Annotated in this window: 53 protein-coding genes (1 of these 53 running past the window's edge); 29 read left to right on the top strand and 24 right to left on the bottom strand. The window is 46.6% G+C overall.

All coding sequences use genetic code 11. From position 1 onward, the window contains the following. Positions 1 to 263, top strand: partial view of a crossover junction endodeoxyribonuclease RuvC gene (ruvC, locus tag RIF36_RS01925; protein WP_350126920.1) — the final stretch only. 298 nt of this gene lie to the left of the window's left edge; 263 of the gene's 561 nt are visible here — the last part of the coding sequence; its start codon lies off the left edge, out of view; its stop codon occupies positions 261 to 263. A gap of 27 nt (positions 264 to 290) precedes the next feature. On the opposite strand, the gene RIF36_RS01920 is transcribed toward ruvC, so the two are convergent. From RIF36_RS01920 to rsmA, 5 genes are all read right to left on the bottom strand, one after another. After that, on the bottom strand, positions 291 to 683 hold the full coding sequence (locus tag RIF36_RS01920; RefSeq protein WP_350076580.1) for an HIT family protein: 393 nt from the start codon (positions 681 to 683) through the stop codon (positions 291 to 293). A gap of 11 nt (positions 684 to 694) precedes the next feature. Further along, positions 695 to 1,168: a transcription elongation factor GreA gene (greA, locus tag RIF36_RS01915; RefSeq protein ID WP_151998344.1), complete on the bottom strand. Its 474-nt coding sequence runs from the start codon at positions 1,166 to 1,168 to the stop codon at positions 695 to 697. A 255-nt stretch (positions 1,169 to 1,423) separates the two neighbouring features. Continuing rightward, entirely contained in the window at positions 1,424 to 2,389 is a 966-nt protein-coding gene (locus RIF36_RS01910; RefSeq protein ID WP_350126923.1) for an NAD(P)-dependent oxidoreductase, read from the bottom strand. Positions 2,390 to 2,394: 5 nt separating this feature from the next. Beyond that, positions 2,395 to 3,762 carry a magnesium transporter gene (gene mgtE / locus RIF36_RS01905; protein ID WP_350086722.1) on the bottom strand — a complete coding sequence of 456 codons (1,368 nt, stop codon included), beginning with the start codon at positions 3,760 to 3,762 and terminating at the stop codon, positions 2,395 to 2,397. After that, the gene (rsmA, locus tag RIF36_RS01900; protein WP_350126927.1) at positions 3,735 to 4,535 is read right to left on the bottom strand and encodes a 16S rRNA (adenine(1518)-N(6)/adenine(1519)-N(6))-dimethyltransferase RsmA; all 801 of its coding nucleotides are present in this window, start codon (positions 4,533 to 4,535) and stop codon (positions 3,735 to 3,737) included. The genes mgtE and rsmA overlap by 28 nt, the downstream gene beginning before the upstream one ends. A 124-nt stretch (positions 4,536 to 4,659) precedes the next feature. Between rsmA and pdxA the strand changes: the two genes are divergently transcribed. From pdxA to RIF36_RS01840, 12 genes are all read left to right on the top strand, one after another. Continuing rightward, complete coding sequence (gene pdxA / locus RIF36_RS01895; protein WP_350126930.1) at positions 4,660 to 5,694, top strand: 4-hydroxythreonine-4-phosphate dehydrogenase PdxA; 1,035 nt, start codon at positions 4,660 to 4,662, stop codon at positions 5,692 to 5,694. A 179-nt stretch (positions 5,695 to 5,873) separates the two neighbouring features. Continuing rightward, positions 5,874 to 6,422, top strand: coding sequence for a YceD family protein (locus RIF36_RS01890; RefSeq protein ID WP_350086731.1), 549 nt, complete (start codon positions 5,874 to 5,876; stop codon positions 6,420 to 6,422). A gap of 19 nt (positions 6,423 to 6,441) precedes the next feature. Continuing rightward, entirely contained in the window at positions 6,442 to 6,633 is a 192-nt protein-coding gene (gene rpmF, locus RIF36_RS01885) for a 50S ribosomal protein L32 (protein ID WP_151998338.1), read from the top strand. Between the two features lie 38 nt (positions 6,634 to 6,671). Continuing rightward, the gene (locus tag RIF36_RS01880; protein ID WP_350126932.1) at positions 6,672 to 7,613 is read left to right on the top strand and encodes a phosphate acyltransferase; all 942 of its coding nucleotides are present in this window, start codon (positions 6,672 to 6,674) and stop codon (positions 7,611 to 7,613) included. 12 nt (positions 7,614 to 7,625) lie between these two features. After that, a complete protein-coding gene (locus RIF36_RS01875; protein ID WP_350126935.1) occupies positions 7,626 to 8,633 on the top strand; it encodes a beta-ketoacyl-ACP synthase III in 1,008 nt (335 codons plus the stop codon). Between the two features lie 30 nt (positions 8,634 to 8,663). Then, positions 8,664 to 9,227, top strand: coding sequence for an elongation factor P (efp, locus tag RIF36_RS01870; RefSeq protein WP_151998335.1), 564 nt, complete (start codon positions 8,664 to 8,666; stop codon positions 9,225 to 9,227). Positions 9,228 to 9,346: 119 nt separating this feature from the next. Further along, positions 9,347 to 9,814 carry an acetyl-CoA carboxylase biotin carboxyl carrier protein gene (gene accB, locus RIF36_RS01865; protein WP_350076564.1) on the top strand — a complete coding sequence of 156 codons (468 nt, stop codon included), beginning with the start codon at positions 9,347 to 9,349 and terminating at the stop codon, positions 9,812 to 9,814. Positions 9,815 to 9,873: 59 nt separating this feature from the next. Continuing rightward, the gene (gene accC / locus RIF36_RS01860; RefSeq protein WP_151998333.1) at positions 9,874 to 11,220 is read left to right on the top strand and encodes an acetyl-CoA carboxylase biotin carboxylase subunit; all 1,347 of its coding nucleotides are present in this window, start codon (positions 9,874 to 9,876) and stop codon (positions 11,218 to 11,220) included. A 125-nt stretch (positions 11,221 to 11,345) separates the two neighbouring features. Next, positions 11,346 to 12,098: an SDR family NAD(P)-dependent oxidoreductase gene (locus RIF36_RS01855; protein WP_350126938.1), complete on the top strand. Its 753-nt coding sequence runs from the start codon at positions 11,346 to 11,348 to the stop codon at positions 12,096 to 12,098. Between the two features lie 127 nt (positions 12,099 to 12,225). Further along, positions 12,226 to 12,354, top strand: a complete 129-nt coding sequence (locus RIF36_RS01850) for a hypothetical protein (RefSeq protein WP_350126939.1) — start codon at positions 12,226 to 12,228, stop codon at positions 12,352 to 12,354. Between the two features lie 33 nt (positions 12,355 to 12,387). After that, positions 12,388 to 14,097 (top strand): IlvD/Edd family dehydratase, encoded by a 1,710-nt coding sequence (locus RIF36_RS01845; protein WP_339786360.1) that lies wholly within the window; start codon positions 12,388 to 12,390, stop codon positions 14,095 to 14,097. Positions 14,098 to 14,312: 215 nt separating this feature from the next. Then, entirely contained in the window at positions 14,313 to 15,077 is a 765-nt protein-coding gene (locus RIF36_RS01840; protein WP_350126942.1) for an SDR family NAD(P)-dependent oxidoreductase, read from the top strand. 83 nt (positions 15,078 to 15,160) lie between these two features. Here RIF36_RS01840 and RIF36_RS01835 read toward each other — a convergent pair whose 3' ends face one another. Both RIF36_RS01835 and RIF36_RS01830 read right to left on the bottom strand, forming a co-directional pair. Then, the gene (locus tag RIF36_RS01835; RefSeq protein ID WP_350126944.1) at positions 15,161 to 17,554 is read right to left on the bottom strand and encodes an ABC transporter permease; all 2,394 of its coding nucleotides are present in this window, start codon (positions 17,552 to 17,554) and stop codon (positions 15,161 to 15,163) included. Between the two features lie 146 nt (positions 17,555 to 17,700). Beyond that, the gene (locus tag RIF36_RS01830; protein ID WP_350126946.1) at positions 17,701 to 18,708 is read right to left on the bottom strand and encodes a helix-turn-helix domain-containing protein; all 1,008 of its coding nucleotides are present in this window, start codon (positions 18,706 to 18,708) and stop codon (positions 17,701 to 17,703) included. 106 nt (positions 18,709 to 18,814) lie between these two features. Here RIF36_RS01830 and RIF36_RS01825 point away from each other — a divergent pair, with 106 nt between their 5' ends. From RIF36_RS01825 to RIF36_RS01810, 4 genes are all read left to right on the top strand, one after another. Continuing rightward, the gene (locus RIF36_RS01825; RefSeq protein WP_350126949.1) at positions 18,815 to 19,954 is read left to right on the top strand and encodes an FAD-dependent monooxygenase; all 1,140 of its coding nucleotides are present in this window, start codon (positions 18,815 to 18,817) and stop codon (positions 19,952 to 19,954) included. A gap of 69 nt (positions 19,955 to 20,023) precedes the next feature. Beyond that, positions 20,024 to 21,205, top strand: a complete 1,182-nt coding sequence (locus tag RIF36_RS01820) for an alpha/beta hydrolase-fold protein (RefSeq protein WP_350126951.1) — start codon at positions 20,024 to 20,026, stop codon at positions 21,203 to 21,205. After that, positions 21,202 to 21,555 (top strand): DUF6883 domain-containing protein, encoded by a 354-nt coding sequence (locus RIF36_RS01815; RefSeq protein WP_350126953.1) that lies wholly within the window; start codon positions 21,202 to 21,204, stop codon positions 21,553 to 21,555. Before RIF36_RS01820 ends, RIF36_RS01815 begins: the two co-directional genes overlap by 4 nt. A 3-nt stretch (positions 21,556 to 21,558) precedes the next feature. Next, positions 21,559 to 21,783, top strand: coding sequence for a DUF4926 domain-containing protein (locus tag RIF36_RS01810; protein ID WP_350126956.1), 225 nt, complete (start codon positions 21,559 to 21,561; stop codon positions 21,781 to 21,783). 5 nt (positions 21,784 to 21,788) lie between these two features. On the opposite strand, the gene RIF36_RS01805 is transcribed toward RIF36_RS01810, so the two are convergent. The 8 genes from RIF36_RS01805 to RIF36_RS01770 all read right to left on the bottom strand — a co-directional run bounded on the left by RIF36_RS01805 (position 21,789) and on the right by RIF36_RS01770 (position 35,729). Next, positions 21,789 to 22,853, bottom strand: a complete 1,065-nt coding sequence (locus tag RIF36_RS01805) for a formylglycine-generating enzyme family protein (RefSeq protein WP_350149304.1) — start codon at positions 22,851 to 22,853, stop codon at positions 21,789 to 21,791. 83 nt (positions 22,854 to 22,936) lie between these two features. Continuing rightward, positions 22,937 to 24,664, bottom strand: coding sequence for a sulfatase family protein (locus RIF36_RS01800; protein ID WP_350126962.1), 1,728 nt, complete (start codon positions 24,662 to 24,664; stop codon positions 22,937 to 22,939). 82 nt (positions 24,665 to 24,746) lie between these two features. Next, entirely contained in the window at positions 24,747 to 26,210 is a 1,464-nt protein-coding gene (locus RIF36_RS01795; protein WP_350126965.1) for a sulfatase family protein, read from the bottom strand. A gap of 123 nt (positions 26,211 to 26,333) precedes the next feature. Beyond that, the gene (locus tag RIF36_RS01790) at positions 26,334 to 27,686 is read right to left on the bottom strand and encodes a sulfatase family protein (RefSeq protein ID WP_350076535.1); all 1,353 of its coding nucleotides are present in this window, start codon (positions 27,684 to 27,686) and stop codon (positions 26,334 to 26,336) included. Positions 27,687 to 27,735: 49 nt separating this feature from the next. Then, on the bottom strand, positions 27,736 to 29,424 hold the full coding sequence (locus RIF36_RS01785; protein ID WP_350076533.1) for a sulfatase family protein: 1,689 nt from the start codon (positions 29,422 to 29,424) through the stop codon (positions 27,736 to 27,738). A 248-nt stretch (positions 29,425 to 29,672) separates the two neighbouring features. Continuing rightward, positions 29,673 to 31,100: a RagB/SusD family nutrient uptake outer membrane protein gene (locus RIF36_RS01780; RefSeq protein WP_350076531.1), complete on the bottom strand. Its 1,428-nt coding sequence runs from the start codon at positions 31,098 to 31,100 to the stop codon at positions 29,673 to 29,675. A gap of 27 nt (positions 31,101 to 31,127) precedes the next feature. Beyond that, complete coding sequence (locus tag RIF36_RS01775; RefSeq protein ID WP_350126968.1) at positions 31,128 to 34,535, bottom strand: TonB-dependent receptor; 3,408 nt, start codon at positions 34,533 to 34,535, stop codon at positions 31,128 to 31,130. Positions 34,536 to 34,697: 162 nt separating this feature from the next. Next, positions 34,698 to 35,729, bottom strand: coding sequence for a FecR family protein (locus tag RIF36_RS01770; protein ID WP_350087327.1), 1,032 nt, complete (start codon positions 35,727 to 35,729; stop codon positions 34,698 to 34,700). A 127-nt stretch (positions 35,730 to 35,856) separates the two neighbouring features. Here RIF36_RS01770 and RIF36_RS01765 point away from each other — a divergent pair, with 127 nt between their 5' ends. Then, on the top strand, positions 35,857 to 36,408 hold the full coding sequence (locus RIF36_RS01765; protein ID WP_350076525.1) for an RNA polymerase sigma factor: 552 nt from the start codon (positions 35,857 to 35,859) through the stop codon (positions 36,406 to 36,408). 71 nt (positions 36,409 to 36,479) lie between these two features. Here RIF36_RS01765 and RIF36_RS01760 read toward each other — a convergent pair whose 3' ends face one another. Both RIF36_RS01760 and RIF36_RS01755 read right to left on the bottom strand, forming a co-directional pair. Then, a complete protein-coding gene (locus RIF36_RS01760) occupies positions 36,480 to 38,192 on the bottom strand; it encodes a GMC oxidoreductase (protein WP_350126971.1) in 1,713 nt (570 codons plus the stop codon). Continuing rightward, on the bottom strand, positions 38,192 to 38,752 hold the full coding sequence (locus RIF36_RS01755; protein ID WP_350087321.1) for a gluconate 2-dehydrogenase subunit 3 family protein: 561 nt from the start codon (positions 38,750 to 38,752) through the stop codon (positions 38,192 to 38,194). The genes RIF36_RS01760 and RIF36_RS01755 overlap by 1 nt, the downstream gene beginning before the upstream one ends. Positions 38,753 to 39,025: 273 nt before the next feature. On the opposite strand from RIF36_RS01755, the gene RIF36_RS01750 reads away from it, so the two are divergent. From RIF36_RS01750 to RIF36_RS01735, 4 genes are all read left to right on the top strand, one after another. Then, a complete protein-coding gene (locus tag RIF36_RS01750; protein ID WP_350126974.1) occupies positions 39,026 to 41,386 on the top strand; it encodes a TonB-dependent receptor in 2,361 nt (786 codons plus the stop codon). 117 nt (positions 41,387 to 41,503) lie between these two features. Beyond that, positions 41,504 to 42,511 carry a Gfo/Idh/MocA family protein gene (locus RIF36_RS01745; protein ID WP_350126977.1) on the top strand — a complete coding sequence of 336 codons (1,008 nt, stop codon included), beginning with the start codon at positions 41,504 to 41,506 and terminating at the stop codon, positions 42,509 to 42,511. 126 nt (positions 42,512 to 42,637) lie between these two features. After that, on the top strand, positions 42,638 to 43,198 hold the full coding sequence (locus RIF36_RS01740) for a transposase (RefSeq protein ID WP_350126980.1): 561 nt from the start codon (positions 42,638 to 42,640) through the stop codon (positions 43,196 to 43,198). Positions 43,199 to 43,469: 271 nt separating this feature from the next. Beyond that, on the top strand, positions 43,470 to 44,894 hold the full coding sequence (locus RIF36_RS01735; protein WP_350126983.1) for an SDR family oxidoreductase: 1,425 nt from the start codon (positions 43,470 to 43,472) through the stop codon (positions 44,892 to 44,894). Positions 44,895 to 44,947: 53 nt separating this feature from the next. On the opposite strand, the gene RIF36_RS01730 is transcribed toward RIF36_RS01735, so the two are convergent. Continuing rightward, entirely contained in the window at positions 44,948 to 46,435 is a 1,488-nt protein-coding gene (locus RIF36_RS01730) for a mandelate racemase/muconate lactonizing enzyme family protein (protein ID WP_350126986.1), read from the bottom strand. A 32-nt stretch (positions 46,436 to 46,467) separates the two neighbouring features. Continuing rightward, positions 46,468 to 47,394: an RraA family protein gene (locus RIF36_RS01725; RefSeq protein ID WP_350126989.1), complete on the bottom strand. Its 927-nt coding sequence runs from the start codon at positions 47,392 to 47,394 to the stop codon at positions 46,468 to 46,470. 271 nt (positions 47,395 to 47,665) lie between these two features. Between RIF36_RS01725 and RIF36_RS01720 the strand changes: the two genes are divergently transcribed. Then, positions 47,666 to 48,139 carry a nuclear transport factor 2 family protein gene (locus RIF36_RS01720; protein WP_350126992.1) on the top strand — a complete coding sequence of 158 codons (474 nt, stop codon included), beginning with the start codon at positions 47,666 to 47,668 and terminating at the stop codon, positions 48,137 to 48,139. Positions 48,140 to 48,145: 6 nt separating this feature from the next. Here RIF36_RS01720 and RIF36_RS01715 read toward each other — a convergent pair whose 3' ends face one another. Further along, complete coding sequence (locus tag RIF36_RS01715) at positions 48,146 to 49,153, bottom strand: S41 family peptidase (RefSeq protein ID WP_350126995.1); 1,008 nt, start codon at positions 49,151 to 49,153, stop codon at positions 48,146 to 48,148. Then, a complete protein-coding gene (locus RIF36_RS01710; RefSeq protein WP_350126998.1) occupies positions 49,150 to 49,935 on the bottom strand; it encodes a hypothetical protein in 786 nt (261 codons plus the stop codon). Before RIF36_RS01710 ends, RIF36_RS01715 begins: the two co-directional genes overlap by 4 nt. A 303-nt stretch (positions 49,936 to 50,238) precedes the next feature. Between RIF36_RS01710 and RIF36_RS01705 the strand changes: the two genes are divergently transcribed. Genes RIF36_RS01705 through RIF36_RS01685 form a run of 5 tightly spaced genes read left to right on the top strand, consistent with a single transcriptional unit; the run spans position 50,239 to position 53,704 of the window. After that, positions 50,239 to 51,672, top strand: a complete 1,434-nt coding sequence (locus RIF36_RS01705) for a M20 family peptidase (protein ID WP_350127001.1) — start codon at positions 50,239 to 50,241, stop codon at positions 51,670 to 51,672. A gap of 47 nt (positions 51,673 to 51,719) precedes the next feature. Next, complete coding sequence (locus RIF36_RS01700; protein WP_350076499.1) at positions 51,720 to 51,947, top strand: DUF433 domain-containing protein; 228 nt, start codon at positions 51,720 to 51,722, stop codon at positions 51,945 to 51,947. Between the two features lie 2 nt (positions 51,948 to 51,949). Then, complete coding sequence (locus RIF36_RS01695) at positions 51,950 to 52,306, top strand: DUF5615 family PIN-like protein (protein WP_350127004.1); 357 nt, start codon at positions 51,950 to 51,952, stop codon at positions 52,304 to 52,306. Between the two features lie 4 nt (positions 52,307 to 52,310). Then, entirely contained in the window at positions 52,311 to 53,003 is a 693-nt protein-coding gene (locus tag RIF36_RS01690; protein ID WP_350087291.1) for an SIR2 family NAD-dependent protein deacylase, read from the top strand. Between the two features lie 53 nt (positions 53,004 to 53,056). Further along, a complete protein-coding gene (locus RIF36_RS01685; RefSeq protein WP_350127007.1) occupies positions 53,057 to 53,704 on the top strand; it encodes a DsbA family protein in 648 nt (215 codons plus the stop codon). A 53-nt stretch (positions 53,705 to 53,757) separates the two neighbouring features. Here RIF36_RS01685 and RIF36_RS01680 read toward each other — a convergent pair whose 3' ends face one another. Next, positions 53,758 to 54,096 (bottom strand): HepT-like ribonuclease domain-containing protein, encoded by a 339-nt coding sequence (locus RIF36_RS01680; RefSeq protein ID WP_350076492.1) that lies wholly within the window; start codon positions 54,094 to 54,096, stop codon positions 53,758 to 53,760. After that, positions 54,065 to 54,382, bottom strand: a complete 318-nt coding sequence (locus RIF36_RS01675; protein ID WP_350149303.1) for a nucleotidyltransferase family protein — start codon at positions 54,380 to 54,382, stop codon at positions 54,065 to 54,067. The genes RIF36_RS01680 and RIF36_RS01675 overlap by 32 nt, the downstream gene beginning before the upstream one ends. A 217-nt stretch (positions 54,383 to 54,599) precedes the next feature. Here RIF36_RS01675 and RIF36_RS01670 point away from each other — a divergent pair, with 217 nt between their 5' ends. Next, the gene (locus RIF36_RS01670) at positions 54,600 to 55,661 is read left to right on the top strand and encodes an oxidoreductase (RefSeq protein WP_350087282.1); all 1,062 of its coding nucleotides are present in this window, start codon (positions 54,600 to 54,602) and stop codon (positions 55,659 to 55,661) included. 160 nt (positions 55,662 to 55,821) lie between these two features. Here the strand turns inward: RIF36_RS01670 and RIF36_RS01665 are convergent, their stop codons facing one another. Next, entirely contained in the window at positions 55,822 to 57,228 is a 1,407-nt protein-coding gene (locus RIF36_RS01665; protein WP_350076488.1) for an MATE family efflux transporter, read from the bottom strand. Positions 57,229 to 57,671: the final 443 nt, after the last annotated feature.

Below are 57,671 nucleotides of genomic sequence, written 5' to 3'. Positions count from 1 at the left end.
TGGCACGTGAAATACCGATTTTTGAATATGCGCCCAAAAAGGTAAAGCAGTCGGTAACGGGCAATGGAAATGCTTCAAAGGAACAGGTAGCTAAAATGCTGCAAACGCTCCTCAGTTTTAACGAAGCACCAAAGCTATTAGACGCAACAGACGCACTGGCGGTAGCCGTATGCCACCATTTCCAGGGTGGCGACACCGGGCCCAAAAATAAAAGTTGGAAATCTTTTATTTCTGACAACCCCGGAAGAGTGAAGGGAGCTTAAAACCTGGCTAAGCCAGATAGAAGCACGTTATAGAGCTGCTTTGATTTTTGCTGCCGTGGCAGCCAGTTCTTCCTGGGTTGGCTGCAATTTGGGCTCCAGAAAATTGATGTCTCGCATGCTATTAAGGGGGACCAGATGCACATGGGTGTGGGGCACCTCAATACCAATAACAGCCACGCCTACTCTCTTGCAAGGAATACTCTTATCGATAGCTTTGGCAACTTTTTTAGCGAATACCAGAATCCCCGACAAGGTTTCATCGTCATTGTCAAAAATGTAGTCCACTTCTTTTTTAGGCACCACCAATGTGTGACCCATTACCAGTGGATTGATATCCAAAAAAGCAATGAAGTGCTCGTCTTCGAGCACTATATGACCTGGTATTTCTCTATTGATGATTTTGGTGAAAATAGAAGCCATCGTGCGAGTTGTTAGATAGCAATATCTACAATTTCGAATTCAATGTTCCCGCCTGGAGCCTCCACCATGGCTGTTTCGCCAAGCTTCTTTCCCAGCAGCCCTTTTCCTATGGGTGACTTAACCGAAATCTTGCTGGCTTTCAGGTCAGCTTCTTCCTCTGCCACAAGCATGTAGGTCATCACCGCTCCATTTTTCTTATTTTTAATTTTTACTTTCGACAGAATAGCCACTTTTGAAGTATCCAGCTTGGTTTCGTCTATTACCCGGCCATTACCGACAATCGCTTCAAGCTTCGAAATTTTCAACTCCAACAAGCCCTGAGCATCCTTTGCAGCATCATACTCAGCGTTTTCGCTCAGGTCACCTTTGTCTCTGGCCTCAGCTATTTGGCGGGCCATATCAGCTCTTCCTTTCGTTTTCAACTCATTCAGCTCGTCCTTGAGTCTTTTGAGTCCTTCCTCTGTGTAATAAGATAAATTAGACATACAGTGTGCTATTAAATAAAAAAGAACGGCCCGCCAGGTAAATCCTATTGGAGACCGTTACAATTAATGATTTTTTACTGATGATCGACTAAACGTCACAAACAACTATTATAAACTTTATTCATAGTAGTTGAAGCGTGTGATATCAAATATATCAAGATTTTAATTCAACTCCGTCGGAGCTTGAAACATATATTGATCTAGGATGCAAATATAAAGATTTATCCCCTAAACCTGCAAACCAGAGACCATGCTTTACAACGAAGTGCTTGGGGTTTTGGTTTCTTTGAGCTTCAATTTACGAATCTTTTCAACCAGCACCTGATTGATTCTTTCGTAAGACTCGAACGACCAACCTGCCACATGAGGCGAGAAAAGCACATTTCTCATCTGCACTAATTCACCGAATGTGCTTTCCAGCTCTGGGGTAAAAGTGTGAAGCTTCTCATTCTCCAGCACGTCAAGGGCTGCGCCTCTTATTTTACCAGACTTAAGACCACTCAATAAATCCTTGAGAACGACAACCTCGCCTCTTGAAGTGTTCAACAGCCAAATCGGTTTCTGAAACCTCTCAATGAACTCTGCATTGACCATTTGCCTGGTTTCCGCAGTGAGAGGCACATTCAAACTAACAATATCGGCTTCAACATACACCTCAATCATGGATGCTTCTTCAACACGCATATTGCTAAAACCTCTTTTGAATTTGTCGTAGGCAATGACCTTGCACCCAAAGCTGGTAAGCCGCCTTGAAAATGCATCGCCCATATGACCAAAGCCAATGATGGCAACTGTCTTCCCTTTCAATTCATAGCCCCGGTTGCCTTCACGGTCCCACACTTTGCTTCTTATCTGACCGTCGCCCACCAACAAGTTGTTGAATAGTGTCAGCAGCATGGCTATGCTGTGCTCCGCCAGTGCATCCTGGTTACCTTCCGGTGCATTTAGCAAGTAAATACCCTTGCTTTCTGCTGCTTTCACATCGATCTGGTCCATACCAGCACCGGCCCTGGCTATGAACTCCAATTTCACACACTTTTCGAGGAAAAGCTTATTGATCACAAGCTTTGAACGCACAACAAGGCCAGAATAATCAGCTACCCTGTCCAGCACCTCACCAGCGGTTATTTGCGGTTCATAGTCCACCTTGTACCCTTCACTTTCCAGAAGCGGAACTATGCTGGGGTGCATTTCATCCACGATCAATACAGACTTCAACATATCTCTTAAAATATTCCGTAAAGTAAGTTGGCCACCGTAAAGTAAACCCCTAAACCAAGTAAATCGTTTGCCGTAGTGATGAAGGGGCCTGAAGCGAGCGCAGGGTTAATGCCAAACTTGTCCAATATAATTGGTGTGATTGTGCCCATAAATGAAGCCAGCAGCACCACACTGAAAAGGGCAATACTCACTGTGATGGCTAAAAATTCCTCTTTGTAAAGAAGTATGACGGATCCAAAAACCAGCAATGCAAGAATAAGCCCATTGAGCACGGCCACTGTGAGTACTTTAACTAACCTCCTGGCCATAGATTCTGCAAAAACATTGGGGTTTGCCAAGCTCTGAACGACAATGGACGACGACTGTATACCAACGTTGCCTCCGGTGGCCGTTATCAGCGGGATGAAAAAAGCAACGGCGGGGATCAGTGCAATATCCCCCTCAAAAAGCCCTATAAACCTGGCTCCCATCAACCCACCAACCATGCCTATGATCAGCCACGGCAACCGGGCTTTCGAAAGCTTCCAAACGCTGTCATCTTCTTCAACATCATCGGAGATACCAGCCATCAGCTGCCGTTCTTCTTCGGCCTGCTCCTGCATCACATCCACAATGTCGTCAATGGTGATTCGGCCTACGAGCCTGCCTTTGGCGTTAATAACAGGCACAGCTTCCAGGTCATATTTCCGCATAATGGATGCCACCTCGTCTTCGTCCATATGGGTGGCAACCGACACTATGTCATCGTCGTAGATGTCCGCAATTTTTGCGCTGTCTTCGGCAATAATGATTTTCTTCAACGACACCTTGCCGATCAGCTTTCCCGTGTTGTTCACTACATACACAGAATAGATTTTCTGCACCGTTTCGGCCTGCTTTCTGATTTCGTCGATACACTGACGAATAGTCCAGTTGAGATTGCACTTGATAAGCTCTTTGGCCATCAAACCGCCCGCTACATCTTCGTCGTAGTGGAGCAGTTCCTGAATATGCCTTGCCTTTTGTTCGTCACGAATGAGTGCAACGACCTCTTCCCTGGTTTGGAGCGACAACTCCATCAAAATATCTACGCAGTCGTCCGAATCAAGGAAATCAAGAAAGGAAGAAATCTCTGTTACTGTGAATGCTCCCAGGAACTCAGTCCTGGTGTCCTCATCCAGGTCGTTAATGATCTGAGCGCTGATCTGCTTCTCGAGAAGGTCGATAACGTATTTGGACTCCTCAGTGTCGAACTCGTAGAGAAGTTGGGTAATGTCAGCAGGATTGACGCCGTCGAGTGATGCCTTGATGAACTGCTCATCTTTCTCATCGAGCGCTCCCTGGAACCTCTCGAGGTACTCTTTGCTTAGCTCGAATTGGATGAGTGCTTCCATGCTTTTTCCAGAGATAAAGTAAGTTCGAAGAAATCTTCAACCGACAATTGTTCCGCCCGCTTCTGAAGTATGGGGTTTACTTCAAATTCAGTCGGCAAAGTTAGTTCTTTAAGTGCATTCCGCAACGTTTTGCGTCGCTTTTGGAAGGCTGTTTTCACCACTTTCCTAAAAAGATCTTCGTCACATGGCAAGCGCTCTCGTTTGTTTCTCTTCAGCCTGATAACCGCTGAATTCACTTTTGGCGGCGGATGAAAAACACCCGGAGGCACAGTGAAAAGAAGGTCTATATCGTAGTAAGCCTGCAAAAGTACGCTGAGAATACCATAGTCTCGGCCACCCTCCTTCCCGGCTATGCGTACCGCCACCTCTTTCTGGATCATGCCCACCACTTCCGGCACCTTTTGGCGATTATCAAGCACCTTAAAAAATATCTGTGAACTTATATTATAAGGAAAGTTTCCGATGACAGCTAGCGGGCCAGGTGCAATAGCCTCCAAGTCCATTTTCAGGAAGTCGCCATCGGTTATTCTACCCTCCAGCGAAGCAAAGTGCTTTTGCAGGTAGGCCACCGACTCTTTGTCTATTTCAGACACATATAATTGAAATTCCTTCTTATCAATCAGAAACTGTGTGAGCACGCCCGTGCCGGGCCCCACTTCGAGCACCGTTTTGTAGTCGCCATGAAGCGTTAACGACTCGGCAATTTTTCTGGCAATGTTCTGATCTTTCAAAAAATGCTGCCCTAGATGCTTTTTGGGTCTAACTCTGTCCATTTTTTTAAAGAAGGTAAAATCCCTTAATTTGCGCCTCCTGTGTGGAAAGGTTACACATTACTCAATCCCTGAATGGAAAACCCAAACGCAGGCCAAATAACTGAAATTTTGTAGGATAAATCGGATGGATAAGTCAAAGAAAAATAAACCTGTTGTTGGCATCACCCTTGGAGATATTAATGGGATTGGTCCTGAAGTCATCATAAAGGCCCTTGAAGACAGCAGGATTTTGAAGTTTATGACGCCCGTCATCTATGGTTCTTCCAAAGTTGTGTCCTATTACAGAAAGGCGCTCGACCTGAGCGACTTCAACTACCACCAAATTAAGGACCTGGGCCAGCTCTTTCATAGAAAAGTAAATGTTTACAACCTATGGGATGAAACTGTAGAGATCAAAATGGGGGAAGAAAATGAGACAGGAGGTAAGTATGCATTTCTTTCCCTAAAGGCGGCAGTCGCCGATTTAAAAGACGGAAAGATTGACGCAGTTGTGACAGCACCTATTTCTAAGAATAATATCCAAAGTGAAGAGTTTAAATTTCCGGGACACACCGAATACCTGGCTGAGACTTTTGGCGTAAAGGATCACCTGATGTTGATGGCTGGCGATAAAATGAAAATTGGTCTTGTCACCGGCCACATCCCATTGAAAGCAGTGGTTTCAGCACTAGGGAAAGAACTCATCCTGAAGAAGCTTTCTGTACTTGACAGTACACTTAAAAATGACTTTGGCATCAAAAAACCCAGAATAGCCGTGCTTGGGCTCAACCCTCATGCCGGGGAAAATGGCTTACTGGGTAACGAAGAAAGAGATGTGATTTCGCCAGTGCTTAAAGAATGGAAAGACAAGGGCAATCTTGTCTTTGGCCCGTTCCCCTCAGATGGATTTTTCGGCACCCTGATGCATGCAAAATATGACGGCGTGCTGGCCATGTACCACGACCAGGCGTTGATTCCGTTTAAGACCCTCTGCTTTGAAACCGGCGTTAACTACACGGCAGGTCTACCTGCTGTTCGCACTTCTCCTGACCACGGCACCGCCTACAGTCTTGTGGGGAAAAATGAAGCCTCAGAATCATCTATGAGAGAAGCTATCTTCATGGCCGCAGACATTGTGAAACAGCGGAGAATGAACGCTGGCGAAGAAACGGAAGACTGAGTTTTGATGACTTGATTGCCCTGCAGCTTTTATATAGGCCTCAGCAAAAACTAAACAGGTGTCAGAAACCGTTCTAAGTAAGTGCGATATATTTTCTATTTAATTCGTGAACGTCGTTTTATTAATTACGGCTTTATTCATATCTTTGCGGTCTTTATTGAATACAGAGTGAGTTTGAGATGGCAAAAAGTCCCTTAAAACCGTTTGAAATAGAGATTCAGGGGCTTTCTCTTGACCAGCATTCATTTGACTTCAGCTTTGACAATCAATTGTTTGAGGCATTCGAAGGGTCATTGATTGAAAAAGGCAAGGGAAGTGCTCACGTTGAGCTTTTGAAATCGGAGACAATGATGACTTTGTCATTCGAGGTTGAAGGTTCGGTCGAGCTTACATGCGACAGAAGTCTGCGCCCGTTCGACTATGAGTTGGAGATTAGGCAGCAGTTGATCATTAAGTTTGGAGACGAGTTTGCTGAATTGGACGATGACGTTGTGGTGATTCCCAGAGAAACACAGCATTTGAATGTCGCCCAATATATATATGAGTTCATTTCGGTAGATGTTCCGATGAAAAAGCTTCATCCGGAATTGGTCACTGAAGAGGACGAAGACTTTGAGGTTGAAGGGTCGCTGATCTATCAAACCTCTGCCGAACCGGAGCAAGACGACGACACAGAAGAAAACGTCGATCCACGCTGGGAGGCGCTGAAAAAATTTAGAAACAATTAATTGTTAATACGAAGTAAAAATGGCACATCCAAAACGAAGACATTCGACCTCCAGACGTGATAAGAGAAGGACTCACTATAAAGCTGAAGCCAAAAGCTACGTGGTATGCCCTACCACAGGGGAATTTCACCTGCCACACAGAGCTTTCTGGCTTGAAGGCAAGCTTTACTACAAAGGCAAAGTGATCATGGAAAAAGAGGTGTTGGCATAAGCTAACCCCTCTTTTGGTTCCAAACCAACACATCGTGCATGAAAATAGCTGTTGACGCAATGGGAGGCAATCTTGCCCCTGATCATGTTGTCATTGGAGCAGCCCAAGCCCTGAAGTCCTTTACTGAAGCCGATTCATTGGTTCTTCTGGGCGATAAAAGCGTTATTCAGGCGTCATGCGAAAAACTTCAAATCTCCCATCAACTATTTGAGCTTCACCACGCTCCTGAGGTTATTGGCATCGATGAGCCTCCTACCAAGGCCCTGGCTCAAAAGCAGCATTCAAGCATTGCCGAGGGGTTTCATTTACTGAAAAATAAGGAAATACGGGCATTTTGCGGGGCCGGTAACAGCGGAGCCATGCAAATGGGAGCCCTTTTTTCTATCAAGCCTATTGAAGGCGTGATTCGGCCTGGCCTGGCTGGTTTTGTACCAAAAGAAGACGGTGGGTATGCACTACTGCTTGACATCGGAGCCAATACCGACGTTCGACAAGACGTGCTCCTCCAATTCGGTGAACTGGGCTCAATTTATGCTACGCACATGATGGGCGTCGAAAACCCCAGAGTAGCGCTGATGAACCTTGGTAAAGAGGAAGGAAGGGGGACACTGTTTACCCAGGCGGCCTACCAGCTATACAGCGGCAGCTCCAAAGTCAACTTTATTGGAAATATTGACGGCAGTGACCTCTTTAACAATAAGGCTGACGTGATAGTTTGCGATGGTTTTACTGGCAATGTGGTGTCCAAAATGATTGAGGCTTTTTATGACCTCCTGAAGAAACGTAATTTTCTCGATAACTTTTTCGCAAGGTTTAATTACGAAGCCGTTGGAGGAAGTCCTATATTGGGAGTTAATGGGAATGTGGTCGTTGGCCACGATGCCTCCAGCCCTGAGGCAATTAAAAACATGATTTTACTTGCATACCGAATGGCGGAAACCAATTTTTACCAAAAAATAAAGGTCGCCTTCGGAGATTAAACAACTACTAATATGACCAAAGTCCGGGCAGGAATAACGGGGATTCAAGGATATGTTCCAGATTATATATTGACCAATAAAGAGCTGGAAACCATAGTAGAAACCACAGACGAGTGGATCACCTCCAGAACCGGCATCAAAGAAAGGCACATCCTGAAAGGCGAAGATCGGGGAACTTCTGTAATAGGCATTGAGGCTGTGAAGGGCTTGCTAAAAAAGACCAACACCGACCCTTCGGAAGTAGACCTGGTGATCTGCGCCACTACTACTCCTGATATGTTATTTCCCGCCACGGCCAATATCATTTGCAATGCGGTGGGAATAAAAAATGCTTTCAGCTACGATATTCAGGCCGCTTGTTCGGGGTTTCTTTTCGCCCTCACCACAGGATCACAGTTTATCGAAACAGGGAAATACAAAAAGGTAATCGTGATTGGGGCCGACAAAATGTCCTCCATCATTGACTACTCTGACAGAACCACCTGCATTATTTTTGGCGATGGCGGTGGAGCGGTGATGCTTGAGCCAACAACTGATGGCACAGGCATCATAGACGCTGTTCTTCACTCAGACGGCTCAGGAGAACCATTTTTGCACATGAAAGCAGGCGGAAGCCGCAAACCAGCCTCGGCAGAAACGGTGCTTGCAGGCGAACACTACGTATATCAGGAAGGCGCTACCGTTTACAAATTTGCCGTGACCAATATGGCTGAAGTAGCCGCAGAAATCATGGAAAGAAATGGCCTTACATCGGAAAATGTAGATTGGCTGGTACCTCACCAGGCCAACAAACGTATAATAGATGCTACAGCCAAACGAATGGGAGTTGGCGAAGAGAAGGTGATGCTCAATATTCAAAAATACGGCAACACTACAAGCGGCACCATTCCTCTGTGCCTGTGGGATTACGAAAAACAATTGAAAAAAGGGGACAATCTGGTTCTAGCCGCTTTTGGTGGTGGGTTTACCTGGGGATCGGTTTATGTTAAATGGTCCTACGATTCTGAAGATTCTAAATAATAGCTTCAACATCAATATTGACAATATTTTATGGCAACTACCGCTGACTTTAAAAACGGTCTGTGTATTGAGTATAACGGCGAACTTCATGTCATTACCGAGTTTCAACATGTGAAACCCGGGAAAGGACCTGCCTTTGTCCGTACCAAGCTCAAAAACATAAAAACCGGCAGAGTGATTGACAACACCTTCAACTCTGGCGTGAAAATTACGACCGCAAGAGTTGAGAACCGGCCTCATCAGTTTCTTTATAAAGATGATCTGGGGTACAACTTCATGGACAGCTCTACTTTTGAGCAGGTAATTCTTCAGGAAGAGATGATCAGTGCCCCGCAATTCCTGATGGATGGGCAGGGTGTCGACATTCTGGTGCATGCTGAAACCGAAACGCCACTGTCTTGCGAGTTACCCGCACACGTAGAAGTGACGGTCGTTTACACAGAGCCCGGTCTTAAAGGAGACACGGCCACTAACACGCTGAAACCAGCTACGATAGAAACCGGTGCCAACATAAAAGTGCCGCTGTTTATCAATCAGGACGAACGAATAAGAATCGATACAAGGACAGGCGAATACTACGAAAGAGTGAAATAGCAGCTATTCCATGTACGGCGGGAATTTCGAAAATATTCCACTAATTTAGTTATTGGTTAACCCAACAAAATCTATTAGCCATGGCAGAAAAGCAGTCGAGGCCCAATAAAAACGAACCTATGAAAGCGAAAGAAATTCAGGATCTGATCGATTTTATCTCCAAAAGCGGACTTGAGGAAGTCAATATCGAAACAGAAGAGTTCAAGATCAAAGTAAAGCGCAATAGCGACGCACCCCGCATGGTGGAGCATATGCCAGCAGCACCTGCTCCTGTAGCAGCAGCCCCAGCGCCCGCAGCAGCGGCTCCGGCAGCACCTGCACCAAAATCTGGCAATGACGAAAGCAAATACCTCACTATCAAGTCTCCGATGATCGGTACATTCTACCGCTCCCCTAATCCTGAAACTGACGTATTTGTAAAGGTTGGGGACAAAGTGAAGTCAGGGCAACCAGTTTGTATTATTGAAGCCATGAAGCTCTTCAATGAAATCGAATCTGAAGTTTCCGGAACCATCGTGAAGGTATTGGTAGACAACGCTAGTCCGGTAGAATATGATCAGCCATTATTCCTAGTTGACCCCTCGTAAGGCCAGCATTTGAGGAATATTGAAGTCATATTTATTTGTCAGGATAAACCCAAATCATTGTGTTCAAAAAGATATTAATAGCCAATAGAGGAGAAATCGCCCTGAGGATCATAAGAACCTGTAGGGAGATGGGTATTAAAACGGTGGCCGTCTATTCCACAGCCGACAAAGACAGCCTTCACGTTAGATTTGCTGACGAGGCAGTTTGCATAGGCCCTCCGCCAAGTGCCAAGTCGTACCTGAAAATGCCCAATCTGATTTCAGCGGCTGAAATCACCAATGCCGATGCCATTCACCCCGGCTATGGTTTCCTTTCTGAAAACGCTGAATTTTCACGCATTTGTCAGGAATATGGCATCAAATTTATTGGCGCCAGTCCCGAGATGATCAACTCAATGGGAGACAAAGCCACTGCCAAAGATACCATGAAAAAGGCTGGTGTGCCTATTATCCCCGGATCTGAGGGTCTGTTAGACTCGGTGGCACAGGGCAAAAAATTGGCCGCCGAAGTAGGCTATCCGGTGCTGTTGAAGGCTACTGCCGGCGGTGGTGGCCGGGGTATGCGCCTGGTGAAACAAGAGTCAGAATTTCAAAAAGCCTGGGATGATGCCAGAATGGAATCTGCCGCAGCCTTTGGGAACGATGGCCTCTATCTCGAAAAATTTGTTGAAGAACCACGCCATATAGAAATTCAAATTGTTGGAGATAGTAAAGGCAGGGCCTGCCACCTTTCGGAGAGAGATTGCTCAATACAACGTCGTCACCAAAAGCTGGTGGAGGAAACCCCCTCTCCTATAGTTTCTCAGGAGCTGAGAGAAAAAATGGGTGCTGCGGCCATTGCTGGTGCCGAAGCGATAGGGTATGAAGGAGCGGGTACCATTGAATTTCTTGTGGACAAGCATGGAGATTTCTACTTCATGGAAATGAATACCAGGATTCAGGTGGAGCACCCAATCACCGAGGAGGTAACAGATTTTGACCTGATCAAAGAGCAAATTCAGGTCGCTGCGGGAGTGCCTATTTCCGGCAAGAACTACTTCCCAAAACTTCACTCAATGGAGTGCAGAATCAACGCTGAAGACCCAGGAAACGGATTCCGTCCAAGCCCGGGTAAAATAACAAACCTTCACCTACCAGGCGGGCACGGTGTGAGAGTGGACAGTCACGTATATGCTGGTTATACCATTCCACCTAACTACGACTCCATGATTGCCAAGCTCATTGTGTCGGCCCAAAGCCGTGAGGAAGCGATTACGAGAATGAAAAGAGCTTTGTCGGAGTTTGTGATTGAGGGAATTAAAACCACCATTCCATTCCATATTAAACTGATGGACGACCCTAAATTCAAGTCAGGCAAGTTCACCACCAAATTCCTGGAAGATTTCGATTTCAGTGATTTAAAGTAAAAACCTTCGTAGCCCGAAGTATTGAGAACCCGAAGCACAATGTTTCGGGTTTTTTTTATGCTTTTCAAGCTATCTGTGCAAAGTGGTTATGCATATAGCGAGGAAAATCTTAAGTTTAATATTACATGGAAAGATTTGAAAATCAGGTAGCCATTGTCGCTGGCGGAGCCAGGGGCATTGGTAAAGGAGTAGCTAAAAGATTGGCCTCAGAAGGTGCAACAGTTGTGATACTGGATGTACTCCAGAAAGAATTGGATGCCACTGTAAAGGAACTTACAGGCAATGGATTGAAGGTATCCGGAGAAATAGTGGATGTAACCTCTGAAAAAGAAATACAGGCCCTTGTTCAAAAAGTGGTAGCTGCAAACGGTCGGTTAGATGTGATGGTCAACTGTGCTGGTATTGTGGGCGAAACCAATGTGAAAATTGGCGACTACACCACCGACATATTCGACAAGGTGATTGCTATCAACCTGCGAGGTGCGTTTCTGCTTACCAAGCATGCCATCGCTCCCATGCTAAAGGCAGGCTATGGCAGAATTCTTCACGTGACCTCCATTGGTGGTAAAGAAGGTAACCCTGGCATGATGGGCTATGCGGCAAGTAAATCAGGATTGATTGGCCTCGTGAAAGGTGCTGGAAAAGAATATGCTGAATCGGGCATCACCGTAAACGGCATTGCCCCAGCTGTAATTGCTACGGAGTTTAATGAAAACACCGACCCCGCAATGTTGAAATACATGACCGATAAAATACCCATGAAGCGCATGGGCACCATCGAAGAAGTGTCGGCCCTCTCCTGCTGGATCGTATCGAAAGAGGCAAGCTTTAACACTGGGTTTGTTTTTGATATTAGCGGAGGAAGAGCGACGTATTGAGGAGGAAGGAAGAAGATAGGGGACGGAAGTTGGGAGACAGGAGACAGAAGACGGAAGTTAGAAGACGGGAGACGGGAGAAGGAAGTTAGAAGACGGGAGGCGGGAGACAGAAGTCAGGAGATAGGAGATGGAAGTTAGAAGACGGGAGACGGAAGACCGAAGTCAGGAGACGGAAGTTGGGAACAGAAAACCTGCCCGACTACAGGCGGAACTAGAGAAGAATATTGAAAAGCCCAAAAAGGAAGTCATTATATAGAAGAAGAAAAAACACCTACAATTACTTACTTACATGAAAAAATTACGCAGCCAGAACTGGTTTGGCAAAAAGGGAAAAGACGGGTTTATCTACAGAGCCTGGATGAAGAACCAGGGCACACCTCATGATGAGTTTGAGGGAAAACCCGTTATTGGCATTTGTAACACCTGGTCGGAGCTGACACCGTGCAACGGCCACTTCAGAGACCTGGCCGAGTCGGTAAAAAAGGGGGTTTGGGAAGCTGGCGGCTTTCCGCTGGAGTTTCCAGTGATGTCGCTCGGCGAGACACTGATCAAACCCACTGCCATGCTTTACCGCAACCTTGCCAGCATGGATGCAGAAGAGAGCATCAGGGCTAACCCCATCGACGGCGTGGTGCTGTTGGGTGGCTGCGACAAAACAACGCCCTCCATCCTCATGGGTGCTACCAGTGTTGATCTGCCCACCATTTTCGTTTCAGGTGGTCCTATGCTTAACGGCAAGTACCGTGGTAGAGACATTGGCACCACCGACATCTGGCGTTTCAGCGAAGCCAACCGCCGTGGTGAAATGAGCCAGGATGAGTTCATGACAGCCGAAGCTTGTATGTGTCGCAGCCAGGGCCATTGTGCCGTGATGGGCACCGCCTCTACGATGGCCTGTATGGTGGAGTCGCTTGGGCTTACCCTGCCAGAGAACGCCGCTATTCCTGCTGCCGACTCCAGAAGAAAAGTATTGGCTCAAATGAGCGGCCGCCGGATTGTGGAAATGGTGAAGGAAGACCTTGTCGTTTCCAAAATACTAACCCGAGAAGCCTTTGAAAACAGCATCATGCTAAATGCTGCTGTGGGGGGTTCTACCAACTTTGTGATTCACTTACTAGCAATCGCTGGCCGTGCTGGCATCAAGCTCGACCTGGAAGATTTTGACAAATTCTCTTCCAAAATACCGCTACTGGCCAATCTACAGCCCTCCGGTCAGTTTATGATGGAAGAGTTCTTCTATGCTGGTGGCTTGCCTGCTGTCATCAAGGAGCTTCTTCCTTTGATCAACAAGAATGCGCTCACCGTAACCGGAAAGACCATGGGCGAAAATGTAGCCCGGTCGGAAAATTTCAATGATAAGGTGATTGCCTCTGTTGCCAAACCTTTTAAAAAGGACTCTGGCATAGCCGTGGTAAAAGGCAACCTGGCTGAAAATGGCGCCATTATCAAGCCCAACGCCGCAACGCCAGCGTTGATGGTACACAAAGGCAAAGCGGTGGTATTTGAAGACATCGAAGACTTCAAAGCCAAAATAGACGACCCGGCATTGGAGGTGGATGAAACCTGCATTCTGGTATTGAAGAACGTTGGTCCCAAGGGCTACCCTGGTATGCCGGAGGTAGGCAATATGGGCATGCCGAAGAAATTGCTTGACAAAGGCGTAACGGATATGATTCGTATTTCCGACGGACGCATGAGCGGAACTGCCTTTGGCACGGTTATCCTCCATGTGTCGCCTGAAGCTGCTGCGGGCGGTAATTTGGCGCTGGTAGAAAATGGTGACCTGATTGAGCTGGATGTGCCTAAAAGAAAACTGCAACTGCATGTGTCGGATGCGGTGTTGGCCGAGAGGAAAAAGAAGTGGAAAGCGCCTGACCTGGGTTACGACCGTGGCTATGTGAAGCTCTACATCGACCACGTGGAGCAGTCGCACCTGGGCACCGACCTCGACTTCCTTAGAGGTAAGTCAGGCAAAGAGGTGAAGCGGGATTCGCATTAGACACGATCTTCTCTGATCCTTTACCCCGACCCTAAAGGGAGGGATCAGAAAAGCCCGTCTTCACCCGTGGAGGGGCGTAATGAGGAATGTCAGTCTGAGCCTGTCAAAGACGGTTTTAGCGCCCTAAAAAATGTGTTTTCAATACACTATACTTCGACAGACTCAGCATGATATTTCGTTTGTGATAAAATTTCGTCTATTAACACCCATTGGAAATGGATCAATTATTTAAAGACAAAGTAGCCATCATCACCGGTGCCGGTATTGGCATCGGCTTCGAAATAGCCCGGCAGCTTACCCAAAGAGGTGCCAGTGTCGTGCTCAACGACATTGATGAAAAGGTAGCTAAGCAGGCCGCAGACACTATTACCAAGGAAGGAGGCAAATGTGTGCCTTTCGCCGGCGACTCCAGCAATCTCGAAACGATCCAGGGGCTTATTGGCAAAGCTGTAAGCACGTATGGCAGGCTGGACATGGCCATTGCCAATGCTGGCATTACCACTTTTGGTAAGTTTTTAGATTATCAGGTGGAGAACTTTCAGAGGATTTGTGCCGTGAACCTGCAAGGTACTTTCTTTCTGACCCAACAGGCAGCGCTACAGTTTATCAAACAAAAGTCGGAGGGCCGGATTTTGATGATGTCGTCGGTTACCGGCCATCAATACCATCCCGATCTTGCGGCTTACGGTGTATCAAAGGCAGCCATACAGTTTATGGCCAAGACGTTAGGTGCTGAGCTGGGGCCACATCAAATTACAGTAAATGCTGTGTCTCCAGGGGCTACTATTACTGAGCGTACCATGGCCCTGGAGGATGATTACATGGGTGCCTGGAATGCCATCACTCCTACCGGCAGAGCGGCTACCGTGGCTGATATTGCCAATGCAGCGTTGTTCTTTCTCTCACCACAATCCGGGCAAATAACCGGGCAAACTGTGATAGTGGACGGAGGCTGGACGGCTGTGAGCCCGCCGCCTTGATGACGGGTTTGGGCAAAATTGAAAGACTCCGGCATTCGCAGGAGTGACGGTACAATAAGCCTCAGTGCCTGCAACCCACCCGCTTACTCGTACCTCAGCGCATCCACTGGATTAGCTTTGGCGGATTTGAGGGTGTGGTAGCTGATGGTCGCCAGGGCGATGGCGACGGCAATCATCATCGAAACGATAAAAACCACTGGGTTGATGTCGATGTGATAAGCAAAGTTCTCCAACCACTTACCAAGGAAAAGCCATGCAAGCGGCGTCATGATCACAAAGGCTATCAGAATGAGTAAGACAAAGCTTTTGCTCAGCCCAAACATGATATTGAACACCGAGGCACCCAGCACTTTCCTGATCCCGATTTCCTTGATTCTTCTTTCGGTAGTAATGGCAGCCAAACCAAACAGCCCCATACAGGCGATAAGAATGGCCAGTACGCCCATGATAGTCACCACGGCGCTCATTTGTTTGTCGGAGCGGTAAAGCTCCTCAAAGTGTGCATCCAGAAAGGTGTACTCCAGTGGAAACTTGCCGACATGTTTCGTCCACACCTCGTCCAGTTCTTTAAGGGCTCCGTCAATGTTTTGTCCGTTGATTTTCACTGACATCTCCTGATAGCCCCATTCCGGGTGTACCACCATCGAAAGGGTGTTAACGGCATAGTGTAACGAATTGAAGTTGAAGTCTTCAGTCACTCCGATAATAGTGCCAAGAGAATCATTGTGGAACCACCCGTGACCAGCCTTTGCTCCTATCGGCTGCGACAAGTTCAGGTCTTTGGCCAGCGACTCATTAATGATGAAAGACATGCCATTGTCTTGTGCGTAGTCTTTAGAAAAGCCTCTACCATCCTTCAGTTTAATCCCAAATACTTCAAGGAAATCATAATCTACATTCACATTGGAGGGTGTGATGTCCATTACTCCGGAATCCGACTTGTACTTAAAGCCCCACTGGTGAAAGTTGTTGCCCAGGCGCTGGCCAGAGGCTGTTACGCCAAGAATGTTGCCCTGTGAGAGCAGATCAGTTTTGATCAGGTCAAACTTGTTGTTAGCATCCCCATTCAGGCTTACCTGCACAATGTGATCCTTGTCGAAGCCAATGTCTTTGTTTTGCATGAAGCTGAGTTGCTGCAAAACAACGAAGGTGCTCACGATCATTGCCAGCGCCAGGCCAAACTGCACTACTATGAGCGAGTTTCCCAGCCACGATTTCCCAGTCTTCACATTCCCACCTTTAATGATGCTGACGGGTTTGAACGACGCCATGAACAGCGCCGGGTAAATGCCGCCGATCAGCCCCAGCAGTAGCGTAATCACCAAAAGCCCTCCCAAAAAAGAAGGTTGGCCAAGGTAGGAAAGCAAACTCAGCTCTCTTCCAATCAGCGTATTCAAAAAAGGAATCAGGAGCAGATCCAGGAACAGCGCCAGGATCAACGCCAGGAAAGCCAAAATGGTTGACTCAGTAAGGAACTGAGAAAAGAGCTGGCCTTTTTTGGCTCCAATTGATTTGCGGATACCCACTTCTTTGAAGCGATAAGAGGCTCTGGCAGTCACCAGATTGGTGAAGTTCACCCCGGCGATAAGCAGAATGAAGATTCCCACGAGCTCAAAGGTGCCAATGTACTCGCCATTGAATTTTCGGTAATTGTGGTAGTCGTGCTCAATATCTATCGAACCCAAATGCACATCTGTCAGTGGCTGCAAAAACAACTTATAGTAGTCCAGAATGTTTTCGCCACCATGCTTGAGAAGAAAATCGTTAAAGCCCGCAGACATTTCCTCTACGTTTGTACCAGGATGTAATTCAAGATAGGTCACCATCCAGTTGCTCCCCCAAGCGGTGTTGAGCCCTGGATTGTCTCTCACCATAGTAGCCATAGATATAAGCACCTCAAACTGCAGGTGCGAGTTTTCAGGCACATCCTTCATAATGCCTGTGATCTTGTAAGATTTATCTCCCCAAACGACCACCTCCCCCATCACCTCTTTTCTCTCAAAAAGCTTCATGGCCAACCCTTCGGTTACCACCATGGTGAGTGGCTCGTTCAAAGCATTTTCTCTTTCACCTTCAACCACGCCAAAATCAAACATCCGGAGAAAAGTGCTGTCCACATTAGCCCCCATTTTAATTTTGATCTTCCTTTCACCTACCTCCAACAGCATATTATCATTTCCCCTAAACCGGGAGTACCGCTTCACCTGGGGAAAATCCTGCTGAAGGAATGGCCCCATGCCTGGCATAGACAAGGCCACTTTTTGAGTGTTGGTGCCAGGAAAGCTCTGAATCTCATCGAGCCGGTAAATGTTTTCCTTTAGCGAGTGAAATTGATCGAAACTGGTTTCATCCTGAATAAACAGGTAGATGACGACGGACGCCGCCAACCCAATAGCGAGGCTGAAAATATTGATGAAACTAAAAAGCTTTTGCTTGAGCAGGTTGCGATATGCAATGAGGAGGTAGTTTTTGATCATGGAAGGGATTGATTAGTTATTGAAATTTACTCGCTTCCAATCAAATGGTTACATGGTTAAGGCCTTTTGACACTTCTTTTACACTCTTTTTACATAACCTGTCCTCAACAGGCAACACTTGAGGGCTTGAAAAGCCCAGCAAAACTCTATAGGCTCACCCTCCATTGCTCAGGAGTCAGCCCTGTCCATTTCTTAAATGCTTTAAAGAAAGAGTTGGGATCAGAGAACCCACATTCAAAAGCAATTTCTTTTAAGCTCAGTCGGTCGTTGCGGAGCAGTTGGCACGCCAAATCTTTTCTCACTTCGTCAATCACCCCCTGGAAGGCTGTTTTTTCACTTTGCAGCTTCCTTTGCAAGCTCCTCTCACTCAACGAGAAATGGTCGGCTGCCGCTTTTAAGTCGGGGGTGTTTTTGATGTTAGTCGTTATATAGGCCTCAAGCTGAGTCTTGAACAATTCTTTGTCTTGCTGTGCGCTCTGCTCAAGGTATTGTTTCAAATGCTCCCATAGCTGTAGGTTGGCAAACGGCAGGGGTCGCAAGAAAACATCCGCTTTGAACACCAGGTAACAACCGTCCCCCATCAACGGGTCAATACCCACAGTCCTCCTCATTACCGACCGCTCAGGCCCTGGTAACTCGTAAGGAAGGGTAAGCGAAACAGGCTCAGCAATCTCAGCATCGAACCACTCTTTCACTATCCTCATCATTCCATAAAGGAACATTTCGATAGTTACCTGAAAGGGACGTAGCTTCCAGAGGGTAGGATTACTAGTTGTAATTTTGGAAGCAACATACTCACCCCTTCGTTCAACGGCCGGACTAAAAATGCCATTTAGCTTTCCGTAATATTTGTAGAAAGCTTCCGACACATTCTCCAGGGTAGGACTTACGTGCACTAGCTGACCCAGTGCCCCCAGCATGTTAATTTGTCCGAGTGAAAAGTGCTTGTACTCAATATCGTAGGCCATTTGTCCATCCGGATAGTGTGCATTGACATGTTCAATTATCCGAAAAAACATTTCGGCGGGTATCATGGCTGTGGTGGACAAGAATCCCACCGATGTATAATCTGTAGAATTTTGCAGTAAATGGCCATACCCCGCCACTTCCACTTTCTTCATCAGGTGCCCCACGATATTGGCTGATATCATCATGGGCGTCAATTTAACTACTTTGTCGTGATTGGCAAGTGCTTTGGCGGGTTTGGAAAATTCCAGCACTGCTCTTTGCCGTAAAATTGCATAACCAAATTATTAAAATATGAAGGCAGTAATAGCAGGAGGCGGAATAGGAGGGTTAACGACCGCCATCGCACTGGAAAAGCTCGGGCACGAAGTAGAAGTGTATGAAGCAGCGTCAGAGTTCAAATCTGTGGGTGCCGGGCTTGGTCTGGCAGCGAATGCAGTCAAAGCATTTGACCACCTGGGCCTGAAGGACGAAGTACTGGCTGCAGGTCAGCTACTTCCCAGTGCAAAACTCTTGACCAAAAAAGGAGCAGTCATTACTCAGGTAGATTCACTAAAAATAAGCGAAAAATATGGTGTTGATAACTTTGCTATTCACCGTGCCGACCTGCACGCAGTATTACTCAAAAACCTTAAAAAAACTAAACTCGTCACCGGAAAAAAAGCGGAGAGCTGCAGTGAAAGCGCATCTGGCGTCGAAGTAAAGTTTACTGACGGAACCTCAGCCTCCGGCGATTTTTTAATAGCCGCTGACGGCATTCACTCCCAAATAAGGAAGCAGTTTTTACCTAAGTCGGCACCACGGTATGCCGGCTACACCTGCTGGAGAGCTGTGGTTCCGCAACCCAAACAACGGATAGAGCTGCCTTCAGAAACATGGGGAGAAGGCGCACGGTTTGGCATCGTTCCATTGAAGGATGATAGGATTTACTGGTTTGCCTGCCTCAACGCAAGGCAACATGATCTGTCGGTGCGCAACTTCAAAAAAGGAAACCTCCTATGGCACTTCGACGACTTCCATGCACCAGTGGCAGAACTGATCCAGAGTGCGGCACAGGAAGACATCATCTGGGGTGACATCATTGACCTTGCTCCGATCGATAAGTTTGCCTTTGGTAAGGTGCTGCTGGCGGGCGATGCAGGTCACGCTACCACGCCCAATATGGGACAGGGGGCCTGCCAGGCGATTGAAGATGCAGCGTTTCTTTACTCGATCTTGCAGGGCGCTGGAAGCATTGAGGAGAAGTTCCGCCGGTTCGAAAAGGTCAGGAAGCCACGAACCAAAAAGATAGTGGAAAACTCATGGCGAATAGGCCGGGTGGCTCAATGGGAAAAGCCCTGGGCAGCCGGGTTGCGTAACAAGCTGTTTAGCATGGTTCCACAAAGCGTTCAGGAGAAGCAATTGGCTTTTTTGTATGAGGTGGAGTTCAAGTAAATTCAGAGACAACTCTTTATCAAATGTTTAGTATCTTCATCTGCAATAATTAAAGCGTGAGCAGGTAGTTTGAAACTTCTCTTATCCATTTTTATTACGCTTGTGTCAATCAAGGCATTGGCGCAAGAGGGAGGTACTGATATTGTTATCGGAAAATCGCATGTTATTCATTCCAAAATCCTGAATGAAAAACGGCACTATGCGGTGTATCTTCCTGATGGGTATAGTAATAAATCATCCCATCCGAAGAGCTATCCAGTGATGTATGTGCTGGATGGTGAGAGTCATTTTCATAGTATAAGCGGCATTGTTGATGCCAGGTCACCCTTCTACCTTCCACAAATGATAGTCGTTGCCATTGGCAATACAGACAGGTGGCGGGACTTGACGCCAACCAGCAATGACTCATTGTTGGAGAAACCCAATAGTAAGGCTAAGACGACTGGCGGCGGAAAGGAGTTTCTAGACTTTATCGAGAAAGAGTTGATCCCTCACATCGACAAAACTTACCTCACGGCTCCATTTAGACTATTCGTTGGGCATTCTCTTGGCGGTTTGCTGGCGCTCTATTCAGCCTACTCCCGGCCGGGTCTGTTCAATGCCTTTATCGCCATCGATCCGACCGTTGGATGGGACGATAATATGGTGATAAAAAAGTTCGAAGAAGAGGCCATGCAAGCAAAACTTGCTAACAAGTCATTCTTCTTAGGCCTGTCCAATCGCAACAATGGAAACAGCTCAAAGCGTTTAACAACAGATCGGGCTGTCGATAGAATTGTGACGACCTTGCAAACATCTGGAGCATCGGGACTTAGATTCAACTATGAAAAATACGAAACTGAAACCCATGGTTCGGTGCCACTTTTCGCAGAGTTGGATGGGCTCCATTTTATTTTTGAGAAATATCGCATCAACATCGAAGCGGATAGCCCTGATGCAGCAAAACTAAAAACCCATTTTGAACGATTCTCCGAAGATGTCCATTTTTCGTTTCTGCCTCCTGAAGTAGTCGTTAACGTCGTAGCCTACAACTTTATGGTTCAAAAAGAATACGACAAGGCACTTGAATGCTACCTCTTGAATATTAAAAACTATCCTAAAAGCAGCTCCGCTTATCTGACAGTCGGCGACATATACCGGGACCAAAAAGGAGATCGGCAAAAGGCCCTGGAATATTACGAAAGATACCTGAAAATTAATCCTGGTGCGACTATGGTAAAAAACCGGATCAGATCATTAGATCAGCAATGACTAACTTTCCTCTGAAATTATTACCTAACCATAAAAACGAAATTGTTTCCGAAAGAAAGCAGCGGGAATATTGCTTAAACAAAAGCCATCCTACCGGTAAATATAAAGCGAGGGTTTTTGAAGCAGTGTTGAGCCTTACCGAAGATGATGTGGGAGTACTTATCAATGCAATTCTCGACGGCATTGCTATATCTGAAGCTCATGAAAAGTCAGCAGACAAGTATGGTAGGCGCTATTCCGTTCCAATCAATATACGTATCTTTGATAAAGAAGCACTGCTAATTACGGGTTGGATAATTCCAAATAGTGAACAATTTCCAAAGCTCACATCCTGTTACTTAAAAGTATAGGTAATGAAAAGAACAAAAATAAAACTACTCGACACTGTTGCTCTCGTTAAAGATATGCCTGAGTTTGGTCTGGTGTCGGGGCAGGTTGGAACCGTAGTGGAGGTTCACAGCAGTTCAGCCTTTGAAATTGAATTTGCGAACTTGAAGGGTGAGACAATAGCCGAATTACCCCTTGCAGCAAACGATATTATCCTACTTCACTACGAAAAAGAGCTGGCAAATAGTTAATTTTTCTAAATATCCTTCACACACCTGAACCCCGTATGATTAAGGCCGGAGTCGTGGCTGGAGCTCATACGGCGGGCTACACGGTAGCCACTACAGTAGCTGTCGTTGCACAGAAAAGAGCCTCCTCGTACCACATGCTTTTCAGCATAGGGCTCGTTGGGGTCGTAGAAGGCATCCGGCCCTTTAGGGTTTTCCACTTTACCCTGCTCCTCAGCCATTTTGTAGGCTTCTTCATGGTATTTGTCGGAGCACCATTCCCATACATTTCCGGCCATATCATATAGCCCATAGCCATTGGCTGGGAATGACTTGACCGGCGCAGCACCAAAAAAGCCATCCTTTACCTCGTTATCGTAGGGAAAGAAGCCCTGCCAGAAATTGGCTTTGGTGAAGGCTGTCTCGACCGATTCATTGCCCCAGGGGTATTTCACTCCTTCCTGGCCTCCCATTGAGGCCCACTCCCACTCCGCTTCAGTAGGCAGTCTCTTACCAGCCCACTCAGCGTAGGCCAGGGCATCGTCGTAGGCGATGTGCACAACAGGAAAATTCATTTTCCCTTCAAGGGATGACCCTGTGCCTTCGGGGTGCTGCCAGTTGGCCCCAATCACCCACTCCCACCATTGGCTGTAGTCTCTGAGGTTGACAGGGCCTTCAGTTGCCCGAAAAACAAGGGAGCCTGGTGCCAGGATTGAATCCGCTGGCTTAGGTGTGCCAGGAGGCAGCTGCTTGGCCATTTCCTGCCAATCGATGGCTCTTTCTGCAATAGTGACATAACCCGTGACATCTACAAATGCTTTGAACTGTGCATTGGTTACCTCATGCTCATCCATGAAAAAGGCGGAAACCTCTACTTGATGGTTAGGGTACTCATTGGGTGAAGCCTGATCGGACTTACCACCCATAGTGAAGGAGCCAGACGGGATATAGACCATTTCCTCCGGAATATTTGAAGGAGGTGAAGCAGCACCTTGCGAATTCCTATCGGGCTTTCCGTCGTCACAGGAGGCAAATAACACGCAAAAAAGGCCAAGGTATAAAGGTCTTGCAGTGGAGGTCAAATTTTTCATCATGCAAAGTTCGTCATCATTTTGAAAATATAAAGGTTAATTACACGATTGAACTAAATCGTACCATGCCTATTTGAGTTGGAAAATTAATTTCCATGTTCGACATATGTCAGTCTTGACTCCTGGAAACCGATTCTCATTGCCTTCACCGTCAATGTATCGCCTCGTGATAAAGTGATCGGGTTATCAGCACTATATACCGTCCACGGCCGATCTGACGAAAACCATTCTCCGTTTTTACCTGCACGGCCACCCATGCTTGCAAAATCATAAGACAGAATCTCATGAGATAAAGCACTGGCTGACGATCCACGTTTTTTTATCTGGTAGCCCATCGACGCTCCTTCGGTGTCGCAATGCAGTTTTATACCGCTTTCGCTTCGAATCACAACCGGCACCGCCGTCTGTGGCGCTGAATCCTCACCCCTCCACCACAAGGCTAACATTTCCTTTTCGGAAAGGCTTCCCATATCACCTGAAACTGAACTCCAGGTGTTAAATGCCGCACGCATCTCTTGCAATTTGGCTGCATAGACGGGGTCGTTAATCAGGTTCTTGATTTCGTCGGGGTCTGTTTCCGTGTCGTAAAGTTCTTCCTGTGGTTTGCTGCCGAACCATTTGCTCATCAATGGATTCAATTGTCCTTTTTCGTGCAATTCCAGGATCTCTTTCATCAGCGGAATAGCCTTTCGATAGTTGAGATCCTGGTAGTATGGCAGGTCTGGCATGTAATTGTAAAGGTATTTAAACCGTCCGTCGCTCACTGCCCTTACCCTGTCATATCGGGTAGCCACTCTGTCTCGGGCTGCAAAAATATATTGCCGTGAATACTCGGCCCTTTGTTTACCCAGAAACGCCTGCCCCTCCATATAATTTGGGATCGACACGCCTGCAATCGACAAAACTGTTGGTGCAAAATCGACAGCACTGATCAAATTATTATTCACAGAACCAGCCTTCTGACCTTTAGGATACTTCACAATGAACGGAATATGAGTACCCCGTTCCAGAAGCTCACGCTTCATCCAGGGCAACGCTCCCCCGTGATCACTGTAAAACATGATCCAGCTATCGTCATACAAGCCGTCGGCTTTCAGCTTGGCAATAATCTCTCCCACGTGAGTGTCCATTTTCTCAATATTGGTGAGTTGCCTGGCAACAGCCTTTGCGGCTGTTTCTGTTTGGTTGTAAAAAGGCGGCACCAAGACACCCTTGGGATCTACTGTAAATGGCTCATCTTCAAGAACAAACAGGTTCATTTCGTGCGTAATTGCCAAATTAAAAACGGAAAAGAACGGCTGCTTCGGTGCACGATTTTTCCACGATGCTGCCGCACTGTTTTCATCCCAAACCGTCACGGGCGCTTCAAACTGGTAATCCTGTTTCTCATTGTTGGTAGTATAGTAGCCAGCCAATCTTAAATACTCAGGGAAGCACTTAACATATGGTGGGATAACAGCTGAATAGGACGGTACCGGGGTATTGTCAGGACTGTTAGCGTTTAATGTACGCATGTGCATGGCGCCGATGGAGGTCTGGTACATGCCTGTTATCAGTGCCGACCGGCTCGGAGCGCATACGCCAGCCGTGGTGTAGGCTTTTGTATACAGCTCACCCTCCCGGGCTAGCTGGTCAATATTTGGCGTCTTGACGCCATTATATCCGTAAGCTCCAAGGTAAGGCCCTATATCTTCGCAAACGATCCACACAATATTGGGCCGATCGTCCCCCTGCCGGGCATATGACTTAATTGCTAACGACGGCTCAAGGCAGGCAATAGTGATTGCCAACGCGATATTTAGTATTCGTTTCATTAAAAAAGCATTACGTGGCAGATAAGGGACACCCTATCTGGTAAAATTGAACACGGCGATTACACCGCGTTCAAGGGCTCATTTATTTTGATCCAGTGCCTTCCCTGTCTTTGAGCATGTCCTCGCCCTTCACCATTTTTTCACTGTGCAGCTTCACAACCTGATTTATCCGCTGTATGACATCCGGATTCTGAGCGGAAATATCATACTGTTCAGAGGGATCTATGTTCAGGTTGTAGAGAAGCGGAGGGCTGTGTTCCATTACATCGGGACCATAGGCGTCCTGAGTGATAAAGTGGGCTTTGAAGTCGCCTAGTCTTACTGCATAAAGCTTATCTCCCCGGTAGAAAAACATGTCCTCACGAGGGCTTTTCTTCCCTTCCAGAAGGGTCGGAGTGAGATCGACGCCGTCAACTACCCTGTCGGCAGGGATCTTAACCCCGGCCATTTTGCTAAAGGTAGTGTATAAGTCCATGGTGGTGCCTATGCCAGTAACTATGCCAGGCTTGATATTACCCGGCGACCAAAATATACATGGCTCACGCATACCGCCTTCCCAGGTAGATCCTTTGCCGTTGCGAAGCAAGCCTGCGCTTCCTCCTTCATCATTCATAATCAGCCACGGGCCATTATCAGAGGTGAAAACGACTACCGTGTTTTCCGCAAGGCCCATCTCTCGAATGGATTTGAGTATTTGACCAACACTAAAATCAATCTCCTCGACCACATCTCCATATATCCCTCTCGGGCTTTTTCCCTCAAAATCTTTTGACGCAAATAAAGGAACATGGGGCAGGTTGTAGGCAAGATAGAGGAAGAACGACTTATCCTTATTTTCCTTCATGAACTTGATGGACTCATCGGTGTATCTTTTGGTGATCGTGTGCTGTTCGGCTGGGCGCTCGACTATTTCGGTGTTGCGCATCAAAGGCACATTAAACGAGTTGATATCCTTTCGTGCTTCCGATTTCCAAAACTCCATGTAGCCGGAGGGGCCACGAAATGGCACAACGTTGTCCATATCGTTGCTGTAGGGAATGCCATAGTAACTATCAAACCCGTGGCTGGTAGGAAGATATTGCTCTTTGTGACCCAGGTGCCATTTACCTACACAAGCGGTGGCGTATCCTGCGCTTTTCAGCTGCTCAGCGAGTGTTATTTCATTGGCAGGTAGTCCGTTCTTCGAATCAGGAAAAAGCACCCTATGAACAGGGCTGGCCATACCACTTCTGACCGGATACCTGCCTGTAAGCAGGGCAGCACGGCTCGGGGTGCACACGCTGGCGCCGACGTAGAAGTTGGTCCACTTCTGACCCTCATTGGCCATTTGATCGAGGTAGGGTGTCCGAATGGTAGGGTGTCCGTAGGAGCTGAGATCTCCATAACCAAGGTCATCGGCAAACAAAATGATGAAATTGGGTTTTGCTGGCAATTTGGGACCGTCTGCCTTTCTGTTTTCGCCTGCAACAACATAACCATAAGACACAATCAAAAGGATAAGCGATAACCATTTGATGTTTGCTACTTTTCTTTTTTCATTTTCCATTAGAGTCAGTTTATAAGTTAGTTTTGAAGTAGTCACGATTATTAAAAGTGTGTATAAAGCGTCCCGGCACCACTTATCATGCCGGGAGCTTTATAACACCCCACCAAACTACTTTTCTCATTTTCATTTATTAGGTATTGGTTTTTGCCATGGCACCTGACCTCCCCGCTGGATATGCTCCATGAGCAAGGCATTAAGCTTCTTATAAACATCAGGGTTTTCTTCAATTACATTCGTCTGTTCTTTTGGATCCTCCTTCATGTTATACAGCTCCAAGGGCTGGTAAGGTTTATTCTGAATCAACTTCCAGTCGCCGAGTCTGAGTGCATAGCTCGACAATCCACCGTAGTCGGTCCCACCTTCTCGCCTTGTAAAATACATCGCACGGTTTTCTGCCGGAGGTGGCCCGCCAAGCAAAGTCGACAGAAAGCTTCTGCCCTCTATTGGTTCGTTGGCCTTTACGCCGGCTACTTCAAGCAAGGTCGGATAGAGGTCCATGCTTAGGTTTATTTGGGTTGACACAGTACCGGATTTTATTTTGCCCGTCCAGCCCATGCTGGTTGGTACTTTTAACCCTCCTTCGTACATACTTTGTTTACCGTCTCTCAACGGTCCGTTGTTAGCCTCGCTTGGGAGGTGGCCTCCGTTGTCGCTACTGAAAATAATCAAGGTATTGTCATACTGACCACTTTCTTTCAGTGCCTGAATTACTTTCCCTATGCCATCGTCGAGGTGTTCGATAAACGCCACTAATGATGCACGTGTGTCGGTAATGTTGGGCTCACGTTTCTTTACCCTTTCCAGCCAGTCGGCAGGTGGCTGCACAGGAAAATGGGGTGCATTGTAGGCCAGATACAAAAAGAAGGGCTTGCTATCTTTTGCCTGGTTTTTTATATAATCAACTGACCACTGGGTAAACAAATCAGTGGCATGGCCCTTGGGGTCAATTACCTCATTATTGTGCCTCATGTAGTTGAGATCGTGCCGGCGATGTGCCCAATAATCGTCCATCATGTCGCCCAGCCATCCATGAAAATAATCGAAGCCCCGGTCGTTGGGTATGTTCGGCGACTCAAGACCAAGGTGCCATTTGCCAACAATGGCGGTATGATATCCAGCTTCCTTCAACTTACGGGGCAGCAGAATTGCTTGCGGATCCAAATAGCCCCAATTGTTATTTGAGTAGGTTCTGATCACCCCGGGCACGCCAACATGGTCCTGGTATCGTCCGGTTAATAAAGCAGCCCTTGTGGGCGAACAAACCGGGCAATTTGCATAGAAGTTGTCGAAGCGCATGCCACTTGCGGTGATCGCATCGATATTCGGTGTTTGGATGTCTTCAGTTCCATAATAAGAAACATCGTGATATCCCTGATCATCAGTCAATATCAGAAGGATATTGGGAGTTGATTGCGCATAAGCGACTGCCCCATTTCCCATCAGACAGATGACCAACAATTTTTTAATGAGACTCATGAGATAAGCTGTTTTGAATTTTTTGATTAAAAAGCATGATTGTAATTAGCTACCTGCCTGTCTTTTTCAAAATATTGTCGAGCATCACGGAATCCATTCCGAACCTGCCTTTGCCAGCAGCAAGGTCATCGAGATACCTGTCAAGGTAATCCTGGCTAATCTGGCCCGAATCACCGTATTTTTCACGAAGTTGATCCAGCTTTGAATGCAGCTCTTTCTTCACTTCGGCATAGGCCGGGTCATCATAGACGTTTGTCAATTCCATGGGATCATTCATTCTGTCTATCAATTCCCACTCATCTACATCAAAGTAGTAGTGAACCAGCTTGTGTTCTTTAGTAACGACAGCGTAGTGACGCTTTACCATATGCACCGCAGGGTACTCGTAGTAGTGATAGTATACCGCATCACGGGTCCATTTGTCGGTGTTGCCAGTCAATAGCGGCATCAGGCTTTCACCCTGCATGTCGGTAGGTGCTGCTACACCAGCCGCATCAAGAAAGGTCTGGGCGAAATCCAGGTTCTGCACCATTTCATCAGAACGTGTGTCGGCCTTCACTTTGCCCGGCCACGACACCAGCAGTGGCGTTTTGAACGACTCGTTATAAATAAACCGCTTGTCGAACCAACCGTGCTCACCAAGGTAGAAGCCCTGATCGGACGTGTACACGATGATCGTGTTTTCCATTAAGCCGTTTGCTTCCAGGTAGTCGAGCACCCTTCCGACGCCTTCGTCTACAGAAGCGATGCAACCAAGATAGTCCTGCATGTAGCGTTGGTACCTCCATTTCATCTGGTCTTCCCTGCTCATGCTGGGATAATTCTTTTTGAACGCCTCGTTGATGGGCTTGTAGTATTTGTCCCAATTGGCACGTTGTTCGGGGTTTTGGCGCCCCACTTCCATTGTGAAGGCGTATTTATCCCAAACGGCCGTTTCCGCAATGCCCAGCTCATCCATTACTTCCGGTTCAATTTTAGAATCACCGGCCCAGTTCATATGGTCCAGCAGATTCATTTCTGCCTGATGGGCAGCAGCTCCACGTCCGGAGTAGTCGTCGAAAAGAGTTGCCGGTTCACGGAAAGTCCTGCTGGTGTACTCAGCAAGGTGGCGCCCTGCCGGAAGCCACTGCCTGTGAGGAGCTTTGTGCAAATACATTAAGAGGAAAGGGTCTTCCTCTTTTCTTTCTTTTTGAAGCCAGTCCAGGGTCATGTCAGTGATAATATCAGTCACATAGCCCTCTACCTTAATATTCCCTTCGTTCTTGGTGATGAAATCAGGATTATAGTACAGTCCCTGGCCGGGAAGAATCTTGAACTGATCAAAGCCTTTAGGATTATTACCAAAATGGAGCTTACCAAACATGGCCGTCTGATAGCCAGCGTCCTGAAGCAACTGAGGAAATGTCACATTGGTCGTATCAAAAGGAAAGTAATTATCTATTTTTCCATTGACATGAGAATGCTTGCCTGTGAGAATAGTTGCTCTTGAAGGCGCACAGATCGAATTTGTCACACTCGCATTTGTAAAAAGCATGCCCATTTTCGCTATACGATCAATATTAGGCGTTCTGATAAGACTGGTATCATAAGCAGAGATAGCCTGGTAGGCATGATCGTCAGACATGATAAAGACAATATTGGGACGCTTTGATTCTTTACTTATCTCAGTAGTGGAGGTACAGGAAAAAAATGTGACCACCGGAAAAGTAAATACCAACGCATATAGTAAACGGTTCATCATTGCTTTTTTGTATTACTTGGTTAGTTTAAAACAACTACATTTAATACCCCTATTTCTATCAGACCTGTATTTTCTGCAACACGGTCTTACCCATTGGCTTGCGCTATTCTGCGACCTGTCGGGTAATAAAACCAAAGCAGGTCGCAGCTTAGCAACAAATTCGGTTCCAGGTGATTTCGTCTAACGACGTCTCACTTGAAAGCGATATCAGATGCGTGCATAGGCATATAACTCCAAATCATGAATTAGTAACCTACGTTTTGTTGAATCAGATCACTCGCATCTAATTCTACCTGAGGGATAGGGAAAAGCACGTGAAAAGGCTGGGCATTTTTTCCTCTGGCAATGGCATCGGAGATAAATCTACCTTGCCTGATAAGGTCTTCTCTTCTTTTGCCTTCGAAGTAAAACTCCCAGGCTCTCTCTTGTAAAATAGCATCTCTGAGCGATTCCTGGTCGAATCCGGAAAGCGTCAATGGCGTTGCATTTGCTCTCACTCTCACCTCATTGATCAAGTCGATTGCTTCCTGGGATGGGCCGGAAAGCTCATTGAGTGCCTCTGCCCTTGATAGCAGAATATCTGCATAACGAACGATAGGGAAATCGTTGCCCGCCTGTGAACCTACTGCATTTGGATCAAATTCATATTTGTAGGGGAATGAACGGTTGACTCCCAGACCAGGAACCGTGGCGCCGGAGGCAGTACTTACATATTCTGTGATGATCAGCGATGACCGACTATCAGTCTCCTCAAAAGAATTGACAAATTCGTCAAACAAGTAAGTTCTTGCTGCAAAAACTCCATTATTTGGGTAAGGCCTTGGGTAATCTGGTGGAAAAACCAGCGCATTCAATTGCTGGGATGCTCCTGTAGATACTTTGGTCATGGACCATATGATTTCCTTGTTCTCTTCATTATTGATGTTGAAAACATCGTAATAATCGGCTTCCAAACCATAGTACCCTAAGTCCATTATCTGCTTTGAAATGCTGGCCGCATTTTGCCATTGGTTGGTATTCATATAATACTTACACAATACACCCAAAGCGGCACCCTTCGTCGCTCTTCCAAAAGCCCTGGCTTCTAAAGGCAATACTGCAGCAGCTTGTTGAAGTTCCTGCTCAATAAACGAAGTAACTTCTGCTTCGGTAGCACGTGGCTGTAGGGGGCTGTCGGATGAGGTTTTATAAAGAGGAACAGCACCAAAAAGATTATATAGTTCCGAATATGCCCATCCTCTGATAAAATTTGCTTCAGCAGTTGTTTGGGCAATGAATTCGGGAGAGAAAGAATCATTATCGATATTATCCAAAACTATATTCGCATTTCGAACTGCATTAAAATAGACAGTCCACATAGATTGAATTTGGGAGTGATTACTGTCCCATGTAAACTCTATCAGGTTAACCCACAAGGATTCAATTGAACCACCAGCTCCCCAAATTTCGCCGGCGGTCATCCCTCCCATAAAGAAAGGAGCCCAGCTCTCAACAGCTCCTGAGCGGTGCGCATAGGCATAGGCGCCATTTAGCACAGAGGTGGCACCCGATTCTGTTGTAAATAATGACTCCGGTGAAAGCTGAGAAAAAATCTCTTCCTCAAGCTGGTCCTGGCATGAAAACCCTGATATCAATAAGAAAAACAGAATGATCTTTTTTGTATATGATTTCATTGTAAATAGCTTTTAAGTGAATAATGATTAGAACTTCGCATTCAACCCGACAATAAACGTCCTTGCCAGGGGATAGCTACTATAGTCTACTCTCACATTACTGCTACCGAAGGAATTCGCCTCCGGGTCAAAGCCCACGTAATCGGTAATTGTGAACACGTTCTGAGCTGTGCAGTACAGCCTAAGTGAACTAAGGAAGTCCATATTTACCGTGGGAACAGTATAACTTAACTGCACATTCTTCAATCGGATGTATGATCCGTCCTGCAGTACCATGGTGGACACCTTTCCCGCCCCATATGCATTCGGGTTCACACCGGAAGGCCATTTGGCGTCTGTATTTTCCGGAGTCCATCTGTCTAGTGACTGATCGGCAAGCCTATTTCTTCTAAAGTTTGCTGGATATAGACTTTCGATGACATTTATGTTCAGCAAATCAATTCCCTGGAGGCCCTGGAAAAACAAATCCAATTGCCAGTTTTTGTAAGAGATAGAGTTCTGAAAGCCAAAGGTAAAGTCTGGAAATGGGCTTCCTATGATGGTCTGATCAAGAGGAGTAATTGCTCCGTCGCCATTGAGGTCGGCGAACATAGGAAAGCCAGGCTGAGCTGATGGCTGAGGCGAATTGGCTATGTCGTCACCTTGCTGGAAAATTCCGATCATATTGTAACCATAATAAGAAGCCAACGGCGAACCTTCTTTGATGATGGCCGTGTTACCAACCGCCTGAATATTTCCGGTTTCAATTTGATCCACCCGCCCAAGGTCAATCACTTTATTCCTTATGGCAGATATATTGAACGAAGATTTCCATTGAAAATTAGTAGTAGAAATGTTCGAAGAGTTGATCAATAATTCTACGCCTCTATTCTGCACTCTACCCACATTGGTGAGTATTGAGCTATAGCCCGATGCCAGCGGCAAGGGCAGGTTGAACAGAAGGTCTCTGGTGTCTTTTGAAAAGTAATCAAGTGTACCGCTTACTCTTCCAGCGAGGATGCTTACGTCAACCCCTACGTTAATTTGCTCTGTGGTCTCCCATCTAAGATCCGGATTAGCGATTCGGCTAGGAATGACACTCACTTGCGGCGCATTGTTGAACGCCACGTTGGGACCCGCACCAAAAGTTAGCTGCGAGGCATAGTTACCAATTTCCTGATTGCCCGTCTGACCCCAACTTGCCCTTAGCTTCAACTCTTCAAAGGCTACAGGAATAAAGTCCTCTTCTGTCAACTTCCAGCCGACAGCAAAAGAAGGAAAGTAGCCAAATTTATCGTTCGCCCCGAAACGTGAAGATCCATCTGCCCGGATTGAGCCAGTGAACAGGAACTTCTTCATTAAATTGTAGTTCACACGGCCCAAATAAGACACTAACGTGTTCTGCTCTCGGTTACTTGAAAGGTCATCATTGTTGGTATCTCCCAGACCCAGGTTTCCTGTGCCCAGTGCGTCAGTCGGAAAAGAATTAATTGTTGCTGCAAATGCCCTGGTATCAAATTGCTGATACGTAGTACCACCTAAAACAGAAAATGAATTATTCTCATTGATGTCCCTGCTGTAATTCATCGTATACTCAACAAGGTAATTTGTTCGCTCCAGCACTGAAATATTTGCGATTCCACCAGCCGGACCACCTCGAAGGGTCAAACGAGAATTATATATATCCCTTCGTGAAACCTGGCGGTCACTTCCAAAATTAATCTTCGCTGATAGTCCTTCAAGTATTTGATAGGAGGCATTAATATTTCCGAAAGTCCGGTTCGTTTCGTTTTCACTTTTGATGCCCTCAATAAGACTTACCGGGTTATTAACCGTCAGAAACGGCGATTGACTGAACGAACCATCGGGCGCATAAATTGACTCGGTCGGGTCATAGAGTAAGGAGGCATAAATAGGCCCTGCATTTTCGTTGGTATTGAGGCCGTCTATGCTGTTGTTGTCAGTGACTAAACTTGTGTTAAGGTTCAATCCGACATTAAATTTGTCGCCAATCTTTGTGTCAAGATTAATCCGCCCGATATACTTTTTGATACCGGAGTTTTTGACCACACCTTTCTGGTCAAAATAGTTAACCGACGCAAATACTGAGGTGCTCTGGTTTCCGCCTGTGAGCGACAAATTGTGATCTGTTACAGAAGCTGGTCTGTAAATCTCATCCTGCCAGTCAACGCCTGCCCCAATAGTACTTCTGTCTACAGCACTAAAAACTTCCGCATTGCCCTGCACAACAGAAAGATCATTCATCAGATCGATGTATTGAGAAGTAGTGAGCAAGTCCATCTTTTTGGCAACATTCTGAGAGCCTCCATATGCGTTATAGCTGGCCGTAAGTCTGTCATTCTTACCCTTTTTAGTTGTCACCAAAATGACACCGTTCGCACCTCTGGATCCATAAATGGCTGTCGCAGAGGCATCTTTCAGGATTTCAATCGACTCTATATCATTGGGGTTAAGGGCATTCAGGGGATTCCTTGGACTTTGGTTAGTAGCCAATTGTGCGTCGCCTCCTGAGGAAAGGTTGGGGCTATTATCGATTGGAAAGCCGTCGATTACATATAGGGGTTCATTACCAGCATTGATAGAACTGGAACCACGGATTCTGATAGAAAGCCCTCCACCCGGCTCAGAACTACTCTGGGTAATTTGCACCCCGGCAGCCCTGCCCAGCATCATTTGATCGACGGAAACGTTTACGCCCGGATTAAGATCGTCTGATTTCAAAGAAGAAACTGCCCCTGTTAAATCGCTTTTGTTTACACTGCCATAACCGATAACAACGATCTCCTCCAAACTGGCAATATCATCCTGCAACGTTACTGTCAAGTTAGTACGGCCACTGACCGGCACCTCAATCGATTTATAGCCAACAAAACTGAATGTCAAAGTGGCGTTTTCGTCGGCGGTGATCCGGAACATGCCGTCGGCCGAGGTAATTGTACCATTTGTGGTACCCTTCACGAGCACGTTTACGCCAGGCAGCGGGAAATTTTCGCTGTCTGTTACCTTACCGAAAATTTCTATATCAGCCTCGTTAATCGCTTGCAGTTCTTCGCTAACGAGCAAGTCCTCTCCTTTTGCCTTGCTTACGTTGATCGTCTCATCAATTCGTCTGAACTGTAGCCCCGTTTCTCTGGCAATAGTCAACAGGAGCTCAGAAAGCGGTTGCTCATTTACATTTAAACTGATTCGCTTTTTCGAATCCAGATCACCTCTTTTATAAGCGAAATCGAACTCTGTGATTCCTTCGATCCTGGAAAAGGCCTCCTCTATCTTGGCGTCGTTCAGTCCGATTGTAACAGGAATTTGATCGAGGCTCTTTCGTTGCGCTTCGCCTTTGTTGGCAAATAATAGGGTGCATAATACGGTCTGCAGAATCATGCCATAAACAGCGTATTTTGACATAATTGCAATTTTTTTCAGTACTTTTGATTTCATAGTCTAAGTAGTTTTTGTTTGCGAAATTCAAGAACACGGACTTTGTCTCATGATTGCCGTCAAGCATCCCCATGTTTTGGTGGCATCATGAGACTTCTTTTTTTAACTAGTATCTGTTTTCATAAGCTGATCTAATTCTGCTAGTGTTTTTATTGTTCAAAATCAACGTATCGTTACTTCTTTCCCATCGATTTCATACTTGAAATCATAGACAAAAGATAACCCTTCCAATACCAGTTCTAATGGTTTGTTTCTGTAGGCTCCGCTAAAATCATTCTCCAAAGCAATTTTCTTTTTTACGACAATTGTAACCCCGTACCATTGCTCCAATCGGTGCAGTACTTGTTCAAACGGCGCATTTTTGAAATATAACAGACCGTGCTTCCATCCGAAGGAATCTCTAACGTCAAAAGAAGCTTTATTCAGCGATTGATTTTGTTTTTTGTACACACCCATCTCGCCAGGCAACAGCAGCAATGCGACTTCCTCGTCAGTTTTACTGCTTTGCTCCGACTTTTGGACTGATACCTGACCAGTTGCTACCGAAACAGTAACTTCTTCAGCACCCGGATAGGCTCTTACGTTAAAAGATGTCCCAAGCACTCGGGTAGTTATTTGTTCTGTTTGGATAATGAAAGGGCGTAACGAATCTTTCGCTACATCGAAGAACGCCTCCCCTATCAAAGTAACTCTGCGTTCTTTTTCGGCAAAGCCCTCCTTATAAGTCAATTTGCTGTCCGCATTCAAAGTAACCATGCTACCATCGAACAAGATAAACGTAGACTTCTGACCTTTGGGATTTACCTTCTCTACGTTCGCCGAACTTTCTGCTTGGGAAACAGCGGGAACTTGATCCGGAGCCCTGTTTGTTAAATAAAACAAAGCTCCGATAACCGTCAATGGTAATAAAACGGCAGCCACCCGCAACCAGTAAGAAGGCTCTTTTTTTAGCCTCGAAACCTTTTCGGTTGCGTCGACCCCTACCGATTTCATGACGACGGCCTTCATACGGCCAGCGACACCTTCGTCGATCGACGGGAACAAATGATTCTCGCTCCAAAGCCCTTCTACCAGATCGCCAAGGTCGTCTGTACCTCCCTCGGCAATCAGGTGCATCAGCAAGTCGACTTCCTTATCGCTTGCCTGCCCTGAAACGTACTTCTGAAATAGCTCTTGCTTTTTGCTAGTCTCCACTTGGTTGCCCTTTTATGTATATCTCCCAAAAGCGAGACAAACGGGTGACTGGGCATGCAACTTTTTTTTATTTCTAAACTATTTTTCGACATTAGGAGAAAACTAATACCTACAACACGCCTACTTAATGCTACGCCCACAGCTAACTGAAGCCATCAAAAATGGCAATAAAGAAGCTTTTGAAGAGTTGTACCGCAGCTACTTTCAAAGGGTGTATTTCTTTGCAATTAAAATATGTAAGTCGAAAGAAATTGCAGAAGAAATTACGCAAGACACCTTCATCACCATCTGGAACAAGAGAAACACCTTAGATCTTTCCCTGTCATTAGAAGGTCTTATTTATAAAATAGCGAGGGATTTTTCTTTTAAACAATTACAAAAAGTCGCAAGAATTCATACCATCGAAGCTACCTTAAAATCGTCGATTTCCGACCTCGACAATTCCACACAAGATGAGATTACTTTCCGGGAGTGTTTGAAGAATATTGAAGCGGTTATGGATAAGCTTCCGGAAAAAAGAAAAGAAATTTTTCAGCGAAGAATCATGGAGCAGCAGAGCATAAAAATGATCAGCGAAAAGATGGGTATTAGCGAAAATACAACGAAGACTCAGCTGCTAAAAGCCACAAGATTTGTCCGAGAACAGCTAGGAAGCATCCTGTCAATTACTCTATTCTAATAATCAAAAAAATGGTGAGCGTTGGCCCACCATTTCTTCCTATTCCATTAGTCGTTTGTTACCCTCATTACTCAGGTGGTTTCCTTCGGCATTTCCTTCACCGCAAAGTCAACCGCCCTGGCTGTGAGAGCCATATACGTTAGCGATGGGTTTTGCGTGCTGGTGGAGGTCATGCAAGCACCGTCGGTCACAAAAACGTTTTTGGCCAGGTGCATGCGGTTCCACTTATCAAGCAGCGACGTTTTAGGGTCTTTACCCATGCGCACACCCCCCATTTCGTGGATATCCAGGCCAGGTGCCTGTTTGGAATCGTTCGACTGAATGTCGGTAAAGCCAGCCATTGTGAACATCTCCGTTAGCTGCTCTATGTAGTCAGCCACCATTTTCTCGTCGTTGTCGTCATAGTCCACATTGACCTTCAGCAATGGAATGCCCCACTCGTCTTTCTGCGTTAGGTCAATGCCCCAGTAGTTAGATTCTTTCGGAATAGTTTCCCCCATCATATGCGAGCCTACTCGCCATCCACCCCATTCAGGGTTGAGTAAATTTGATTTGAGTGACTCACCAACTCCATCATAGTTCCTGTCCACCTGGCGGCCGGCACTGAAGCCGGCAGCGTAACCCCGAAGGAAGTCTGTTTCCTGCTTGTACACGTTGCGGAAACGAGGTATATATCCACTAGTGGGTCTGCGTCCTACTGTTGTCTTATCAGGAAACCCTTCATATCGGGCAGAAACCCTGGCTCTGTAGTTATGGAAAGCAGCATACTTTCCAAGGAGGCCGTTGTCATTACCTAGTCCGTTGGGGAAACGGTTAGACGTAGAGTTGAGGAGAATCAAATTAGTATTAAGTGCCCCTGCATTTACAAATACGATGGAGGCATAATACTCGATCATTTCCTTCGATTCGGAATTGACTACTCTTACACCAGTCACTTTTTCTTTTGCATCATCATAGATCAGGGAATGTACTACCGAAAATGGTCTTAGCGTTGCATTTCCAGTCTTCAGTGCCCATGGAATCGTAGACGAGTTACTATTGAAGTAGCCTCCAAAAGGGCACCCACGCTGGCACAAGGTTCTGTTCATGCATTGGCCCCTTCCCTGCTCCAAATGTATAGGCTGGGGCTCGGAAAGGTGGGCACAACGGGCAGAGATAATATTTCTATCCTTATATGTCGACTCTACTTTCTCCTTGAAGTAGCCTTCCACGCAATTCAAGTCGTAACCTGGCAAAAACTCGCCATCAGGAAGATTAGGAAGCCCGTCTTTGAAGCCGGCAATGCCTACAAACTTCTCGACGTAACTGTACCAGGGAGCAATGTCTTTGTACCTGATCGGCCAGTCAACAGCAAACCCATCTCTGGCCGGGCCCTCAAAGTCGAAGTCGCTCCAGCGCTGGGTTTGTCTTGCCCACATAATGGACTTGCCACCTACCTGATAGCCCCTGATCCAGTCAAAAGGTTTCTCTTGCACGTACGGATGCTCCTTGTCTTTCACAAAGAAGTGCATTGAATCTTCCCGGAAATTGTAACACTTGCTTACTATCGGATTCTCCGCCACTATTTCCTGTGGCACCTGCATTCGGTGCTTGAACTCCCAGGGCATCATATTAGTGGTTGGGTAATCCACATTGTGCTTCACATCCCTTCCTCTTTCTAAAATCAGAGTCTTCAATCCTTTGTCGGCAAGCTCTTTGGCGGCCCATCCCCCACTCATTCCTGATCCTATAACGATGGCGTCATAGGTATTTTCTTTGGTGCTGTCTATATTAAAATTTGCCATTACATTACTATTAAACCGTCAGTTGATACACATGCCTCAAATGGACCTGGCACATGCTTGTAGGGGAATTTCTCTGTCAAGATGTACTGCGAAGCCATATAGCCCCTAATAGTGTAGCCCTTGGTGGCATCCAGAAATGATTTAACATCCTTCAGGCCTGGTTTAGATGCATCGTCAGCATCTTCCATAGCCATGATATCAGTCAGTACTTTCTCTTTATACACCTGATCGCCTTTTGCAAACGTCTTGTCAAAATTTTCTTTCACAAAGGGGCCGAATTTTTGAAGGCCGCTCGTGAAGATAGCTTGCTCACTCTTGTCCATACAATCGTCGGCCATCACCAGCACAAACTTGTAGACTTCAAGCTCGTCAGCACCGGGAATTTCTCCTGAAGGGATAATGGTTTGCACAATTTTGGCGAGCAAATCCTGCTGACCAGCATCTATCTGCAAATTGTTAAGTGCCATGGCCACCCGCTCCGGTCCGAAAGAGCAAGATGGCAGGAGCGCCACTCCACCAGCAAAAAGGGCGGCTTGTTTAAGGGCGGTTCGTCTGTCCATGATTAAAATATTTCACAGTGTTGTTTCAAAGGAACACTGAATTAAGTGATTCCTGTTGAAAGAAGTAACGAATTGTCTGATTTTTATGGCCCAGTAGGCTCTGGTGAATTATTTGCCACCTAAAATGGAACTATCTGCTACCCCCAATGCAGCCAACGGTTTCGTCAACCAGTCCCTCCTTTTTGTCAAAAAAATCATCAGGTAAACAATTGTTTGGAAACCTTTGGCGAAGGTCATCGTCCTTGTAGCAAGTTAAAATCTCAAAATAGACATATGCACAATTTTTTTAAATGCTTGCTGCTGAGCAGCTTGCTTTCAGGATATTCTTTTGCCTTTGCCAGTCAGGATTTAACACAAACAGTGAAAGGCCAGGTGCTGGATGCACAGTCGCTGGCACCTGTTCCCGGCGCTACGGTAATGATCGTCAACAGCAGCCCGATAAAGGGTGCGGTAACTGACCTTGATGGCAATTTCAAAATTGAAAAAGTGCCTGTTGGTCGCCATCATGTACAGATTTCATTTGTAGGTTACGAGAACAAAGTAATTCCAGAAGTACTGGTGGGCTCTGGAAAGGAAGTGGTACTAAACATTCACCTGACCGAATCCATTGTTCAAATGGCCGAAGTGGTTGTCACCGCCTCGGAACAAGACAAAGGGGCTCCGCTCAACGACTTTGCCACTGTAAGCGCAAAATCCATCAACGTGGAGGAAACAAGCCGTTATGCGGCAACTTTTGATGATCCGGCCCGGGCGGCCGCCTCGTTTGCGGGTGTACGTGGTGCAGGCGACGATATTACCAACGAAATCGTGATCCGGGGAAACTCGCCCAGAGGATTATTATGGAGAGTGGAAGGTGTGGAGGTACCCAACCCCAATCATTTTGCAGAAGAGGGCTCTGCAGCAGGCGGCATCAGCATCCTGAGCAACAATATGCTGGCCAATTCAGATTTTTATACGGGAGCCTTTCCGGCCCAGTATGGCAATGCCCTGAGTGGGGTATTCGACATTAACCTGCGCAAGGGAAATACAGATAAGCGTGAGTATGCATTTCAAGCCGGTGTGCTGGGTATTGCTTTCGCCGTCGAGGGTCCGCTGAAGAAAAACGGAAAAGCTTCCTATCTGGTGAATTATCGCTATTCTACACTTTCCCTACTTGACCAAATGGGGCTGTTACCCATTTTTGGAGATGAGGAGATCGTATTCCAGGACCTTTCCTACAAAATTCACCTACCCACCGAAAAGGGAGGTGCCTTCTCGTTATGGGGGCTTGGCGGCCTGAGCAGGCAAACGGAGGTGGCCAATCTGGAAGAAAACTACCCGTTCAACAGCACCTTCCGGTCTGACATGGGCGTGGCTGGTCTGTCGCACGTATATTTTGTTAACAAAGACACCTTTGTTGAAACCAAGCTAACTGCGTCCAGGGGCAGAAACGCTTATGACGAAGACTCTCTGAAGCTACAGGTATACAACAAGGAATCCTTTCTGAAAAAGGATTATCGGCTGTCTACAATGCTCAACCAGAAGTTCAACGCCCGCAACACGCTGCGCTCTGGCATCATTGTAAGCTCCCTCGGCTACGACCTTGTTTCGAGCTACTACCACAATATTGATGACACCACTTACACGGGACTGGAAGCAGACGGCAGCATGATGTTCCTTCAGGGTTTCTCACAATGGCAGTACCGGGCAGGTGAGCACCTGACGTTGAACACAGGGTTCCACTATTCGCACCTTTTTTTAGAAAACCAGCTTGCGCTGGAGCCACGTTTTGGAATGAAATGGGCGGTAGCCAACGGCTCATCAATCACCGCAGGTATTGGTCTTCACAGCCGCCTTGAATCGGCGTCTCTCTATCTGGCTAGTGAAACCCTAGAGAATGGAGCCAGGGTTCAATACAACAATGGGCTCGGAATGAGCAAAGCCGGGCATTTTGTACTTGGTTATGAAAAACAACTGGCAGAGAACGTTCGGCTGAAAGCCGAAGCCTATTATCAGCATCTTTATAATGTACCCATTGCGCAAGTGACAAATACGGATGAATGGGCACCAACATTTAGTGTGCTGAACGCCAAAGATGGCTACACAACTCGTCCGTTGACCAACGACGGAACCGGGCGCAACTATGGCCTCGAACTAACGCTGGAGAAGTTCTTAACGAACGGCTTCTACTACACGGTGACTTCTTCACTGTACCAGTCGAAGTATACCGGGGCAGACGGGATCGAACGAAATACACGTTTTAACGGAAACTTCACCGGTAATTTCATCGCTGGTAAAGAGTTTAAGGTTGGCAGAACAAAGGATAACCTTCTCGGCTTCAATACCCGGGTGATTTATGCTGGCGGCAACCGCAAAGTACCAATTAATCTTGGTCAAAGCATCGCTGAGGACAGAACAGTGTTAGATTATACAAATGCTTACGACCAACGCCTGCCCGACTATGCCCGATTGGATGTTGGCATAAGCTACCGCCGCAACAAACCCGGGCATTCATCCATCCTTTCAATCAATGTCCAGAATGTAACAGCCAGATACAATGTGTTTGGGGAATACTTTGATAGCAGAACCGATAAAATTGAAACTTTTCAGCAACTAGGCTTCTTGCCTAATCTGAGCTATCGAATAGAGTTTTAGAGACCAGTGGTGCTACAGATGTAACAAACTCAACCGGGAATTTTCCCAAACCCCAGAATGCCTCCGTAGTTCTGGGGTTTATTTTTATCTTTAGCTTTTACGAAAGACACAATTTTTATGTTTAACACCCTCAAAGAAGTGCGCTGGGGCATCATTGGCGTAGGCGATGTATGCGAAGTAAAAAGCGGTCCAGCCTTCCAAAAGATAGAAAACTCAAGCCTTGTGGCTGTCATGCGCCGCAATGGTGAAAAAGCTGCTGACTTTGCCAAACGTCATGGCGTTCCAAAATGGTATGACGATGCCGATAAGCTGATCAACGACCCTGATGTCAATGCCATCTACATCGCCACACCCCCTGGATCACATGCCGACTATACCTTCAAGGCTGCTAGGGCAGGTAAACCGGTTTATGTGGAGAAGCCTATGGCCCGGAGCACGGCAGAATGCCAGGCCATGGTGGATGCCTGCAAGCAAGCTGGCGTTCCGCTATTCATCGCCTACTACCGCAGAATGCTGCCCAACTTTCTGAAGGTGAAGTCGCTGATCGAATCTGGAGTTATTGGTGAAGTGAGGTATGTGAATATTAAACTTAACAAACCCCTGCACCCTGATATTGTAGGTGCGGCGCATGACCCCGACAACTGGCGCATTTTTCCTGAAATGGCTGGCGGTGGCTATTTCTACGACCTCGGCTGCCATCAACTGGATATTCTGGACTTTCTGCTAGGCCGGGTAAAACACGCCCATGGTTATGCTGCCAACCAGGGAGGCATTTACCCGGCAGAAGATATTGTGACTGGCTCATTCGTCTTTGAAAGTGGTGTGCTTGGACAGGGAACCTGGTGCTTTGCTACCTCCGACGCTTCCGACGAAGAGGTAACTACCATCATTGGCAGCAAAGGTGAGATCTCTTTCCCTTATTTCAGCGACCACTCCGTGACATTAAAAGTGGAAGGTAAGCCTGCTGAAAGGATGACCTTTGATATCCCCAGGCACATTCAGCAACCCCTCATACAAACAATTGTAGACGAACTGACCGGCAAGGGAAAATGTCCAAGCACAGGCGTTTCTGGCACAAGAACAAACTGGGTAATGGAGCAGCTTTGCAAACGGGTTGATCGGTAGATTGGTCTGTCAGGGGACAGACCAAGGGTGAACGATACAGGTACACCCACGCCCAAGGGCTGTCCCCTGACAGCCCCTCCTTATACAAAAACTGAGTTTGGCTATCCTCAAATAACCTTTCAGACAATGAGTAATTCTATTTTTGAGACACCCAGAAATTCAAAAATGGGTTTTGACGAAGTCTACTTTTGGACAGACACTATCAAGGATTGGAAGCCCTTATTGAAAAGTGATGGCTTCAATGAGATTGTAATTAACCAGTTAAAGTGGTTGGTTGATAAGGAGCTAATTTGCGTTTATGCATTTGTTTTAATGCCGAACCACCTCCACCTGATATGGGAAATGCTCAAGTTCAATGGAAAGGAAATGCCACATGCTTCTTTTAACAAGTGGACTAGCAGCCAATTCCTAAAACTTACTCGATCAAACTACCCAAGACTCATTGGTGGTTTCCAGGAGACGGCCGAAGACAGAAAGCATAGGTTTTGGCAAAGGGATCCACTTGCAGTAGCTGTTACCTCCAGGCAAATGTTCGAACAGAAAATGGATTATATTCATCTCAACCCGCTTCAGGAAAAATGGAGTCTCGCATTAACTCCCGAAGATTACAAATGGTCTTCAGCAAAGTTTTATGAAGAAGGTATCGATGAATTCGGTATATTAACTCACTACTCCGACAGATTTTAGGAAAAAGACGAAAGGAAACTGGAACTGGTCTGTCAGGGGACAGACCAAGGGATGGGATTGATCAGTAGATTGGTCTGTTTGGGGACAGACCAAGGGCAGGAACAGTGACAGACCTCGGAATAGGTTGTTGAAAAGTAAAACGTACCCCAAGGGCTGTCCCCTGACAGCCCTTCACGAACCTACGGCTATCTTGCCTGGCAAATGAACAGAACCGCCTCTTTTGGGTTATATTGATAGCCGAAGACCCTCTTCGGTCACCTTAAATAATCCTATGAGAATTCTACTGACCGGCGCCACCGGCTACATCGGCAAAAGGTTGCTTCCAGTTTTGGTCAACCGGGGCCATGAGGTGATATGCTGCATAAGAGACGCCAACCGATTCAATCCTCCGAAGCAACTCATCAACCACATAAAGGTGATAGAAGTTGATTTCCTGAGAAAGGGAACACTCAAAAACATCCCCGATGATATTGATGCCGCCTATTATCTTATTCATTCGATGTCGGGGGCTTCCGGTAAATTCAATGAGCTCGAAAGCGAATCTGCCCGCAATTTCAACGAAGCAGTGGCAGGCAAGAAAATCGAACAGGTCATCTACCTCAGCGGGATTGTGAACGAAGAAACTCTTTCAAAACACCTGGCTTCAAGAAAAGAGGTGGAGAATATCTTGTCGGAGGGCAATTTTGCACTCACCACGCTTAGGGCAGGCATTATCGTCGGATCCGGAAGCGCCTCCTTTGAGATCATCAGAGACCTGGTAGAGAAACTACCTGTGATGATCACTCCCAGATGGCTCAACACCCGCTGCCAGCCTATTGGCATTACAGATGTCATCCTGTTTCTATCCAGTGTGTTGCATAACAAAGCTACTTACAATGACAACTACGACATAGGAGGACCCGACGTGTTGACCTACAAGGAAATGCTGCTTGGCTTTGCCAGGGCACGAAAACTAAAGAGGTGGATCTTTACCCTGCCGATCATGACTCCCAAGCTGTCTTCCTACTGGCTCTTTTTTGTCACTTCTACCTCCTACCGGCTGGCGGTAACACTGGTCGACAGCATGAAAGTGGAGGTAGTGTGCAGCGACGACCGCCTGGCCAAACTTCTGGGCATTAAGACAATCAGCTATGCCGAATCGCTCGCCAAAGCTTTCTCAAAAATCAATCAGCACGTAGTTCCCTCAAGTTGGAAAGACAGCCTTGTAAGCGGGCGAATCAGCGAAAACCTTTCGGAATACATTGAAGTGCCGGTATACGGCTGCTTGCAAGACAAACGAAGCGTAAAAGTGAAGGACAGCGAAAAAGTGCTCGACCGCATTTGGGCACTGGGTGGTGAAACTGGTTGGTACTACGGCAACTGGCTTTGGAAGCTTCGGGGATTTCTCGACAAGCTGTCAGGTGGTGTGGGCCTCAGGCGAGGCAGAACCAACATAAATGACATCAATGCGGGTGACTCATTGGATTTCTGGCGGGTATTGTATGCCAACCGGGCAGAAAAAAGACTATTGCTCTTTGCCGAAATGAAGGTGCCTGGCGAGGCCTGGCTGGAGTTCAGGATAGACGACGGGGTGCTTTGTCAAACAGCCACTTTTCGCCCCAGAGGCTTATGGGGGAGGCTTTACTGGTATTCGATCTTCCCGATTCACGGATTCGTGTTCGGTGGAATGCTCAGAGAGCTCAACAATACAAAATAGCAAAAGGCCCATCACATGATGGGCCTTTCCTAATTAACTTCCATCGGGCTTTCTCAGCTCCAAAGCCTGTCCCATGATCTCTCTACGTCCCACTCTGGCGTAGGAGCGAAATATTTGTTGTTTTCAGGATCAAGGTGCTGCTTCACAACTTCCTCATTAAGCTCAACACCCAAACCAGGTGCATCCGGCACTGGCGCAAAACCCTTTTCTATCATGACGCCCTTGCCGGTCATCTTCACCAAATTCTGCCAGTAGTCCAGATCCACCGAATGATGCTCAAGGGCCATGAAATTCTGAGTAGCCGCCGCACAATGCACGTTGGCCATGAACGATATGGGTGTGCCAGCAAAGTGCATCGCCATCGCCACACCTTTTTCTTCTGCATAGTCACCAATCTTCTTGGTTTCCAGCAGGCCGCCTGAAGTAGCAAGGTCAGGATGCACAATATCAATGGCCCTCGCATCAATCAACTTGATGAACTCTTCCTTCAGGTAAATATCCTCTCCCGTTGTGGTTGGTGTTTCGATGGCATCAGAAATGGTTTTCCATTGTTCAGTAAATTTCCAGGGGATCAAATCCTCCAGCCATGCCAGTCTGTACTTCTCCACCGCCCGGCCTAGCCTGATGGCGTTATTGTGGTCGAAGTGGCCGTAGTGATCCGATGCCAGCGGAATGGAATAGCCGATTTTCTTGCGCACCAGCTCTATTCTCTCCATAAGGATATCAAGTCCCTTGTCGGTGATCTGGATCTGCGTAAACTGATGCTCGGTCGCACCATAAGTCATTGGGTCGTTGGTCCACTGGCGGCCAATATCCCAGAAGTTGCTGTTGGCCACGGTGTCCGGAATGTCCTTGAGGAGTTCAATACCAAAGTCCATTTTGAGGAAGGTGAACCCATCCACATCCATGCGTTTGGCCACTTTTGCCTCAAACTCCGCCTGGTCACGGCCCATAGAGGTATCGGCATACAGCCTCACCTTGTCGCGAAACTTACCCCCCAGCAGCTGGTAGGCTGGCACATTGTAGGCCTTTCCGGCCAGGTCCCAAAGGGCCATCTCCACGGCGCACACACCACCACCCTGGCGACCATGATAGCCAAACTGCTTGATGCGCTTAAAAATCATTTCTACGTTGCAGGGGTTCATTCCCTTTATTCTGCTCTTCAGGAACATCGCATACCGCCAGGAGGCGCCGTCTCTCACCTCCCCGTAGCCGGAAATACCCTGGTTGGTATCAATCCGGATCACAGGACAGCGGGCATGGCCGTTCATTACCACGGCATAGCGCATATCAGTAATCTTGAGGTCAGACGGGGCTGCGAAGCGGTTGACTTTTGACGTGGAATGCGCCATTGTGTCTTCAATGCTGCTGAACATAAAGCCGCCCAGAGCGAGGCCGCCCAGACCCACTTTCTTCATAAAGTCACGACGATTGTCGCCACTTTCCTGCCCTTCATGTCCGACAGCTGAGGCTTCAGGTTCGTCCTGTACGCCAAGCTTTTCTAAATATTTATCTGAAGGTGTTTTTTCGTGATTCGTCATTTTAAGTAGATTTTTTTAATTTATACTAGTAGTTACCAAGTTCTGTCTTTCATGTAAGCATCAAGTTCTGCTCTTGTCATAGGAATTTTATCAGGGTTGGCATCAAGCCATTTTAGAAAGTCACTCTTGATTTCATCGGTCCACTTTTGGTCAATCTGCCCCGGTGTAAACTTGCCCTCTCTCAGCCTCTGATGACCAAACTGGTCTCTAAGGGCAATGAATTCAGCATTGATTAGTAAATCAGCAAGAAGGTGCGCCGGAATGAAGATAACACCACCTTTTTTCGCCAAAACAGCGTCTCCAGGTAACACGGTCGCTCTGCCTATTCTGATAGGAACATTAATGCCGCCAAGCATCATTCCCTGGATGTAGGAAGGATCATAGCCCTTCACCCACATATTGAAACCATCAATCTTTGCTAATCCCTCTTCATCACGTACGGAGCCGTAAAAGATGACGCCATTTTTTGATTTGGCATAAATGGAGTTGCCCAGATTGTCGCCAATGAGCGTGCCATCAACAATTTTTCCGTAGCTATCGGCCACGTAAATGTCACCTGGCTTTAGCATGTCGATAGGCCAGGAATTAAAATTGCCAATACGATTCTCAGCCTTTCCTTTTGCCATAATCATCTCATGGTAATCGGATCGGGCAGGCATGTATTGAACAGTGAGTGCACGACCAGTCATCGGCTTCTCATTGTCCATGATCATCCAATCACCTTCAAACTGATTGTGGTATCCCTTGTTTCGAAGGATACCCCAGGCCTCTTCAATCGAAATGTTTTTCAGGCGTTCCAGCTGATCATCGGAGACTTTAGGCCTGCCGTCGGGCAGCCTTTCACCCTTCCATTCGGAGGTCATGGAGATGATCTGGTCTTTGGTGAGAGTTACTTGCTGAGCGTAAATGCTGCTGCTAAAAAGTAACAAAGCGGCTAATAGATAGCGATATTTGTTCATTGATGAAGTGTGTTTAAGTAGTGACTAAAAACCCAACGGGTCGATGATTGAAGATAATGATTATCTGCAATTACCACGAGTCATTATTACTGAATGGTCAATAATGAATGATTTACCACCCTATTTTGGGATATGCCGGGCAACTTTCACCCTATATTGCCAATCAGAACAGAGAGATTTGATAAATTGATCACCGGCGGGAAGAGTGGGAACGAAATCGCCGTTTCTCTCTGCAATCTGATCAAACTAAAAAACTTGTTCACCTCTAATTATGGCCGACAACAAAGAAATAATCGACAGTTTTTACACAGCATTTGCCAATCAAGATGCCGAAAAAATGGTTTCACTCTACCATGACGACATTCAGTTTACAGACCCGGTCTTCGGCACTTTAAAAGGAGAACATGCCAGGAACATGTGGCGCATGCTGATAGAAAGAGGTAAGCAGAGCCTCTCGGTTAAATTTTCTAACGTGCAGGCCAGCGACACAAATGGAACTGCCAACTGGACAGCCGACTACCTTTTCAGCAGCACTGGTAACATGGTTCACAATGTAATTTCAGCCAACTTTGAGTTCAAAGATGGAAAAATCATCAAACACACCGATTATTTCAATTTTTGGAAATGGAGTAGACAGGCATTGGGCACCACGGGGCTCTTCTTGGGGTGGACTCCCTTTCTTAAGAAAAAGGTAAGCGAGCAAGCCAAAAAAGGGCTGGAGAAGTACTCGAAAAACAGATCGTAGACCTCCCTACTGATTGTCAAATACCTTCATTGCTTCAAGTAAGGCATAATCAGTATCATCAAGAGGATTTTGCGACTTGTTTAACACCACGACGTCGGGAAAGAGCCCGATTCCTTCATAGGTATTGTTGTCAGGGTCTGCTGCTATCCAACTTGACAGTCTGAACGTCCAGCCGTTTGGCAACTCCCTCAAAATAGGGTTTCCCGAGCCGCCGCCTGTGGTGTCTCCCACAATTGTGACCTGCGGAAATAGCCGCATGGCCAAAACAAATTCCTCAGAGGCACTATATGTTTTTCTATCCGTGAGCACCACCACGGGTTTCTTGTATTGGAAAGAACCCTCTGGTGACACTGTTCTTTCATCCCAGTCGGTGAAGTCACTGTGCCCCGGGCCATTTTTGTACTTTACCTTAAGGTAAAGCCTCTCTTTGTCGGCAAATCTGCTTGCTACCGTCTGACTTTTTGTGGTACTCCCGCCACCATTGGAACGCACGTCTATAATAATCCCATCTTCTTTTTTTAACGCTTCAAGTATATCGTCTATCTTTTCGTAGTCTCCAATATCTCCCCCAAAGGTCTTGATATGAATATAGCCGACATTTTGCCGAATGAGTTCAGCATATTCAATCGAGCCTCCTGCCTGCTTTACATTGTAAAGATGTGATTTAACATTTTCAGCGCCAGCCGGTTTTTCACCATTTGCAAAATCATAAGTTGATACTCCATACGGGCTGACCACATTCACATGGCCATCTTTCAACTCAAGCGACAGCCTGGCCAAAACCTGAAAAAACTGATCGTCGTTTACGGCCAGCTCTGCCAGGGGACGATAAACATCGTAAAGGGAGTCCCAGTCTATGTTTTTGAGCTCAAAGAAGGAATAGTTACGGTCAAATTCAGACCAGAATACTTCAAAATTACTGACATAGGTGTCCGTAGGTTCATCCTCGAAAAAAGCACGTTCGCAGCCAAAAATGAACAGCCCCACCAAAAGAAGTAATATAGTTTTTCTCATTTTCGTGAAGCCCAGGACAGTGAAACACAGAACTCATGATTAGCCATTTGAAATGGATAGTTTCGTTCGTAGCGAAGGTACCTCCATTTGTAGGCGGTTGACAAAGTCACTTTGCCTGTAAGTGGCATGGAATAACAAACTCTGGAGGTAAGGTCTACAAAATTATTGGCCGCCACCATTCCCTTTGGAACATCTCTGAACCGTTGAAAGCCCCTGATGGGATGATAGTCTCTGGAGATGAGATAGGCTATTGGGCCCCAGGCAATATTCCACTCAAGCCTCCTTCCTTTTTTAAACACATTTCTCAATTGGAGCATTAATTCAGGAGCAGAAAAAAACTCTCCGGTGAATGGATCTTGCCCCCCGATGGGACTGTTAAAAGCGTACGTTCGGGAGGAGGCTTGATTCACCCAGCTGACGCCGCCGTGCACAGACAGCCCGTCGGTCTTCGATCTGGATAAATTGGTGAGGTACTGCACATCAACGTTTGACACGAAGGTTTTTACTTCGAGCCTTGAGTTATCAGCCGTCAGCTTCGCCATGGCTGCTGCTGCCGCCAAATGCCACTCACCAAATTTGCTCTCCTTGTCCCAGCTAACACCCACCGGAATGCCCCAACCTGAAAAATTCCTAAACGACTCAAGTTCGTCTCTTATCAGAAACGAGCGGAAGCCGGTTGAAACGCTCAACCTGGCAGGCATCACGCCGGATGAGCCCTGCGCATACATGAATCCGAAGGGCAAAAAACATAATAGCAGGAAGGCCAGGATTTGTTTAATCATTCAACCGACAAATAAACGACATTAGTCGCAACACCTTTTCATTAAAGAACTCAGCAGGCAGGATTTTGTGTCTAAAATTTCAAAAAAAGTCTGTAACAAGCGCCTTAATTTTCAACTTTATCAAAACGGCACTACTGAAACCATTCAAATATATGAGACACCTATTCCCGGCAAGCAAATATAATTTTGGGCAACCCGGGAACGCACTTTAAACATCCCAAATTTTCTGCAATTCCATATTCATCATTTATATTGAAGGTCAAATAGACATCATAAGTTGATCACTCCAAACCAACCGTAACTGTGAAAAAATTACTTCTTATTATAGGAGCTGCTGTTTTGCTCCTTGTACTTGTTGTGCTTATCAAAACCGTGACCTTTACCTCCGAAACATTTGACGTGGCATCGGTCACGCCGGTCGACGTGCCGGATGCTGCCCTCGAAAGGTTCCAAAAGGCCATCCAATACAAAACAATTTCGTTTGGCTATCCTGCTACCCCTGACTCAGCGGAGTTTTATGGTTTTCATAATTTCCTCGCAGAGGCCTTTCCTTTGATCGACAGCTTATTGGAAAAAAACGTGATTGCCGGGTATAGCCTCCTTTATAAGTGGCAAGGCACGGATGCCTCCGCCAAACCTGTCATTCTTATGTCGCACATGGATGTGGTGCCGGTTGACGAAGGCACGCTAACCAACTGGGAAGCGCCGCCATTTTCAGGAGAAATCAAAAACGGTCTCATCTACGGTCGTGGCACAATGGACGACAAAGTGGGCGTAATGAGCATCCTTGAAGCAGTGGAAATGTCGTTGAAAGATGGCCTTCAGCCAAAGCGAACCATCTACCTGGCATTTGGTCATGATGAAGAAGTAGGTGGCGAGCAGGGTGCTGGTGCCATTGGCAGGTACATGGAAGAGCAAGGGATCAAAGCTGAGTTTGTGGTAGACGAAGGCGGGTATGTTTCGGACGGTATGGTGCCTGGCGTGAGCAAGCCACTGGCTGTCATAAACGTGGCCGAAAAAGGCTTCATCTCCTATGAACTCACCATCACCACACCAGGGGGACATTCTTCCATGCCCCCAAAAAACAACACTATAGGCTCTCTGGCAGCGGCCATTGTGAAGTTGGAAGCCAATCAGTTTCCCTACAAAATGACGCCTACCCTTCAGGAGCAAATCAATATTGTTGGGCCCGAAATGCCTTTTATACAAAAAATGGCCTTCGCCAACACCTGGCTGCTGGGAGGCAAAATTCTGGAAGGGCTTAACGCTCACACCACCACCGCACCAACGATCATCAAAGGCGGAGTAAAAGACAATGTGATTCCTACCAGTGCCACTGCGGTAGTCAACTTCCGGGTGATGCCGGGAGAAACAACTCAGGAAGTATTGGAGCATATCATTGAGGTAATAGCCGACGATCGCATCACAGTGAAGGCGGTAAGCAGCATCAATGAGCCATCTAAAGTAGCTGACCATAACTCTGCCTCTTACCAGTTGATTTCCAAAACCGTGAAGCAGCTAATGCCCGCCACTATTGTTACGCCCGGCCTGCTAGGCGGAGGCACCGACACCAAGCACTACCGAAATGTGTCTGAAAATCAGTACAGGTTCTTCCCAATCCGTCTCTCACCTGAGAATGCCACAGGGTTTCACGGCATCAACGAACACCTCGCAGTGGACAATTACAAGGAAGTGGTGCAATTCTTCCACCAGTTGATTAAGAATATGAATGAGTAATGAATTCTTTGATTTTGGTGTTATCTTGGATATAAATAGCTATGAATATGGTTTGGCAAGAATATATTTCATCTGATCCGGCAGTTATGTACGGCAAGCCGGTCATAAAAGGCACCAGAATTCCTGTTGACCTGATTCTCGAGAAGCTAGGATCAGGAGAGACTACTTCTGACCTTCTGTTGGCTTATCCCAACATTTCAATGGAAGCTATTAGCGCATGTCTATATTTTGCCTCAGAATCGATTAAGAACGAACTATTTTCCACCGTTAGTTAACAATGGACTTTGTTGCCGATGAGAGCCTTGACTTTAGAATTATCGGGTCTTTAAGACAGCATGGACATCAGGTATTTGCCATTGTTGAAGAAAGTCCGTCAATTGACGACGCCTCAGTTTTAGAAGTTGCTGTCTCAAGAAAGTCAATTTTAATCACAGAGGATAAGGATTTTGGTGAGCTAACCTTTCGGCTAAAAAAGACCCACTTCGGTATTTTGCTTCTCAAACTTTCAGGCTTGGAAATAACCGAAAAAATTGACTTGGTGCTATCCGTTGTCAAAAACCAACACCAAGCACTATTCAATAGTTTTGCTGTTCTGGATCAGAATAGGCTTCGTATTAAAACCGGAAAGAAATAGTTCAATGAAAAAAATCGTCGTCCTTACCGGAGCCGGCATCAGTGCAGAAAGCGGCCTCCAAACCTTCCGGGATGCCGGTGGGCTTTGGGAAGGCTTCGATGTGATGGAGGTGGCATCCATTGATGGTTGGCGGCGCAACAGGGAGCTGGTGCTGGACTTCTACAATATGCGACGGAAGCAGGCACTGGAAGCCAAACCAAACCCAGGCCACTTTGCGTTGGCGGACCTTGAAAAAGATTTTGAAGTCGTTATTGTTACGCAAAATGTAGACAAGCTCCACGAAATGGCCGGCTCGACCAATATCATCCACCTGCACGGCCAACTGTTTCAATCAAGGAGCTCGCTGGATGAAAACCTCATCTATGAAATGGACGGATGGGAACTCAAGTTAGGCGAGAAGTGCGAAAGAGGCTCCCAGCTAAGGCCGAACATCGTGTGGTTTGGGGAGATGGTGCCGCTGATTGAGGATGCCGCCAGAGAGGTCATGTCAGCGGATGTATTCATGGTGGTGGGCACCTCGCTGGCTGTCTATCCTGCTGCCAGCCTGCTACACTACACTGCCGACCATGCGGCAAAGTTCATCATCGACCCTAGTCTGCCCAATCTGCCTAAGCTTCCCAATTTCCACCTTTACGAGGAGCTTGCCAGCACTGGTGTGGCCAAAGCTGCTGAAAAAATCAGAGCAGAGTTTTTATAGCAACTGAACCTTTTGTCGCATAGAATTGATTGAATGTATAGACATTTAATTCAATGAAGAAAGAGACTATCATTTATATATTCGATCCTTTGTGTGGCTGGTGCTATGGCTTTAGCGGCACCATTGTTGACCTGTTCAATAAAAGAAAAGATGAGTTCAATTTTGAGGTAGTTGCAGGTGGCATGATCACTGGCCCCAGAATTGCCCCCTTTTCTACCATGCACGGTTATATTTCCGGGGCCTACAAAAGAGTAGAGGAAATGACAGGAGCTAAATTTGGAGTACCCTATCTGAATGAGCTGCTTCCCTCCGACACGCAGATGAACTCCGAGCCCCCTTCACGGGCACTGGTTACATTCAGAAGCTTTCTACCAGACCAGGTGGTGCCGTTTGCTCATGCATTGCAGAAGAAGCAATACCTGGAAGGCAAGGATTTCGCCGACAACAAAGTATATGAGGAGCTGGCGGCAGAGTTTGGGCTCGACCCGGAAGCCTTCATTGAAAAGTTTGAGTCGGAAGAAATGAAATACCGGACCACGGAGGACTTCCAATGGAGCAATAGCGCAGGCGTGAAGGGATTCCCAACAGTGGTGTTGAAAAACGACCAGGGATACTATTTGATATCGAACGGTTTCAGACCTTTGGATGAAGTCGAGAAAGTGATTGAAACCATTCAAGGCATGGCGGCGAAAGAGGCTTAGTCTCGATTGAAACGACTACAAAAGTTTGGCGGTTCGTGGGAACCTTACGCTAATCAATCACCGCCCAACTTACCATCTATCTCTTTCTTTAGTAGCGGCAGGTGTCTTGTGACTATCGACCAAATGATAGAATCATCGATATCATCATAAGCATGTATAATTCTGTTTCTCATACTTATAATTTGATGAGCATGATTTATTTCGTTGTTGCCTGATTCCTTTAAAAATTTATTGACCGCTTCGCCAATAATTCCGAGATGACGTTCGACCGCCGCCCTTGTTCTTGTATCTTTTTCATAGGCAGCAAAGGAGGCGACATCTATCGTGAACTGTTCGATAAGAAGGATCGATTTAAAAATATCAGATAAGAACTTTTTCTCTCTCTCGGTCATATACGAGCTTCTTTGTCCGATCAATATTGGCTTTGAGAATGGGGTTCCTAATTGAATTCTCAGTCAGCAGGTCTACCCTTCTTTTAAAGAACTCCTCAAACTTGTCCCAAAGAGAAAGCAGAGCTTCGCCTCGATCGGCAGGATCGTCAATATCAAGAGAAACGACGATGTCAATATCGCTTTTTATAGGGTCAAATTTGTCGGTAATAGACGAGCCGAAAGCATAAATCTTTATCACGTTATGCGCCCTGCACAACTCAATAAATTCTGTTTCACGTCCTTTCATTAAGGATATTATATCCATAGTCAAATATACTTAAAAATTCGGATGTCGTAGCTGCGTAGCTTACGATGTAAAAAGAGAGCTACACCCATGCTCTGTCCCCTGACAGACCGGATCAATATTTCTCACCGCAAGGTGTGGTTCCTGACAACCCCAAAGCGGCAGGTTCTTTAAACCACACGCCCATTGCTCTCGTCTTTTTCTTTCCTACCTTCGGGGCATGGCAAACAATCCACTCAATGTTGGTCTGATCGGCTTCGGAATAGCCGGTCAGGTATTTCATGCACCCATCATCGTCAGTGTTTCCGGGCTCCACCTTTATAAAATTCGTGAGTCGAGGCCGACCAATATTGCCCTGGCCAATCAGCGGTTTCCACAAGCCACTGTAGTAGCAGATGTTGACGAGCTTTTCAAAGACCCGGCTATTGACCTGATTGTTGTAGCCACATCAAACACATCGCATTTTGAACTAACCAAAAGAGCCCTGGAGGCCAGTAAGCATGTGCTGGTAGAAAAGCCTTTCACGATTACTTCGGCCGATGCCAATGAGCTGATTGCGACAGCAAAGAAGTACAACCGAATCCTGACTGTGCACCACAACCGCCGGTTCGATGGTGACTTCAACACAATAAGAAAGGTCATAAAAGAAGGCCTGCTGGGCACGGTGGTAGAAATGGAAATTCATTACGACCGTTTCCGCAATTACCTGAAGCCCAATGCCTGGAGAGAGGAAGATTTGCCCGGCTCTGGCATTCTGTACGACCTGGGCTCCCACCTGATCGACCAGGCGCTGACGCTGTTTGGAATGCCTAAAGAAGTGTCTGCTTTTACAGCCCACCAAAGGGCAGGCTCCAAAGCGGTAGATAATTTCGAAGTGATCCTGCATTATCCTGCCCTTAAGGTGACTCTAAAAGCAGGTATGCTTGTGCGGGAAGAAGGTTACCGGTTCGTTATCTATGGCGACCAGGGCACCTTTGTTAAATCCGGCATCGATGTGCAGGAAGAAGCACTGAAAGCTGGTAAGATTCCGTCTGAAACCCCTAACTGGGGTGTAGAGCCTGAAGAAACTTGGGGCAAGATCAACACGAACTACAAAGGCATGCACATGATAGCCAAAGTAGAGTCTGAAGTGGGCAACTACCCTGGACTATACGCCAACATACGGGACGCCATTAATGGCACCGGCAGGCTTGAAGTAACCGCCGGGCAATCCAGGGATGTCATCCGCATTATAGAACTGGCCATGCAAAGCGCTGCAGAGAAAAAAACGGTCACAGTGTAAGCGAAGTTTTTGGCTGTGTCTCACAGCCAATACTTAAAAACAATGGCCAGCGTTTCCACTGGCCATTCTTATTAGAAACTCGTCAATTGTCAATAAGGATTCCCCAGCTTTGGCTGGTTTACACCTCGTTGCCCGTGTCTTCACGAGCATTTGCCGGAAGCTACACCTTCACCGTCTTCCACCTGCCTCTTCTGAATATGATCACTCCAATAATCGCCAACAGTGAGTGAGCCACCGCAATAGCCCAGAAGACTCCCGAAGGCCCCCACCCCATCGTCACCGCCAGCCAGTAGGCAAACGGGATCTGGAAGATCCAGAAAACAAAAATATTGATCACGGAAGGGGTTCTCGTATCACCAGCACCATTAAATGCCTGGATCAAAACCATGCCGTAGGCAAAGAACACATACCCCAGACAAATAATCTGAAGGCTTTGCGTTCCAAAGCTTACCACAGCTTCATCTGGTGTAAAAATGGCAATCACCTCTTCGGCAAAGATCAGGAAAACAGCTCCTACGATACCGAGAAAGACCACATTGATCAATGCAGTCCGCCAAACAGAGGTTTCCGCCCTGTCGGGTTTCAAAGCGCCAAGGTTTTGACCCACCAGCGTGCCAGCCGCATTAGCCAGTCCCCACGATGGCATGAGTGTAAACACCAGCACCCTGAACGAAATCGTGTAACCTGCCAGGGCCGATTCGCCAAACAGCGACATCACCCGCATCAGGAATATCCAGCTAGCAGACTCAATCAGAAACTGGCCCACTCCTCCAATAGAAACCTTGATCATGTTCTTCAAGATATCCCATTTAACCACCAAAGACCTGATCGTTATTTTGATTCTGGAATTACCCTTAAAAAGGTGATAAACCTGAAACACCACGCCGATAGACCTGCCTGTGGTGGTGGCAATCGCCGCTCCTTCCACGCCCATGGCAGGTATTGGCCCAAACCCAAAAATAAATAGTGGATCCAAAACGCAGTTGATTGCATTGGCCAGAAAAAGTGCCCACATAGCAATGCTTGCGTCGCCGGCACCACGAAAAATGGCATTGATCAAAAAGATCAGCATCAACGACACGTTGCCAAGAAAAATCCAGCGGGTATAGCCATAGCCTTCAGCAATCAGCTCGGGGCTGCCGCCCATTATCTGAAGGATTTCCCTGGCATAAAAAGCGCCAGCGAGGCCGATAACAAGTGCGAATGTGAGTCCGAGAATAATAGCCTGTACTGCTGCCACGGAAGCGGCCTGATGGTTTTTCTCCCCAATACGCCGTGCTACGGTGGCAGTAGCCGCCATGCTCAGACCTACTGCCACTGAATAAACAATCATCATCACCGATTCGGTAAGTCCGACGGTGGCCACTGCGTTAACGCTTACTTTGCTTACAAAGAATACGTCGACCACAGCAAAGATCGACTCCATGCTCATTTCAATGATCATGGGAATCGACAATAAAAAGATGGCTTTGTTGAGATTACCTTCGGTAAAGTCCTGCTCGCCGCCTTTTAAAGCTTCAAGAAAATAGCGCAAATATTTGCGTATAGAATAGTATAGTGATGTCATTACTTGTCAAGAATTGAAAAAAAATGTGAAAAAGGAAAAATAGTGACCGATGGAGGTCTGTCCCAGGGGCTGTTTAAGCCTTTGTGGGGTCAATATCCCTGAGACGGGTGGTCACAATGTCCTTGACGAGTTTCATAATGGGTACAATGTTAGGGAAGTTTTTTGAAACGTAAAACAGAAAGTTGTGAAAAGTGAGAAAGGGAGGAGTGAAGGGGTCGGAAGACCGGAAGCCTGTCCGACTACTGGCGGGACGGGAGACCGAAGCGGGCACCCCTAATGGGAGCCAAAGGATCACCAACATCGGTTATGTTCAGTTAAGTGTGTCATTTTTTAAAAGTTGGGTTCAAGTCTTTCGGGATATGTCATAGTTAGTATACTTATCACCTTGGTCCATGATACCGGTCTGGACCATTTCTTTTGAACCTTCGAACTGACTAAATAAA

The sequence above is a fragment of the Imperialibacter sp. genome (genome assembly GCF_040222815.1).
Taxonomy (GTDB): domain Bacteria; phylum Bacteroidota; class Bacteroidia; order Cytophagales; family Cyclobacteriaceae; genus Imperialibacter.
The sequence above is the reverse complement of the archived record's forward strand: the minus strand, read 5'-3'. Positions and strand labels throughout refer to the sequence as shown.

What these genes read in the sequence shown, in the direction of transcription:
- RIF36_RS01750 (WP_350126974.1), top strand. Translation starts at nt 39,026, where the DNA reads ATGCACAATTTTTTTAAATGCTTGCTGCTGAGCAGCTTGCTTTCAGGA.
- RIF36_RS01665 (WP_350076488.1), bottom strand. Translation starts at nt 57,228, where the DNA reads ATGACATCACTATACTATTCTATACGCAAATATTTGCGCTATTTTCTT.
- RIF36_RS01680 (WP_350076492.1), bottom strand. Translation starts at nt 54,096, where the DNA reads ATGACCGAGAGAGAGAAAAAGTTCTTATCTGATATTTTTAAATCGATC.
- RIF36_RS01785 (WP_350076533.1), bottom strand. Translation starts at nt 29,424, where the DNA reads ATGAACCGTTTACTATATGCGTTGGTATTTACTTTTCCGGTGGTCACA.
- RIF36_RS01825 (WP_350126949.1), top strand. Translation starts at nt 18,815, where the DNA reads ATGAAGGCAGTAATAGCAGGAGGCGGAATAGGAGGGTTAACGACCGCC.
- RIF36_RS01720 (WP_350126992.1), top strand. Translation starts at nt 47,666, where the DNA reads ATGGCCGACAACAAAGAAATAATCGACAGTTTTTACACAGCATTTGCC.
- RIF36_RS01840 (WP_350126942.1), top strand. Translation starts at nt 14,313, where the DNA reads ATGGATCAATTATTTAAAGACAAAGTAGCCATCATCACCGGTGCCGGT.
- RIF36_RS01675 (WP_350149303.1), bottom strand. Translation starts at nt 54,382, where the DNA reads ATGAAAGGACGTGAAACAGAATTTATTGAGTTGTGCAGGGCGCATAAC.
- RIF36_RS01760 (WP_350126971.1), bottom strand. Translation starts at nt 38,192, where the DNA reads ATGGCAAATTTTAATATAGACAGCACCAAAGAAAATACCTATGACGCC.
- RIF36_RS01740 (WP_350126980.1), top strand. Translation starts at nt 42,638, where the DNA reads ATGAGTAATTCTATTTTTGAGACACCCAGAAATTCAAAAATGGGTTTT.
- rpmF (WP_151998338.1), top strand. Translation starts at nt 6,442, where the DNA reads ATGGCACATCCAAAACGAAGACATTCGACCTCCAGACGTGATAAGAGA.
- RIF36_RS01855 (WP_350126938.1), top strand. Translation starts at nt 11,346, where the DNA reads ATGGAAAGATTTGAAAATCAGGTAGCCATTGTCGCTGGCGGAGCCAGG.
- RIF36_RS01695 (WP_350127004.1), top strand. Translation starts at nt 51,950, where the DNA reads ATGGACTTTGTTGCCGATGAGAGCCTTGACTTTAGAATTATCGGGTCT.
- RIF36_RS01780 (WP_350076531.1), bottom strand. Translation starts at nt 31,100, where the DNA reads ATGAAATCATATACAAAAAAGATCATTCTGTTTTTCTTATTGATATCA.
- RIF36_RS01775 (WP_350126968.1), bottom strand. Translation starts at nt 34,535, where the DNA reads ATGAAATCAAAAGTACTGAAAAAAATTGCAATTATGTCAAAATACGCT.
- RIF36_RS01690 (WP_350087291.1), top strand. Translation starts at nt 52,311, where the DNA reads ATGAAAAAAATCGTCGTCCTTACCGGAGCCGGCATCAGTGCAGAAAGC.
- RIF36_RS01835 (WP_350126944.1), bottom strand. Translation starts at nt 17,554, where the DNA reads ATGATCAAAAACTACCTCCTCATTGCATATCGCAACCTGCTCAAGCAA.
- RIF36_RS01805 (WP_350149304.1), bottom strand. Translation starts at nt 22,853, where the DNA reads ATGATGAAAAATTTGACCTCCACTGCAAGACCTTTATACCTTGGCCTT.
- pdxA (WP_350126930.1), top strand. Translation starts at nt 4,660, where the DNA reads ATGGATAAGTCAAAGAAAAATAAACCTGTTGTTGGCATCACCCTTGGA.
- RIF36_RS01755 (WP_350087321.1), bottom strand. Translation starts at nt 38,752, where the DNA reads ATGGACAGACGAACCGCCCTTAAACAAGCCGCCCTTTTTGCTGGTGGA.
- RIF36_RS01710 (WP_350126998.1), bottom strand. Translation starts at nt 49,935, where the DNA reads ATGATTAAACAAATCCTGGCCTTCCTGCTATTATGTTTTTTGCCCTTC.
- accB (WP_350076564.1), top strand. Translation starts at nt 9,347, where the DNA reads ATGAAAGCGAAAGAAATTCAGGATCTGATCGATTTTATCTCCAAAAGC.
- RIF36_RS01700 (WP_350076499.1), top strand. Translation starts at nt 51,720, where the DNA reads ATGGTTTGGCAAGAATATATTTCATCTGATCCGGCAGTTATGTACGGC.
- RIF36_RS01890 (WP_350086731.1), top strand. Translation starts at nt 5,874, where the DNA reads ATGGCAAAAAGTCCCTTAAAACCGTTTGAAATAGAGATTCAGGGGCTT.
- RIF36_RS01685 (WP_350127007.1), top strand. Translation starts at nt 53,057, where the DNA reads ATGAAGAAAGAGACTATCATTTATATATTCGATCCTTTGTGTGGCTGG.
- RIF36_RS01725 (WP_350126989.1), bottom strand. Translation starts at nt 47,394, where the DNA reads ATGAACAAATATCGCTATCTATTAGCCGCTTTGTTACTTTTTAGCAGC.
- RIF36_RS01790 (WP_350076535.1), bottom strand. Translation starts at nt 27,686, where the DNA reads ATGAGTCTCATTAAAAAATTGTTGGTCATCTGTCTGATGGGAAATGGG.
- RIF36_RS01765 (WP_350076525.1), top strand. Translation starts at nt 35,857, where the DNA reads ATGCTACGCCCACAGCTAACTGAAGCCATCAAAAATGGCAATAAAGAA.
- RIF36_RS01815 (WP_350126953.1), top strand. Translation starts at nt 21,202, where the DNA reads ATGACTAACTTTCCTCTGAAATTATTACCTAACCATAAAAACGAAATT.
- RIF36_RS01715 (WP_350126995.1), bottom strand. Translation starts at nt 49,153, where the DNA reads ATGAGAAAAACTATATTACTTCTTTTGGTGGGGCTGTTCATTTTTGGC.
- RIF36_RS01850 (WP_350126939.1), top strand. Translation starts at nt 12,226, where the DNA reads ATGGAAGTTAGAAGACGGGAGACGGAAGACCGAAGTCAGGAGACGGAA.
- RIF36_RS01845 (WP_339786360.1), top strand. Translation starts at nt 12,388, where the DNA reads ATGAAAAAATTACGCAGCCAGAACTGGTTTGGCAAAAAGGGAAAAGAC.
- RIF36_RS01670 (WP_350087282.1), top strand. Translation starts at nt 54,600, where the DNA reads ATGGCAAACAATCCACTCAATGTTGGTCTGATCGGCTTCGGAATAGCC.
- RIF36_RS01810 (WP_350126956.1), top strand. Translation starts at nt 21,559, where the DNA reads ATGAAAAGAACAAAAATAAAACTACTCGACACTGTTGCTCTCGTTAAA.
- RIF36_RS01800 (WP_350126962.1), bottom strand. Translation starts at nt 24,664, where the DNA reads ATGAAACGAATACTAAATATCGCGTTGGCAATCACTATTGCCTGCCTT.
- RIF36_RS01880 (WP_350126932.1), top strand. Translation starts at nt 6,672, where the DNA reads ATGAAAATAGCTGTTGACGCAATGGGAGGCAATCTTGCCCCTGATCAT.
- RIF36_RS01920 (WP_350076580.1), bottom strand. Translation starts at nt 683, where the DNA reads ATGGCTTCTATTTTCACCAAAATCATCAATAGAGAAATACCAGGTCAT.
- RIF36_RS01730 (WP_350126986.1), bottom strand. Translation starts at nt 46,435, where the DNA reads ATGACGAATCACGAAAAAACACCTTCAGATAAATATTTAGAAAAGCTT.
- RIF36_RS01875 (WP_350126935.1), top strand. Translation starts at nt 7,626, where the DNA reads ATGACCAAAGTCCGGGCAGGAATAACGGGGATTCAAGGATATGTTCCA.
- RIF36_RS01910 (WP_350126923.1), bottom strand. Translation starts at nt 2,389, where the DNA reads ATGTTGAAGTCTGTATTGATCGTGGATGAAATGCACCCCAGCATAGTT.
- RIF36_RS01735 (WP_350126983.1), top strand. Translation starts at nt 43,470, where the DNA reads ATGAGAATTCTACTGACCGGCGCCACCGGCTACATCGGCAAAAGGTTG.
- greA (WP_151998344.1), bottom strand. Translation starts at nt 1,168, where the DNA reads ATGTCTAATTTATCTTATTACACAGAGGAAGGACTCAAAAGACTCAAG.
- RIF36_RS01745 (WP_350126977.1), top strand. Translation starts at nt 41,504, where the DNA reads ATGTTTAACACCCTCAAAGAAGTGCGCTGGGGCATCATTGGCGTAGGC.
- RIF36_RS01795 (WP_350126965.1), bottom strand. Translation starts at nt 26,210, where the DNA reads ATGGAAAATGAAAAAAGAAAAGTAGCAAACATCAAATGGTTATCGCTT.
- efp (WP_151998335.1), top strand. Translation starts at nt 8,664, where the DNA reads ATGGCAACTACCGCTGACTTTAAAAACGGTCTGTGTATTGAGTATAAC.
- mgtE (WP_350086722.1), bottom strand. Translation starts at nt 3,762, where the DNA reads ATGGAAGCACTCATCCAATTCGAGCTAAGCAAAGAGTACCTCGAGAGG.
- RIF36_RS01830 (WP_350126946.1), bottom strand. Translation starts at nt 18,708, where the DNA reads ATGATGATATCAGCCAATATCGTGGGGCACCTGATGAAGAAAGTGGAA.
- rsmA (WP_350126927.1), bottom strand. Translation starts at nt 4,535, where the DNA reads ATGGACAGAGTTAGACCCAAAAAGCATCTAGGGCAGCATTTTTTGAAA.